Annotated in this window: 46 protein-coding genes and 2 pseudogenes (1 of these 48 running past the window's edge); 26 read left to right on the top strand and 22 right to left on the bottom strand. The window is 44.2% G+C overall.

Features of this window, described 5'->3' with window-relative positions:
• From AC5JM2_RS05515 to AC5JM2_RS05495, 5 genes are all read right to left on the bottom strand, one after another.
• Positions 1–178: the beginning of a DNA methyltransferase gene (locus AC5JM2_RS05515; protein ID WP_495833904.1), read on the bottom strand. Its footprint begins 596 nt before the window's first position; 178 of the gene's 774 nt are visible here — the first part of the coding sequence; its start codon is at positions 176–178; its stop codon lies beyond the left edge, outside the window.
• A 31-nt stretch (positions 179–209) separates the two neighbouring features.
• Entirely contained in the window at positions 210–710 is a 501-nt protein-coding gene (locus AC5JM2_RS05510) for a hypothetical protein (RefSeq protein WP_495833903.1), read from the bottom strand.
• A gap of 22 nt (positions 711–732) precedes the next feature.
• Entirely contained in the window at positions 733–1,053 is a 321-nt protein-coding gene (locus AC5JM2_RS05505; protein WP_495833902.1) for a hypothetical protein, read from the bottom strand.
• Between the two features lie 552 nt (positions 1,054–1,605).
• Positions 1,606–2,646, bottom strand: a complete 1,041-nt coding sequence (locus AC5JM2_RS05500) for a serine hydrolase domain-containing protein (RefSeq protein ID WP_495833901.1) — start codon at positions 2,644–2,646, stop codon at positions 1,606–1,608.
• 324 nt (positions 2,647–2,970) lie between these two features.
• Positions 2,971–3,285, bottom strand: a complete 315-nt coding sequence (locus tag AC5JM2_RS05495) for a hypothetical protein (RefSeq protein WP_495833900.1) — start codon at positions 3,283–3,285, stop codon at positions 2,971–2,973.
• Between the two features lie 60 nt (positions 3,286–3,345).
• Between AC5JM2_RS05495 and AC5JM2_RS05490 the strand changes: the two genes are divergently transcribed.
• Positions 3,346–3,879, top strand: a complete 534-nt coding sequence (locus tag AC5JM2_RS05490) for a hypothetical protein (RefSeq protein WP_495833899.1) — start codon at positions 3,346–3,348, stop codon at positions 3,877–3,879.
• A 76-nt stretch (positions 3,880–3,955) separates the two neighbouring features.
• Positions 3,956–5,071 carry a DNA sulfur modification protein DndB gene (locus tag AC5JM2_RS05485; RefSeq protein WP_495833898.1) on the top strand — a complete coding sequence of 372 codons (1,116 nt, stop codon included), beginning with the start codon at positions 3,956–3,958 and terminating at the stop codon, positions 5,069–5,071.
• A 502-nt stretch (positions 5,072–5,573) separates the two neighbouring features.
• Here the strand turns inward: AC5JM2_RS05485 and AC5JM2_RS05480 are convergent.
• Positions 5,574–6,086 (bottom strand): SLATT domain-containing protein, encoded by a 513-nt coding sequence (locus AC5JM2_RS05480; RefSeq protein ID WP_495833897.1) that lies wholly within the window; start codon positions 6,084–6,086, stop codon positions 5,574–5,576.
• A gap of 674 nt (positions 6,087–6,760) precedes the next feature.
• On the opposite strand from AC5JM2_RS05480, the gene AC5JM2_RS05475 reads away from it, so the two are divergent.
• Positions 6,761–12,640, top strand: coding sequence for a strawberry notch C-terminal domain-containing protein (locus AC5JM2_RS05475; protein ID WP_495833896.1), 5,880 nt, complete (start codon positions 6,761–6,763; stop codon positions 12,638–12,640).
• A gap of 6 nt (positions 12,641–12,646) precedes the next feature.
• Here the strand turns inward: AC5JM2_RS05475 and AC5JM2_RS05470 are convergent, their stop codons facing one another.
• Positions 12,647–13,609 carry an RpnC/YadD family protein gene (locus tag AC5JM2_RS05470; protein WP_495833895.1) on the bottom strand — a complete coding sequence of 321 codons (963 nt, stop codon included), beginning with the start codon at positions 13,607–13,609 and terminating at the stop codon, positions 12,647–12,649.
• Positions 13,610–13,813: 204 nt separating this feature from the next.
• Between AC5JM2_RS05470 and AC5JM2_RS05465 the strand changes: the two are divergent.
• The 7 genes and pseudogenes from AC5JM2_RS05465 to AC5JM2_RS05435 form a co-directional block, all read left to right on the top strand.
• Positions 13,814–14,110, top strand: a pseudogene (locus AC5JM2_RS05465) (hypothetical protein); the annotation flags it as partial.
• 221 nt (positions 14,111–14,331) lie between these two features.
• Positions 14,332–15,276 carry a trypsin-like peptidase domain-containing protein gene (locus tag AC5JM2_RS05460; protein ID WP_495833894.1) on the top strand — a complete coding sequence of 315 codons (945 nt, stop codon included), beginning with the start codon at positions 14,332–14,334 and terminating at the stop codon, positions 15,274–15,276.
• Entirely contained in the window at positions 15,273–16,364 is a 1,092-nt protein-coding gene (locus AC5JM2_RS05455; protein WP_495833893.1) for a hypothetical protein, read from the top strand. The genes AC5JM2_RS05460 and AC5JM2_RS05455 overlap by 4 nt, the downstream gene beginning before the upstream one ends.
• Positions 16,365–16,397: 33 nt before the next feature.
• On the top strand, positions 16,398–20,897 hold the full coding sequence (locus AC5JM2_RS05450; RefSeq protein WP_495833892.1) for a WD40 domain-containing protein: 4,500 nt from the start codon (positions 16,398–16,400) through the stop codon (positions 20,895–20,897).
• 1,104 nt (positions 20,898–22,001) lie between these two features.
• Positions 22,002–22,193 carry a CbtB domain-containing protein gene (locus AC5JM2_RS05445; protein ID WP_495833891.1) on the top strand — a complete coding sequence of 64 codons (192 nt, stop codon included), beginning with the start codon at positions 22,002–22,004 and terminating at the stop codon, positions 22,191–22,193.
• Between the two features lie 39 nt (positions 22,194–22,232).
• Positions 22,233–23,450 (top strand): hypothetical protein, encoded by a 1,218-nt coding sequence (locus tag AC5JM2_RS05440; protein WP_495833890.1) that lies wholly within the window; start codon positions 22,233–22,235, stop codon positions 23,448–23,450.
• A gap of 178 nt (positions 23,451–23,628) precedes the next feature.
• A complete protein-coding gene (locus AC5JM2_RS05435; protein ID WP_495833889.1) occupies positions 23,629–24,030 on the top strand; it encodes a DUF1636 family protein in 402 nt (133 codons plus the stop codon).
• A gap of 294 nt (positions 24,031–24,324) precedes the next feature.
• Here AC5JM2_RS05435 and AC5JM2_RS05430 read toward each other — a convergent pair whose 3' ends face one another.
• On the bottom strand, positions 24,325–25,698 hold the full coding sequence (locus AC5JM2_RS05430; protein ID WP_495833888.1) for an MFS transporter: 1,374 nt from the start codon (positions 25,696–25,698) through the stop codon (positions 24,325–24,327).
• A gap of 299 nt (positions 25,699–25,997) precedes the next feature.
• Between AC5JM2_RS05430 and AC5JM2_RS05425 the strand changes: the two genes are divergently transcribed.
• Complete coding sequence (locus AC5JM2_RS05425; RefSeq protein ID WP_495833887.1) at positions 25,998–26,660, top strand: tyrosine-type recombinase/integrase; 663 nt, start codon at positions 25,998–26,000, stop codon at positions 26,658–26,660.
• A 396-nt stretch (positions 26,661–27,056) separates the two neighbouring features.
• Here the strand turns inward: AC5JM2_RS05425 and AC5JM2_RS05420 are convergent, their stop codons facing one another.
• Positions 27,057–28,106: a hypothetical protein gene (locus tag AC5JM2_RS05420; RefSeq protein ID WP_495833886.1), complete on the bottom strand. Its 1,050-nt coding sequence runs from the start codon at positions 28,104–28,106 to the stop codon at positions 27,057–27,059.
• A 73-nt stretch (positions 28,107–28,179) separates the two neighbouring features.
• Positions 28,180–29,889: a DEAD/DEAH box helicase gene (locus AC5JM2_RS05415; protein WP_495833885.1), complete on the bottom strand. Its 1,710-nt coding sequence runs from the start codon at positions 29,887–29,889 to the stop codon at positions 28,180–28,182.
• 311 nt (positions 29,890–30,200) lie between these two features.
• On the opposite strand from AC5JM2_RS05415, the gene recD2 reads away from it, so the two are divergent.
• A complete protein-coding gene (gene recD2 / locus AC5JM2_RS05410; RefSeq protein ID WP_495833884.1) occupies positions 30,201–32,450 on the top strand; it encodes an SF1B family DNA helicase RecD2 in 2,250 nt (749 codons plus the stop codon).
• Positions 32,451–32,483: 33 nt separating this feature from the next.
• On the opposite strand, the gene AC5JM2_RS05405 is transcribed toward recD2, so the two are convergent.
• From AC5JM2_RS05405 to AC5JM2_RS05390, 4 genes are all read right to left on the bottom strand, one after another.
• Positions 32,484–32,693, bottom strand: coding sequence for a hypothetical protein (locus tag AC5JM2_RS05405; protein WP_495833883.1), 210 nt, complete (start codon positions 32,691–32,693; stop codon positions 32,484–32,486).
• 251 nt (positions 32,694–32,944) lie between these two features.
• Positions 32,945–33,223: a hypothetical protein gene (locus AC5JM2_RS05400; RefSeq protein WP_495833882.1), complete on the bottom strand. Its 279-nt coding sequence runs from the start codon at positions 33,221–33,223 to the stop codon at positions 32,945–32,947.
• Between the two features lie 59 nt (positions 33,224–33,282).
• Positions 33,283–33,960 (bottom strand): peptide-methionine (S)-S-oxide reductase MsrA, encoded by a 678-nt coding sequence (msrA, locus tag AC5JM2_RS05395; RefSeq protein ID WP_495833881.1) that lies wholly within the window; start codon positions 33,958–33,960, stop codon positions 33,283–33,285.
• A 420-nt stretch (positions 33,961–34,380) separates the two neighbouring features.
• Positions 34,381–35,697: a lactonase family protein gene (locus tag AC5JM2_RS05390; RefSeq protein WP_495833880.1), complete on the bottom strand. Its 1,317-nt coding sequence runs from the start codon at positions 35,695–35,697 to the stop codon at positions 34,381–34,383.
• 496 nt (positions 35,698–36,193) lie between these two features.
• Between AC5JM2_RS05390 and AC5JM2_RS05385 the strand changes: the two genes are divergently transcribed.
• From AC5JM2_RS05385 to AC5JM2_RS05375, 3 genes are all read left to right on the top strand, one after another.
• Positions 36,194–37,351 (top strand): 2-deoxy-scyllo-inosose synthase, encoded by a 1,158-nt coding sequence (locus AC5JM2_RS05385; RefSeq protein ID WP_495833879.1) that lies wholly within the window; start codon positions 36,194–36,196, stop codon positions 37,349–37,351.
• A gap of 148 nt (positions 37,352–37,499) precedes the next feature.
• Positions 37,500–38,456 (top strand): sugar phosphate isomerase/epimerase family protein, encoded by a 957-nt coding sequence (locus tag AC5JM2_RS05380; RefSeq protein WP_495833878.1) that lies wholly within the window; start codon positions 37,500–37,502, stop codon positions 38,454–38,456.
• 144 nt (positions 38,457–38,600) lie between these two features.
• Complete coding sequence (locus AC5JM2_RS05375; protein ID WP_495833877.1) at positions 38,601–39,809, top strand: MFS transporter; 1,209 nt, start codon at positions 38,601–38,603, stop codon at positions 39,807–39,809.
• Between the two features lie 218 nt (positions 39,810–40,027).
• On the opposite strand, the pseudogene AC5JM2_RS05370 reads toward AC5JM2_RS05375, so the two are convergent.
• Positions 40,028–40,216: pseudogene (locus AC5JM2_RS05370) on the bottom strand (ABC transporter ATP-binding protein); the annotation flags it as partial.
• Positions 40,176–40,376, bottom strand: coding sequence for a hypothetical protein (locus AC5JM2_RS05365; RefSeq protein WP_495833876.1), 201 nt, complete (start codon positions 40,374–40,376; stop codon positions 40,176–40,178). The pseudogene AC5JM2_RS05370 and the gene AC5JM2_RS05365, both read right to left, overlap by 41 nt.
• Before the next feature lie 644 nt (positions 40,377–41,020).
• On the opposite strand from AC5JM2_RS05365, the gene AC5JM2_RS05360 reads away from it, so the two are divergent.
• Positions 41,021–42,259 carry an ATP-binding protein gene (locus tag AC5JM2_RS05360; RefSeq protein WP_495833875.1) on the top strand — a complete coding sequence of 413 codons (1,239 nt, stop codon included), beginning with the start codon at positions 41,021–41,023 and terminating at the stop codon, positions 42,257–42,259.
• A 59-nt stretch (positions 42,260–42,318) separates the two neighbouring features.
• Here AC5JM2_RS05360 and AC5JM2_RS05355 read toward each other — a convergent pair whose 3' ends face one another.
• Together AC5JM2_RS05355 and AC5JM2_RS05350 are read right to left on the bottom strand one after the other, a co-directional pair.
• Positions 42,319–42,507, bottom strand: a complete 189-nt coding sequence (locus tag AC5JM2_RS05355; RefSeq protein ID WP_495833911.1) for a hypothetical protein — start codon at positions 42,505–42,507, stop codon at positions 42,319–42,321.
• Positions 42,508–42,584: 77 nt separating this feature from the next.
• Entirely contained in the window at positions 42,585–42,803 is a 219-nt protein-coding gene (locus AC5JM2_RS05350) for a hypothetical protein (protein ID WP_495833874.1), read from the bottom strand.
• 703 nt (positions 42,804–43,506) lie between these two features.
• Here AC5JM2_RS05350 and AC5JM2_RS05345 point away from each other — a divergent pair.
• The 3 genes from AC5JM2_RS05345 to AC5JM2_RS05335 all read left to right on the top strand — a co-directional run bounded on the left by AC5JM2_RS05345 (position 43,507) and on the right by AC5JM2_RS05335 (position 46,999).
• Positions 43,507–43,632, top strand: coding sequence for a hypothetical protein (locus AC5JM2_RS05345; RefSeq protein ID WP_495833873.1), 126 nt, complete (start codon positions 43,507–43,509; stop codon positions 43,630–43,632).
• A 172-nt stretch (positions 43,633–43,804) separates the two neighbouring features.
• Positions 43,805–45,049: a hypothetical protein gene (locus AC5JM2_RS05340; protein WP_495833872.1), complete on the top strand. Its 1,245-nt coding sequence runs from the start codon at positions 43,805–43,807 to the stop codon at positions 45,047–45,049.
• A gap of 6 nt (positions 45,050–45,055) precedes the next feature.
• Positions 45,056–46,999 carry a tetratricopeptide repeat protein gene (locus tag AC5JM2_RS05335; RefSeq protein ID WP_495833871.1) on the top strand — a complete coding sequence of 648 codons (1,944 nt, stop codon included), beginning with the start codon at positions 45,056–45,058 and terminating at the stop codon, positions 46,997–46,999.
• Positions 47,000–47,254: 255 nt separating this feature from the next.
• Here the strand turns inward: AC5JM2_RS05335 and AC5JM2_RS05330 are convergent, their stop codons facing one another.
• Positions 47,255–48,175 carry an AraC family transcriptional regulator gene (locus tag AC5JM2_RS05330; RefSeq protein WP_495833870.1) on the bottom strand — a complete coding sequence of 307 codons (921 nt, stop codon included), beginning with the start codon at positions 48,173–48,175 and terminating at the stop codon, positions 47,255–47,257.
• 413 nt (positions 48,176–48,588) lie between these two features.
• Here AC5JM2_RS05330 and AC5JM2_RS05325 point away from each other — a divergent pair, with 413 nt between their 5' ends.
• From AC5JM2_RS05325 to AC5JM2_RS05315, 3 genes are all read left to right on the top strand, one after another.
• Positions 48,589–49,554, top strand: coding sequence for a quinone oxidoreductase family protein (locus AC5JM2_RS05325; RefSeq protein WP_495833869.1), 966 nt, complete (start codon positions 48,589–48,591; stop codon positions 49,552–49,554).
• A gap of 90 nt (positions 49,555–49,644) precedes the next feature.
• Complete coding sequence (locus AC5JM2_RS05320; protein ID WP_495833868.1) at positions 49,645–50,400, top strand: SDR family oxidoreductase; 756 nt, start codon at positions 49,645–49,647, stop codon at positions 50,398–50,400.
• Between the two features lie 145 nt (positions 50,401–50,545).
• A complete protein-coding gene (locus AC5JM2_RS05315; RefSeq protein ID WP_495833867.1) occupies positions 50,546–51,445 on the top strand; it encodes an aldo/keto reductase family oxidoreductase in 900 nt (299 codons plus the stop codon).
• Between the two features lie 809 nt (positions 51,446–52,254).
• Here AC5JM2_RS05315 and AC5JM2_RS05310 read toward each other — a convergent pair.
• From AC5JM2_RS05310 to AC5JM2_RS05300, 3 genes are all read right to left on the bottom strand, one after another.
• Positions 52,255–52,494: a peptidoglycan-binding domain-containing protein gene (locus AC5JM2_RS05310; protein ID WP_495833866.1), complete on the bottom strand. Its 240-nt coding sequence runs from the start codon at positions 52,492–52,494 to the stop codon at positions 52,255–52,257.
• A gap of 219 nt (positions 52,495–52,713) precedes the next feature.
• The gene (locus AC5JM2_RS05305) at positions 52,714–53,199 is read right to left on the bottom strand and encodes a GNAT family N-acetyltransferase (RefSeq protein WP_495833865.1); all 486 of its coding nucleotides are present in this window, start codon (positions 53,197–53,199) and stop codon (positions 52,714–52,716) included.
• Complete coding sequence (locus AC5JM2_RS05300; protein ID WP_495833864.1) at positions 53,196–53,480, bottom strand: type II toxin-antitoxin system TacA family antitoxin; 285 nt, start codon at positions 53,478–53,480, stop codon at positions 53,196–53,198. Before AC5JM2_RS05300 ends, AC5JM2_RS05305 begins: the two co-directional genes overlap by 4 nt.
• 964 nt (positions 53,481–54,444) lie before the next feature.
• On the opposite strand from AC5JM2_RS05300, the gene AC5JM2_RS05295 reads away from it, so the two are divergent.
• The 4 genes from AC5JM2_RS05295 to AC5JM2_RS05280 all read left to right on the top strand — a co-directional run bounded on the left by AC5JM2_RS05295 (position 54,445) and on the right by AC5JM2_RS05280 (position 57,646).
• Positions 54,445–55,083 carry a nucleotide-binding protein gene (locus tag AC5JM2_RS05295; protein ID WP_495833863.1) on the top strand — a complete coding sequence of 213 codons (639 nt, stop codon included), beginning with the start codon at positions 54,445–54,447 and terminating at the stop codon, positions 55,081–55,083.
• Positions 55,080–55,358: a hypothetical protein gene (locus AC5JM2_RS05290; protein WP_495833862.1), complete on the top strand. Its 279-nt coding sequence runs from the start codon at positions 55,080–55,082 to the stop codon at positions 55,356–55,358. Before AC5JM2_RS05295 ends, AC5JM2_RS05290 begins: the two co-directional genes overlap by 4 nt.
• A 379-nt stretch (positions 55,359–55,737) precedes the next feature.
• On the top strand, positions 55,738–56,214 hold the full coding sequence (locus AC5JM2_RS05285) for a LexA family protein (RefSeq protein ID WP_495833861.1): 477 nt from the start codon (positions 55,738–55,740) through the stop codon (positions 56,212–56,214).
• A 193-nt stretch (positions 56,215–56,407) separates the two neighbouring features.
• Positions 56,408–57,646 carry a Y-family DNA polymerase gene (locus AC5JM2_RS05280; protein WP_495833860.1) on the top strand — a complete coding sequence of 413 codons (1,239 nt, stop codon included), beginning with the start codon at positions 56,408–56,410 and terminating at the stop codon, positions 57,644–57,646.
• Positions 57,647–57,671 lie beyond the last annotated feature (25 nt).

Below are 57,671 nucleotides of genomic sequence, written 5' to 3'. Positions count from 1 at the left end.
CTTCCACACAATCACCGTGGATAAGGTCGCTTTTTAGCGTGGGCTTTTTTACGGGAACAGGACTTTCGAGGCGTTCAGCAAGTCGGCGTTGATTGGCATCGAGTTGATCTATCCTGGCGATGAGGTTTTTTAGCAGTTCGCTAGGTACGGTAATTTCGGTTTCTGTAGGTGCAAGCATGGTTGTTATCCGATTCTGGGTAATTTTGGGGTTAAGATACTGTTGGCACTTGTTCTTTTTCTGCGGTCTGAAAGCCTCGGTAGCCATACTTCTGGGCTAATTCTCCCAACGTGCCTTTAGATTTTCTTGCTTTTTTCCAGCCAAGGGGTTTGTAGTACCAAAGTTTCCGCTCACTGTGCCAATGCAAGCCTGCTTCTTTGAGGGCTTCCCTATTCGGTTTCGTGTCACCGCCAACCCAAATCCAATAGCCAATCAAGGCAATATTGAGGGAGCGGAGTTTGAGAAGTTCCAAAAGTTTATCCATCAACTCGTTTTCTATATCGGCTCGGTAACGATAGGTTTTTTCTTCGCCTTCGCTGGTATGGCTGGTTTTTCCATCGCAGGCTTTTAAAGCCTCGTGATACTGACGATTAATTTCTTTCATTACATCTTCACTGCCGCCCCGGTCTGGATGGTGTTGCATCGCTAAAGAGCGGTATAAAGATTTGATGTCTTCAACAGTTTTTGACTGGCTAAAATAATTGATGCTCATGGGTAAAATCTTTCGCTGAAATTTACAGGAGGGTGATTTTTCTGGCGGCTGCCAGGACGAACAGCCAAAGCAAGCTGAACAAAATACCGATAAAGAAACTTTCCTTGTCCTTGGCGATTGCGCTGATGGTTAAATCTGCAATCAAGAGCATGGTTAAAATGAGTTTGTGCATGGGGTTTATTCCTTTCTGATTTTTCTCTGCTGGGCGCAGCCCATGCTTTTGTGCTTGCCGGAAGCGGGTAAGGGGGAATGCAAGGCTTTTGGGTGGGGGAGGCTCCGCCTGCACAAGCGCAGCGCGGAAGGTGGAGTACCCGCACAAAACCCGCAGGGCTTGGGCTTGCATTTCACCGCGCTTCTGGCAGCAAATAAATCTCTTGCGCGTCAGCGCTCCGTATTCTCTATCGTGGGGATGTCTGGTTTTGCGCTATATGCAGAGCATCAAGCGTATGCGCAAAGCGCACGCTGCGCGAACGACGCTCGCGCGAACGCCGAAGTCCAGAGGCTTATCGCTTGTCTTGCGATTATTAGGCATAAAAGTAGCGAAGCTGACACCAGCCGCCACGCGACGGCTGTAATGTTTACCCCAACTAGGTTTCAGTAAAATTTTTTCACTTTATGCAGCGTCTAGTTCCAACCGCTCGTCCATGTTCAAGTGAAAAGTTCCGTAGGAAAGTGGAGATTGGCGATCGCACAACCATTTGGTATTGAGCCGAGATATGACCAAAAAACTGCATTCCGGTTCTGAAAACTCTAATCCTGTAAGGGATTGAAAAATTGCTACATGAAAGTCAAAAAGTCGTTATTTACAACGCGCTCCTTTACGCCTTTCCAAGTCCAGAGTACAGTTTTTTGGTCATATTTCGGTACGATGCCAATAGGAGATAACACTTTTCTATCAACCCAGAAAACCCATAATGCAATCACGCATATCAGAAAATGGATTAACGATATTTCCCATAAGAGTTACTTGAATATTTCGATCTGCGTACATTCCTGAATAGAAAGAGACCCCAGGATCGCCACCAAACATATGATAAGACAACGCTTCTCCCTGCTGCGCCACCCATAAGCCATATCCATAGTAAATACTGGCTCCATTTCTACTTTGCTCACCCGTCGATATGTGCGGAGTTAGCATTTGCTTGAGTACCGTTTTAGATACAAGTTGATGGGTCATCAACGCCTGCCAAAATTTTTCCATATCTCCAACCGTTGTGAAAGCTCCACCATCTGAGCCACCAATAACAGGCAGAGCATAGAAATTAGTTCGCCATTCCCGATCGGATTTTGGGATGTAACCATAGGCGGTGCATGGCGGCAGACAATCCATTGCAAAAAAACCGCTATCTGTCATATTGCAGACTGCAAATATATTGGCTTCGACATATTCCTGGAAACTCAGTTTGCTAACCTGCTCAACAATTAACCCTAGTAGGATGTACCCCGCGTTGTTGTAAACGAATTTTTCCCCTGGAGCAAATTTCATCGCCTGATCTTGAAACATTGGCAAAAAGTCTTCCAACGTGCGAACGCCATACATCGGTCGCGTCTTCCATAAATCTTCATAATCATTCCTCACTGTTTCATCAAAGTAGTCTGGAATACCTGATCTGTGAGTAAGCAAATGATGAACTGAAATTGCTGGGTCGAAAGTAGGAAAGGGAATATTCAAACAATCTTTGAGGAGAGTATCAAACGTGAGTAAGTTTTTCTCAACCAGTTGACATATTGCTGCACTGGTGAATGTTTTGGTGCCAGAGGCTGTGGCAAACCGAGTATTAAGAGTATTGGGTATCGCTTCAGAGCGATTTGCGAGACCGTAACTTTTGGCAAAAATAATTTTGCCTTGCTCTTTGACCCAAATTACACCAGAGAACGGGGATCTTTCATTTTGTTTTGCAATTGTGCGCTCAAGTTCTGCGATGTGAACTGCCATAAAGACGAACCTACTCGCTGGATTTTTCTCTACTGATTAAAGTTAATACTACAAGATGGTGTAGATATAGCGAAGAACAGAAAACCTGGTTAAGCCGTTTTACATGAATATTACAGAAGCTTTCAGACGCTGAAACCTTTGATTTTTCGTTAAGAGATTACTTGGCAATTTGGCTCGTGAGCTACTACAACTCTCAAAAAAAATCTTATGTTGTCTACAATTGGTTAGGTGCTGCACCGATCCAATTGATTCTGACTCCTGAGTTCTGTCTTCTGACTCCTTCTTTAATTTAGATAAAGATTTTGCTTTTTGATTTTTCAGATTTCAGCTAGAAAGTCCATTTTTCATCTCTGTATATTTCTGGTGCCATGCCTCATCGGTTGGGGCTGGCAGAAAACCCATTCTGTAAAATATCTGTAGCTGAAAATCTCGCGCTCCCCGGCACAGGTGGTTTTCTGGTTTTCCTGACTGACGGGGATGATGGCATAATTGAGAGGCTTCAGTTAAAACGGTCTGCTGAATTCTGGTAACTACCTCTGGAGCAGGATGCCTGCCGCTTTCGTTTGTTCTAAATGGACAAGTCGCACATTTAGCTTTCATCACCGGATAGTCAGCCACATTTATAAGTTTTTTGGACAAGCGCTTTTTCTCTCCAGGCTCCCAGTACAATTAAACCTAAAATGAGAACTATCCTTCATTATGGCAAGCATTAATTATTCTGCCAAAGCGCTGACGGTTGATGATATTGAAAAAGCTATTAAGGAACTGCAAGACCTCAAGAAATCAAAGGAACGTGAAGCGAGGGAAGCGCAGGAAAAATTACCCTCAGATGCGCGGCGGAAGGTGTTAATTGGTGTTGCCGTGCTGGAAGCACAGAAACGAGGATTTATCACGGAGGATTTTCTTCAGGAGGTGCTGGATAAATTCCTCACTAAAAATAAGGATCGAGCGGTATTTGATTTGGCTTCCCGTGAGACGGAGGGGGATAAGCAGCAGCGGGGTAGACCCAAGAAAGAGAAAACGGCTGACACGCAAGCATCACAGTCGTCAGTTGTAGAACCTACTCCAGAACATTCTCCTGAACCTATTCCGGTTGTGACCGAAACAGAGGACAAGGAGGTTGCAACCGTGGCAGCAACTACAGACAATAAACCAGCAGCCAAACGTGTTGCGACTGCGCAGAGAAAAACAAGCAAGTCATCGAAAAAGCAGGATGAATGGGATTTAAAGTGACATAAAAATATGGAATTTCTTGACGCGCTTAAGCAAAAAACGTATTGATTTGACTCTTTTAATGCGAGAGTCAAATATGTCAGAAGAACCAGAACAGCAAGAGCAATCAGTTAAAAAAACAGCAAAAGCGACGAAACCAGTAAAAAAGAATTTCACCCAAATTTCTGCGATTCAGCGATATAGTAAGGGGCTGACCATTTACACGGCAAGTGTCCCCTTTCCCTTCGCGGCACAGGCATTTAACTTTGATGGCACAGACAAGTCACCGGAGGAACGAGCACAGCGCAGTCTTGACCCGCGCCATGCGAAAAAAATCCGCCAGTACCTGGAGAATAATGAAGAAAGTTATTACCTGCCGCCGCTGATTGTGTCGGTCAATGGTGATGCGGAATTTACCCCATCCCGCAAAGATGGCGATATGGGGACACTGACAATCGGGATGAATGCGCTTTATAGAATTCTCGACGGACAGCACCGTACCGCTGCTATTCGGGGATTATTGGACAAGAACGCGACCAAGGAGCGTTTTAAAGAGGAGCATATCTCGGTAGATTTTTTAATTGACATTGAGCTTGACCAGGCGAAAACCTATTTCAGGCTGTTGAACGCCACAGGAAAAACCGTATCGAAAAATCTGACAGCGCTTTATGCTGATGATGTAGAAAGCCGAGGGATTCATGATATTCTTGTGTATGTGCCGTTGTTCAGTGATTTGGTAGAGAAAGAAAAAACCAACCTGAACCCAAAAAATGAAAAGCTGTTCGTATATAAATGGCTGTTTGAAGCGACTAAACGGATGAAACCCCGTATCAATTCAGAATTCGATAAAATTTACTGCGAGTCATTCTGGAGGGGATTATCGGATATTATTCCGCAATGGAAAGCAGCTTTTGAAGGTACACTGACTGCGCAACAAATCCGAGAGGAGTATATTTCCACGGCAGGAATTTTTATTGAGGCGCTGGGGGAAGTGGGAGCCATTTTGGTTGCGTCTTGCCAGGATAATCCAGAGAAAGTGGTAAAGTATCTTTCTCATTTGAAAAATGTGGACTGGTCAAAGAACAATGCTGCTTGGCATAATCAGGTGGTTGATAGCAATGGAAAACTGCTGTCCCGTTCTGGAAGCCGGAAATTTTTGACAGAGTTTATGTTGGACAAAATGAACCTGGCGCACAAGCTTTTGGCGGCGTAAGGTTGAATGAAAGGGGTGTGGGGGGTAGGGATAACTTGAGAAAACTTATGGGAGACTCAAAAATTCAATCTTACCGATAGCTTTGATTCGTGCGCTTGAAAGTAAATAGAGATTGAGCCGAGATAGGTGTTGAAAAGTGCCACTTCACTGGAAACGCCTATTCTATATAGGTTTCTAGCATATTACATCTCGCAGTTCTAATGTCTGCTAATTACCATTAGCGGATATAAATTGACCGAAAACTGGGGTTTTATGTCTGCTAATACCGCTCAAAACCCCTAAAAATGATGTCTGCTAATGTAAGTGGTACTATTTTTCACACATCTCGGCACAATCCCACCTACATTCGGGTTTCCCCGCCAACCTAACTAATTGTTAAACTTTATCACAACAGTTTTGGCGGCTGTGTGTTGAAAATGGTAGATGCTCACTTCACGCTTGCCTCAAATTGTTCAACCTTATTATTTCTCTACAATTAACTTATGTAATAGGTGTGATAGCACTATTTCGAGGCACTGAAAGGGGAGAGAAATCGTTTCAATACTTTCGACATAGCCCAGGTGGGTATCCGAGGGCTTTGTCTAAGCAATTGAGAACGTTCATCCATAAGCTTTTCCCGGTGGCTAATAAAAGCTTCTGGCTTAATGAGGTTTGCTCTCCCCTGTTTGACAAGAAGGTAAGTTTTGGTCGCCCATGCGTCTAATACGTTTGCAGCCTCAAAGTGCAGTTTCTCCTTTTCAGCTGGATTCAAGAAAGACATGGCTCCGGTAATCGCGGAAACCACAAAGGCAGTAATTCCAGCAATAGTAGAATGTTTTGCAAAAGCTGACACACCAGCAATACTGGACAATACTGAGGCAGGCAACCCAAAAAGCATATGAACATTTCCGTACATATTAGCTGCGTTGCGGTGACAACTGGACATTTCCAAAGCTTGATCCGCGTACCACTCTGCATCTCGTACAACGTCCGATAAAAATTCAGCGTAATTAGGAGTGCTACTTCCATCTGACATAGCTATACCTCATCCCTGTGCTCTATATTAGATGTTGAGCCATAGAATCGGAAAATTTTCAACAAATCCGTGAATTGTATAGGAATTTTTCACTTAGGGACTTGGTTAGGTCGAGAAATAATACTTGCTAAAAGACCTGTAAAAATAGTTGAATTAGCAATACCTTTGCCAAAATAAGAGCATGAAGGGATTGTGCCGAGATGTGTGAAAAATAGTACCACTTACATTAGCAGACATCATTTTTAGGGGTTTTGAGCGGTATTAGCAGACATAAAACCCCAGTTTTCGGTCAATTTATATCCGCTAATGGTAATTAGCAGACATTAGAACTGCGAGATGTAATATGCTAGAAACCTATATAGAATAGGCGTTTCCAGCGAAGTGGCACTTTTCAACACCTATCTCGGCTCAATCCCAAATAAATCCCTACACCCCGCAACCCATACCCTGTTTCTGGTCAGTGTATCCATAAAAAATATTTAACTTGTAATTTTTTCTATTTTTAATAAAATTATCCAACAAGCAACTATTTTTATGTTGGGTAGGACTTTACGTCTGCTCTCGTCCAAGCTTTTGTCGAACACTTTCAGCAGGGTGGTCAATTTTCCACGATTACTGAGGCTCGGACGTTTGCGGTTCCCTATGTAGGGCAGTCAGTATCCCCTGGTTCTGCGTTGACAAAGCAGGTAGATGAAGCGGTAGAAGCGGCGCTGGTGCGGGTTGCCCAGAATGTGGTGACAGGAGCAGCGACACCCCAGGAGGCGTATCGCCAGCTTGTCGAACTGCACGATCGCCAACCAGCCCTCAACGTTCGTTCTAGCACCAGTGTAGCTCAGCAAGCCTACAGTACCCCGTTGCCGATTGCTTACCTGGCTTCAGTTCTCGCTGGAGTAAACTCGGATACTACGGTATATGAACCTAGTGCGGGGCATGGCGCGTTATTACTGGGAAGCAGCCCGGACAAGGTGACGGTCAACGAGTTAAATCCGACACGGGCAGCAGACTTACGGTCACAGGGGTATACGGTAACAGAAACGGATGCTAGCCGTCTTACCCTGGAGAAGCTGCACGATGTTGTGATCATGAATCCCCCGTTTGGCACGGTGGAAGAAGAAGCATCAAAAAGACCAAAGCAGTTTCGGTTTGGCAAGTTCCAAACCACTCAGATTGACCATGCCATTGCCCTGCAAGGGTTAGAGGCGATGAAACCAGACGGACAAGCAGTGCTGATTCTGGGCGGCAAGCTGGGGATTGATGAGGATATTCGCAGCAATCGCTATAACAGTCGGGAAAGCCGAGGATTTTACTACACACTATATCAACAATTTAATGTCACTGACCATTTTTCGATTCTGGGAAACCTCTATCGCAAGCAGGGGGCAGGCTTTCCCATTGATGTGATTGTCATCAATGGCAGAGGAAAATCTGAGCGTTCTTTGCCTGCGGCAGATGTCCCGCGCTTGTACAAAACTTTTGATGAACTGGGAGAACTTCTCGATGACGTACTTTCCCAATCCGAACGTCTGGGCACCGCCGGAGAACGAACGGATTTTCACGGTACTCGTGCCAGCGAACGAAACCCAGTTGAGCCAGAACCGCTATCTGCAACTGCTGTGCCGTCGTCTGGAGTGGCTGATGGCGATGTGGCAGGAGGAAGCGGAAGCGTCGTCGGTGGCGGAGACACACCAGATGCTGCTAATCATGACTCGTCCCTTCTCAATCTACCAAAGCAGACCGATGTTGCCGAAAATACCCCACACGCCCAAGGGGATAGAGGAATGGCAGACGGCGTGGGCGCAGTTTCTGGTGTTCGAGAGCGACATTATCGCCATGCGGCTGCAATTTCTGCCGATCTCGTTTCCGGTGCAAGTGGAGATGGACAGCGAACGGATAGAACGGCTGCTGTGGAAGTTCAACACCCCGGACGTACAGCCGAATCTGGAAGAATGGCTGGCGGAGACAATCAATCCCCTGCTGCGCTAGAACAGCCGAAACAACTTCCGTATCACCCTAAAAGCGAGGCACAAGCAATCGGCACACTGGTTCCTGCAAACATGCAGACGGGTGTATCGCAAGCCCTGCTGAAGCTTGAGCGTCGGGTTGGAGAGTTGGATACCTATGTCGCAGATAAGCTTGCCTATGGGACAACTGAGGAATTGCACCAACATTTTAGCGCGGAACAGGTGGATGCGATTGCCTTGGCGGTATCAAATTTAGAAAAGGGTAGTGGTTTTATCCTTGGGGATCAGACAGGAATCGGGAAAGGGCGGGTGGTAACGGCAATGATTCGCTATGCTACAGTTACGGGACGGACACCGATTTTCGTTACCAAAGACACACCCTTGTATGCTGACATGATTCGTGATTTGCAAGATATTGGGATGCCAAGGTTCAACCCACTCGTCACGAATCCCGATTTGACACTGCCGTTGCCAGACGGACGAACATTGACAACCAGTCCGAAGCAGCATCCCCAGGTACTCAAAAATATACAGTCGGAAGGACACTTGGGCAGGTACAATGCTATTTTTACGACTTATTCGCAATTGCAAACGGTCAGAGGACAGGAACCCTATCGTCGGGAGTTCCTCCGCCAGTTTGCGCCTAACAGCCTGGTGATTCTGGACGAAAGTCATGAGGCGGGGGGTTCCAGCAGCCAGAACGGGAAACAGGCTGGTGCTTCCAATCGGGCAGATTTTGTCCGGGAACTGGTGTGGCAATCGCAAGGGGTGGTGTATTCGAGTGCCACCTATGCCAAGAACCCGCAGGTGATGGATTTGTATGCCCTTACTGATATGCGGCTTGCCCTCAGTAACATGGCGAACCTGACGGAACTGGTAGCGTCGGGCGGTGTGCCGTTGCAGCAGACTTTGGCTTCGATGCTAACCGAATCAGGGCAATACATTCGTCGGGAACGCTCGTTTCAAGGGGTACGGTTTGACCCAGTTGTTGCCCCTGTCAACCGTGATATTGCGGAAAATATCTCACTGATTATGGCAGAGATTATGGAGTTTGACCGCCTCAAACAGGAGGTTGTCACGGGGATGGATAAACAATTGAAATCCGAGGCAAAACGGGCTTTTGGGGATAATTCTACGGGTGGAGCCGGGGCAACCAGTACCAATTTTACCAGTCTAATGCACAACATTGTTGACCAAATGTTGTTTGCTCTCAAAGCTGAAGAAACAGTGCAGCAATCCTTAACTCTGCTGCGCCAGCCGGAACCGGAGAAGCCCGTGTTGGCACTGTCGAGCACAATGGGCAGCATGATTGCCCGACAAGCCGAGATGCAGGGGTTACGCCCAGGCGATGCTCTGGATGCTAATTTTGGTACGATATTGCATCGGTATCTGGAGCGCAGCCGGGATGTTATGCTAGGGAATCCGTATGGCGAGAAGTCCCGCCATCGGCTGACTGATGAGGAATTGGGCGTGGCAGCCACAGTTAAGTATCATGCGATTCAGGATTTGATTAACGAGACGGATTTCAACCAAATTCCCGTTAGTCCGATTGACTACATCACGTTTCGTCTGAATCAGGAAGGATATCGGGTGGGGGAAGTCACGGGGAGGGAGCATATTGCGGTTTATCAGACGGATGGCACAACGGTTTATCAGCGGCGTGGCAACGCAGAACGCAGCAAGTCAGCGGCAGTGCAGACAGTCAAAGCTTTTAATGACGGGCAAACTGATATTATTATTCTAAATAAGAGCGGATCTACGGGAATTTCCCTTCATGCCTCAGAGCGGTTTGCTGATCAGCGGCGGCGGCATATGATTATCGCCCAACCCGAAGCGGATATTAATTCGTTCATGCAGATGCTGGGGCGTGTTCACCGCACAGGGCAGGTGGTGCCACCTAATTTTACGCTGCTGATGGCAGACATCCCGGCGGAAAAGCGTCCGGGGGCGGTGCTTGCTAAAAAGATGGCTTCGTTAAACGCCAATACTACCGCTGCCCGTTCTGGGGCGTTCTCGTTGGAGAATGTGCCGGATTTTCTGAATGAGTACGGGGATGAGGTGATTAATGAATTGATGAAAACCTATCCTGATATTCATGAAAGACTCGATAACCCGTTGGAGAGTGCGAGTAACACTTTATATAGCGGTACTTCTTCTACGGGTGATGCCATTCGCAAGGTGACAGGTAGAATTCCCTTGCTGCCGATTGCTGAACAGGAAGCTTTTTATGATTTGATTGAGCAGAAATACAAGGAGTTCGTGGCGACTAAGGAGGCAATGGGTGAGTCGATTTTGGAAGCCAGTACCTTGAACCTCGATGCCAAAACCTTGGCGCGGATGGAAGTTTTACCAGCAGATGCCAACAGCACTTCGCCATTTACAGGGGCGGTGTATGCGGAAATCGTTGATGTGAAAACGCCGCGCAAGCCTTATACCAGCCAGCAAGTGATAGAAAAGCTTCATGCATCGTTGGGTTTGCTAGTGCCAGAGGGGGTGACGGTGACGGAGACTACCCAGGAGGGGATTCTGCAAGTCGCTGGTGAGAAAGCCAAGGCGGACGAAGAAATCTTCCAAGTCGCTGGTGAGAAAGCCAAGGCGGACAGTGAGGAACTTGAGGAGCAGGCAATCCGGTATAAATATCAAGTTTCGGCGGACAGAGCTTCCACGGTTGACAGCCAGCTTTATCAAGTCACGTCCATGATACAGGCGTTTCCTGTAGGACAGCCAGTGTGTTTAACGACTCAGAAAAATGATGTGTTCTACGGGGTAGTGGCGGGGGTCAACCATACAGGCATCGCTGCCAATCCTGCCGCACCGTCTTCCTGGGAGATGCAGTTGTTGGTGGCAGACTCCATGCAGGAACTATCTCTGCCGCTGTCTCAAGTTAACACAGGGAAAGAGAATGCCGTTAGCGTAGAGGTGACGGATAAAACCCCAGAAGGTACAGCAGTTTACGATTTATTCGATTATTACCAAACCCGAACACGGGAAAAACGCCAGATTTTTACTGGGAACCTGCTGCGAGCGTGGGAGAAGTTTCCGGGGAAGATTGTCAATTTCACGGATGCACATGGTAACATTCGCCAGGGCTTACTGACTTCACGGGGGTTTGATGCGGAAGCTGCCTTGGAGCAAATGGGGGTGACGATGCCCACTATTGAGGATGCCAAACGCTTTTTGACTGACTACAATGGGCAACTCAAAACCGTAGACAAGCAACTGACTATCAAGCCAGGGCGGGATGGAACGTTTCTGCTGCAAACGCCAAGAGCAAAAGATGCTGGTGGAAAGTATTATCTGGATGAGGAATTGCTGGAAACTGCGGGGGCGGAGTTCTTCTCGGTAGGCGAGCGCATGGAGTGCCTGGTGGATGAGGAGGCGCTGGAAGCGGTGCTGGCGCTCTTGATGCGGGAACGGGATTATGCGCTGGCTGCCTATGAGCAGCGGGATGCAGCACGGGCGATGCTGGGGATAGAATTGGGGGCGTTTACTGAAGTGGTAGAAACACCTGTAACTGTCGAGGAAACTGCCTCACCAGTCCTTGAACTCAATATTGAGGAAGTTGTCAACACTGATTCGGTGAATATGCCGTCAGGAATCGCCTCTCCTGTGGCACAACGGGGTGCGCCAGAAAAGAATATCGCCAAACTGTTGGAACGCGGGGGCTTATCTTCTGTGGTAATGGAGGGAGAGGATTATCATCGCCGCATCGAGAATGAGCCGTATATCCCTCTGGTGATTGAGCGGCATGACAATCGGCTATACTTGACGCATTATCTGACCGAGAACGGTGATACCTTTATTGATAGCGAGATGGTTTTCACCATCGATAGGGACGGGGGCTTAACCCTGGCAGAGACAGCCGTTACCTCGTTGGGACGAGAATGGCGAGGATGCGATCGCTCTTATGCCACCATGTTTTCAAGAAACCTCCTACATCAAGGGTTTGAATCAGCGATGCGGGAGCAGTTATCGGTACAAACCAAGGAAGAAGAGGAGTTTGCGTCAATAGATGATGGGGAACAATCCCCCGCAAATCCTACGCCTGCCGAAACATTCAGCCCAGCGTCGCCACCAGAAGCGATTCCTGAAAAACACCTGTCAGAAGCTACAGAGGCGAATGCTGAAGTGTCTGACGCAATCAGTATAAAAACGTGGTTTCAAGCAGTCCGTGACCTGGGGTTGGAAGTAGACCGCAGACTTCACATTCAAATTTTGCAAAAAACCCAAGAGCAGAACATATCATCTTCTCTCCAAAAGATAATAGAAGGCGATTTGAAGAAATATCGCCCGTACCAGGAAAGAGGACAGGTATTATTGGAGACGGTACAGTTATTACTGGCAACAGAAGGGCAATTGGACATTTGGGGCGGGGTCAATCTGAAGCATGGGCGCTATGAATGCACTCAGCAAGGGGACAAGCTGACGGTGCAAGTGAAGACAGGTAATAAAGCAGAGACGATATTACAAGCCAATGGCGATATCCTTGAACAGACAACAGTGCGGGAGAAAGATGTAGAGCATTTTCTCAAGTTGGCTGAGAATTCTGGCTTGAGATTTATGCAAGATATTTCGACTTTTAACCAGCGATAAAGGGTTTTAATGCAGCGTGTTCTGCCCAAAGCGTGTTACCAATTCCTCACGTGAAGAGGTGAGCAGAAGGCTAGCAACTTCATCATCCGGCATTTGTGTTAGTGGCTCAATAATCGATGAAAGCTCTTTGTCAAGAACACCAAATCGACTCTTGAGCAGGCTTTGAATTAAATTTTTTGCTTTTTCGTGTTGTCCTTCTCTTAGTCCTTCTTCTCTTCCAATGCGCTCGATGCTGCTAATGTATGGCATTTGGTTTTCCTCCTCGAATTGTCTGATTGTGTCCCGAAAAATAATCTCCAGCGGTTCTGGCAACCGCATCATTATGTCTAGTACCAGAAATATCTCTACGATATCTTGTCTGGTGTAACCGCGCTTGTAAAGTCCTTTAATCAGACGCAGTTTCCATTGGAATCGTTCTCTTGCTGCTTGGGTTGTTTCCTGGGTTTTTCGATGCGCCATCACCACCACGGCGAACGGGTTATCGCTTGACTCCAGCATTTCCCAAGAATAGTCTAACAGCTTTATAATAGGAAACCGCAGCCGCATCTCGCAGCCCCAACGCCCGTAGCCGTATTCCTGTGGTCGCCAGTTCGGTTGCTCGTCCCCTAAAATTGCCAAACTCACCACTTCTCGGTCATAGCGATCATAAATTCGATAGTTGTAAATGAACATGCGCTTGGCAAACCCGCTGTCCATCTGGCTTTGTAATTCTATATGCAAGAGGAGCCATGCCTCTTCTCCTCCGTTAAGCCACACTTTGAGCAGCTTATCGACAAAGCGCGTTCCGACTTCAGCATCCCGAACAATCTGCTGAAACTCTTTGTCAAGAAAGGCATATCCCCGATCCCAGGCAATGCAGGAGTGGGCTTCGGGGAAGAAAAAGGCGACGAATGCCTCAAAATACTGCTCAATAGCGGCTTTCCACGATTCGTCGTAGTTTGCAGGAACATTGGTTTCTGGTTCCGTCATGCCGTTACTATCAATACGCTCCTAAATGTTATTAGTAGACCATCACCACTAAAAACCGGATACAGCGTTATCCCGAAAGCCCTTTTTAGCAAAGGTTATACCAAAAAGAATCTTCAGGTTTTTAAAATTTATGGTTTACTAGGACGTTTTACCACAAGACTTCGCCATGCTCAACAAATCCACGCAATCTTTGCGTAAAGAAAACTTGGTTTCTTGAGTGTGATTGCTGTTGAACTTTTACAGTTGACTTATCTACACCGCACCCAGCCCACAGCCTCTGCTATTGAAATTCTTAATCCCCTTTAGATGAAGGTTTTAAAAGCGAAATCTCCCAAACTACCTCTAGTGTTAACAGTTAATTGGGCTGTGTAAGCGATCGCTCGTTTAAGTGGTTACTTGGAGCATCGACGTCATAGTGCCATTGGTATCCAGGTACTGTGGCGTGGTTGGTCAAAATTGTATGACCTTTGTGAGGGTTGGCAGCTTGCTAAACAGACTTAACCGGAAAAGTCAGCTGTACGACAGGACAAAAACCGGAAAGCTTTGTAAAATGAATCACAGTACGTCCAAAATCAGGCTGATACGCCGTAATGCTACCTATCTGATTTAGAGTGATCAACTGAGTAGTGCATCGCCAGACACAGCTCCAAGTCCTGGAACAAAATGCTACACATTCGGCTCCTACCACTTAAATCAAAACCAAGCTGCCGCAGGAGAATGAAATGGAACCAGAAGTGTTTTTGGAGCAGAGCGACGTTGTACCGTTAACCAAGGCACTCAAGCAAGTGCTGATGCAAATCGATACTGCCAGCGCTCGCCGAACTCTTCTAGAGATTGCTGGGATTGACTCGGCTTTCATGGGTACTTTGAGACCAGAATCAGAACCTAACCTTTTTGCTCCTAAATTAGTTGTAGAGTTTAGAAAATACCGTATTTCCACTAGGCGGCTAAACTATCACCCAATGGTCAGCCTCCTAGGCTACCTTTGCGATTTTGCTGAAGATTATAGCCTGCCTGACCAAGATGTTGCACTGTTTAGCCGCTTCCTTGAGCAGGGTCAGGAGAACTTTAAAGCTTTAAAGGTTCGCAATGCTGTTGGTAGAATCGAGTCACCCAAAGGCACTGGAATAGGCACAGCAGTGCTAGTAGGGAAAAATTTGTTGCTGACTTGCAACCACGTCTTCAGTAAAACTCAAGTTCAGCAAGCTTGGGTGCGCTTTGGGTACAAAACTGGGAGCTATGGTCTAGAGGATGTATTTGAACTCGATCTGGAATTCGTCAGTCATCACAACCGCCCCGACTACGCCTTAGTTCGGATTCAAGGGGAACCCCAACAACCAATTATCCCTCTAAGCAACGATTTATTAGATGCAGGTCAAGAGATTCGCCTTATTCATCACCCATTGGGAAAACCAGTGGTCATTTCAGGTATAGGACAGATGGTGCAGGTGGGAGAGGATTACATTGACCACAATATCAGTGCAGATGAAGGTTCTTCTGGAGCGCCTATTTTTAACCGCCACTGGCAATTAGTTGCAATTCACCAAGGTCATCCAGGTATTGGTCGTTCTGTTATAACAGGAACATTAGGAGGCGTTCCTATTCGTATTATTTGGAATCAAATAATACCCCACTTGCCTGGAACTGAACAAGGAGCAAACAAGTGAAACTTTGGCAGACCATAGCAGACAACTTTAGCAGTGAGGCAAAGAAATACAAAACCCCCTTCCTGCCAGAGTATCGAGTGGATGTATCATATGATGCTAACCCCATTAAAGCAGGGGAGGCTTACTGTCGCATCTGGCTTGTGGAAATGCGTTTGGCTCAGGGTGTGGAGTGGTTTAAGCAACGATATCCAGTGGTTCACGCATCTGCCCGGTTCAATCATGGCAGCCAGGTCGTGACTATTCCTTATCTTGCTGCACCTGGTAACCTGAAGGACTTGGGAACTGACAACTTAGATAAAGTTATCCAATACAACTATCCGTTAACACCACTGTTCCCGTTTAACCAGGGATTGGTGGAGTTGCAGGCTGGCTTGTTCAGCATGGCAGCTAGTGACTCCATCGATAAATTTACTAAAACAATGGGACGCTTTTCGCAGTTATTGCCAGTCCCAGAACTCTCCTCTGTCATCAAATTAGCAGAACCAGTATATCGAGGCATTGAGGATTTACTGGATATTGGAGAGCGTCGGTTAGACTTGGGCTACCAGCAGACCTTTTCTGATGCTAGTGGCGGGGGGAGTAATATCCTGCAAGCGGGCTACTTTGCAGTCATTTTGGCAGAAGAACACCAGTTCAATGACGATACTCTGTGTATTGTAAATGACAGCCTGCAAGTTAGCTCCCCTGGAACCACGAAAATGTTTGTGCGCGATCGCAAACCTTTAGAAGGCTACAGCTATATGTTATTCCGGCTGGAAAAGCGTACCGCTCAAGATTGGGAGTCATTGACCAGTCTTAAAGAACTGGTTGACCAAGCTCAAAACGCTATCTATGCAAATAAATATGAGGCGGTCAAAACATTCCTATTGCCTGCAATTAAAATGGCGATTTACCGCAGCCCAGATGTGGTAAAATCTGACCGCAAGTCAATGGTGCTGAAAATTGAAGATTTCTTTCAGGAGTTGGGATTACAAGCAACAAGCGTGCAGAAGCGCTCCCTCTACTCGATTATGCAAAGACCTTTGCCCCTAGTAGATGCCCAAAAAGAGGCAGAGTTGGCGGCATTAGAAAAGCTACTTGAACAGTAGGGCATACCAATTGAGGAATCCTAAGGACTATAAATGGAGTTTCTTAACCCCCAAGAAAAAACTCAGCTGCAGCGAATTTTAGCCAGAAATTCACAATTCCAAACAGCTAATGATCGCAATAGTTTTCTTGCCTTTTGTGGTCTAGAAGAATATTGCAGTTCAATTCAAATAGACCAACCTTTGAGTAAATTCCTTATTAGTCTTTTCGCTACGCTTTCCAAAGTTTACATTACAGTTGACAATTCCCAAAGGCTAGGATTAGTCGTTCTTTTAGAATATATTACGCTGATAGATTCCTGTTTATCTACAGAAGAACAGGACTTTATTCATCACATTATTAGTAAGTGGGAGCAATGGCAAGCAAATCGAACTGGTAGGCACAAAGGCAGTGAGAGTTCAAGTTTAACCCAAACTCTCAAGCAAAATCAAACACCACTGCATGAACCACCGATGTTGGAGGATATGGTAGGGGTGCATAGAAAGATGAATCGAGAGGCTTTAGTAATAGGAATTAACCAGTATTCGTGCTTAGATCATCTCAACACTCCGGCAAGGGATGCAGAAGCGATCGCTCAAATTCTAGAAACTTACGGTGGCTTCCGAGTGCGGCGTTTGCCCGCTAGTTATCAAGACGGCGCGTTACGAGTCGATTCCAATAAACCGTTGAAGATGTCAGAAATCAAAGCTGCTGTCGCCCAGTTATTCAACCCAGAAGGCAGTAAGATTCCTGACACAGGTCTACTATTTTTCTCAGGACATGGACTTCGAGACAGTTTTGGTGGAGTGACAGAAGGATATTTAGCTACCAGTGATGCTGAACCTAAAGAAGAACAGTGGGGTTTTTCACTGCAACTGTTACGCCGCTTATTGACGAGAAGCCCGGTGCAGCAGCAGATTATTTGGCTTGATTGTTGCTATAGTGGCGAATTGCTTAATTTTGCTGAATTAGAAACTTTAGAACAGGCTCAATCCCGATTTTTCTTAATGGCATCACGGGAATTCGAGACAGCTCATGAGAATATTACAGGTCAGCACGGAATTTTAACCGAGGGACTGTTGAAGGGACTCGACCCCCAACAATTTCCATATGGAAAGGTAACGAATCGAACGTTAATCGATTTCCTTGAAAATGAGTTAACGCACATACCTCAGCGTCCTGTTTGGAGCAATCCTGATAATGAGATTGTGCTTACTAGCATGAGCTTAGTAGCAAACCGAGAGCAGTTGACTGACCAAGCCTCAGCAGAACCAACTCGTAAAATGTACCGAGATTGGGACGGAGCAGTAGATGTATCTGTTTTTTATGGACGCACAGATGAACTAGCTGAACTGAAGCGATTGATTATTAATGAACGATGCCGAGTTGTTTTGCTATTGGGGATGGGAGGAACTGGTAAAACAGCTTTGGCGACTAAGTTAGCTGAAGAAATTGAGGATGAGTTTGACTATCTCATATGGCGATCGCTGCGCGATTCTCCCCCTGCTTATGAAACGTTGACAGATATACTTAAGTTTCTGTCTAATCAACAGCTAACAGATTTACCCTCAACAGTGGAGGGCAAAATCGCATTGGTTATCGACTATCTACAAAAGTACCGATGTTTATTGGTATTGGATAATGTAGAGTCGATTATGCAAGGTGGAACTCATGCAGGGGAATATCGAGTAGGATATGAGGATTATGGTAAAGCCTTAAGGAGAATTGCAGAAACACGCCATCAGAGTTGTGTGGTGCTAACGAGTCGGGAAAAATCTCAAGTTTTTGCTTCCCTTGAAGGGAAACAAAAACCTGTCAGGTGTTTGCAGGTGATTGGCTTAGAAGAAGCAGCAGCAGCAGAACTTCTCAAGGGCAAGGGATTTTCAGGAACTGAAAACAGGTGGGAGGAATTGGTTGGACGCTATGGTGGTAATCCCTTGGCATTAAACATAGTATCTACGATTATTATTGAATTATTTGACGGAAATGTTTCTAACTTTTTGGAAGAAGGAACAGCAGTGTTTGGTGATATTCGCGAACTCATTAATCAACAATTTAACCGTCTGTCAGCTATAGAAAAGGAGATTATGTACTGGCTAGCAATAAATCGCGAGCCAGTTTCCTTTCCAGTACTGCGCTCAGACTTGATATCGACAGCATCAAAGTCGGAATTCATTGATGCACTCTATTCATTAGTCGGGCGCTCCCTTGTGGAGAAGAGCGCGGGATTATTCACGCTTCAGCCAGTAGTCATGGAATATGTCACTGACCGACTCATTGAGCAGATTGTTGCTGAAATTAGCAATAGAGAAATTGCACTTTTTAATAGTCATGCCTTACTCAAAGCACAGGCAAAATATTATATCAGGGAAAGTCAGATTCGTCTTATTCTCGAACCAGTAACAAACAGACTGGTAAATATTTTAGGAAATCAAAGCAGTTTGGAATATCAGCTGACTCAAATTCTCTCAAGACAGAGACAACAGTCTCCGCCTCAAAGAGGATATGCTGAAGGGAATATTTTAAATATGCTTTGCCAACTTGAAACAGATTTGAGGGGTTATGACTTTTCTGGTTTGACTATTAGGCAAGCGTACTTACAGGGCATGACTTTGCGTCATGTCAATTTGAGTCATGCGAATTTTGCTGATTCTGTTTTTACTAAAATCTTGGGTAATGTTTTTTCAGTAGCGTTTTGTCCGGAAAGCAAACTTTTAGCTACAGGCGATAGTGATGGTGTAGTTCGCTTATGGGAAGCTGCAAGTGGCAGAGAGCTTTTAACTTGTAAAGGACACACAGGTCGGGTATATTCAGTTGCCTTCAGTCCTTCAGGTGAAATACTTGCCACTGGTAGTGATGACCAAACCATTAAGTTATGGAATATCAACAGCGGTGCCTGTCTGAATACTTTGCTGGGACATAGCAGTTCCGTAGGGTCAGTTACCTTTAGTCCTTCAGGCAAGATGCTTGCCAGTAGCAGTGAGGATCTAACGGTAAGGCTATGGGATATTAACAGTGGTGCCTGCTTACAAATCTTGCAGGGGCATACCAACCACGTCTGGTCAGTCGCCTTCAGTCCGAATGGTGAGATGCTAGCCAGTGGGAGTTTTGACCAAACAATAAAGCTATGGGATGTTAACAACGGTACCTGCCTAAATACTTTGCTGGGACACGACAATGCTGTAGCTTCAGTCACCTTCAGCCCTTCCGGTGAGATACTTGCTAGTGGTAGTCATGACAAAACCGTGAGGATATGGAGTATCAACGGTGGTTGCTTGAAAATCTTACAAGGACATACTGAGCGGGTCTGGTCAGTTGCCTTCAGTTCTTCGGGCGATATACTTGCTAGTGGTAGTTATGACAAAACGGTAAGGCTGTGGAATATCCACAGTGCTGCCTGCCTCAACACTTTACAGGGACATACCAATTGGGTTCGTTCAGTCGCCTTCAATCCGGATGGTGAGATGCTTGCTAGTGGGAGTTATGATACAACAATCAGGCTATGGGATATCAACAGCGGTGCCTGCCTGAATACTTTGCAGGGGTACCACGTTTCGATATGTTCAATTGCCTTGAGTCCTTCTGGTTTGAAGCTTGCCAGTGGTAATGACGACTACATGGTGCGGCTATGGGACATCAACAGCGGTGCCTGCCTTAACACTTTGCAGGGGCATAACGGTTGGGTATACTCAGTCGCCTTCAGTCCGAATGGTGAAAAACTTGCCAGTGGTAGTTCTGACAAAACGGTGAGGCTGTGGGATATTAACAGCGGTAGTTTCCTCAACACTTTGCAGGGGCATGACAGTTGGGTATACTCAGTCGCCTTCAGTCCGAATGGTGAGATACTTGCCAGTGGTAGTTCTGACAAAACGGTGAGGCTGTGGGATATCAACAGCGGTGCCTGCTTCAAAATCTTGTTGGGACACAACGGTACACCAGGGTCAGTCGCCTTCAGCCCTTGTGGTAAGCTGCTTGCCACTGGCAGTCAGGATCAAACGGTAAGGTTATGGGATATCGAGAGCGGTAATTGCTTGACAATTATGCAAGGACATACCAATCAGATTTGGTCAATCGCCTTTAGTCCGGATGGTCAAATGCTGGCTAGTAGTAGTTTTGACCAAACACTCAGATTATGGGATATTAAGAGTGGCGAATGCCTAAAAATCTTGCAAGGGCATACTAATTTCCTTTTGTCAGTTGCCTTCAGTCCCGATGCTAAGATGCTTGGCAGTGGAGGTTATGACAAAACAGTGAGGCTGTGGGATGTCAGCAGCGGTGAATGCCTAAAAATCTTGCAAGGGCATACCAATTGGGTACGGTCAGTCCTCTTCAGTCCTGTTCCCGCAGCGTCCCCGCAGCGGTTTGGTCAAACTGTAGTCAGTGGAAGCCAAGATGAAACAATTAAGCTCTGGGATATCGAGACGGGTGAGTGTCTCAAAACCTTGAAAGCACCTCGACCCTATGAGGGCATGAATATCACCGGCGTCACAGGTTTAACCCCAGCGACTATTGCAACGCTGAAAGCTTTGGGAGCAGTGCAAGATGGAGACCTTTGATATTTCTCCCAACTTTAGTTAGGGATGATCCTCGTTCCTAGTAGTCTACCAAGGAAACTTTGCCGGGTCAGATAGTCGGGTATAATCGCTCGATCTTCTTACGTGCATCCGTGGTTTTAAAGCACTAATGTATACTTGCTTGCGCATGATTGCGTTGTTGCTCCCAGACGGCAATTTCTGACTTTAATAATTGGCGACCGCCAATCCGTCTCTGTTATACCAATTCAAAAAATGTTTGCGACAGATACCCCACCGGTCTTTGTGGAGAGTTGGGGAGGGGTCTTTTCTATGTGTTGCATTCTTTTTTCAAATTGGTATTATTTGATACGGCATTTGGTAACGTAGCCACAAGGGTTTCAGGCTGCAAAATTCAGTGGGGTTTAAATGGTACACCTTTAAGTGTGTATCCAGTTGAGCAAAATCTTATTTTTAGAGTAAAAGTTGAAAATTTTTGATGAAACTATTTCTGGGTAGCGTTTTCAGCCCTTGCATGGCGGCTCATAGCAGCTTCGCTACTTTCTCCCCAACTTCAAAGTATCGTCTCACTAGGATGTTAGTACATAATTACTAATTAGCTGGTTTGAAATAATTACCAACTTATGACCCAAACTTGGCAAAATACCCAAGGTTGGTGGTAACGCCGCTCACAAACACGGGTAGTTAATACTTTTCGTTACCCATTCTACGTAATCGCTCTAACGTACCGTGCTGCACCACTAACTAGTTGCGGTTAACGCTCGTAGGAAAAAAATAGCATACTACAACCTGACAAACTTTTCTCTACTTGTATTTCATGCTCGATTCGCAGGCGGTCTACTGAGCGTAGGTTTGAGGTCAAATACTGTAGGAAGCAACACGACTAGTCGCACTTTTGACATAAGATTGCAATGCCTCTGTCATATAAATAGGTTTTAATAAACCTTACGTCAATGTTAATATAAGTAAAATTCATGAATGAAACCGAAATAGCTGGCTCAGTATGAAGGTATGGCTCATACAGAGTCTTAGGAATCTGTTTTCAGTGATTTACTATCGACTACTGACTATAGAAGTCAGAATGCCTGCCTTTCAAGCATTAATATCGTCTGTTCTGTGAGGTACAAAATGACGGTTCAATCTTCTAGTTCGATCCAGCAACAAGTCACCCGTCAGGTGCTATCAGTGCCTGTACAATCAGCGCTGTATGTTGGACTGTGTTCTTTGATTTTGTGGACAATTTATTTCACTACATACCCGGCTATCCATGACACGACTCATACTCTGCGTCACCACACACTGATGGTGAGTTGCCATTAGTTGATTGAGTCAACGAGCGTGCAGGAGTTCAGAAATCAAATGACTTTACTTAAGTGGCCTAAGCTGATCGGTGCAATTTGCATGATCGGAATTATCCTATATGGTTGGGTCGGACTTTCACAATCCCCTCAAGCATCGGTGCGGCTAACAACTAATCCACCGATTAATCAGGTTCGACCCCTTGAAGCTGAAGCCACCACAGTGTTGGGATCAGGGCACTACAATCCGCCAGTGCAGATGATGCTGCAAGCCGTAGATGCTCAAGGGCAATCTTTAAAAGATGCCAAAATCCACTTGCAATTATTCACCCGTCCTAAAAACCCCTGGTTCACAACAGATTTTCCGATTGTCGAGGGGACAAAGTTGCTGGACATAGAGGGCAATGCACCAACAGGTCAATTGCAGGTTCAACAAACCCTGCCGATCCGAGGAACGTATCAACTCCTGGTAGCAGTTACTCCGCTCGTTGCCAATGCGTTTGAGCCGATTCAGCAAAAGCTAACGCTGACGCTGCCTGAAAATCCCTTAAAGTTTCGCTACTTTGGCATCCTAGTTGTGATTTTGCTGGCAGTTGGACTACTAGGAGGTTGGGTGATTGGGGGTAGACAAGCGATTCAACCCGGAGAAATTGCCCCGCAACGGGTACGATTGTTGTTGAGTGGATTGATTGTGGTAGCGATCGCTGCACTGCTGTTCGTCAATATTAGCGCTGAACTTGCCGAATCGCATATGTCAATGTCGATGCCAGGGATAGGAGAAGAAGTTCCCCCCTCTGGTAAACCCGCCAAATTAGAGTCTCAAGGACTTTATATGCAACTATCGGGTGACCAGAGTGCAACGGTGGGTCAACCTGCCAAATTGCAGGTCAGCGTCAGTGATCCTAAAACCAACCAACCCGTGACAGATGTTGTGTTCAAGGTAACAACCACCCAACTCGAAAATAATTGGGTGGCGTTTGCTTATCAGGGTACTCCAGACAGCAACGGAAAATTGTCGTGGGAGCAGGAGTTCTTTGACGGTGCCCCGCATAGCATTGTTGTTGAGGTTGCGCCGCAAGCAAACGCCACCCGGCAATTTCAACCATTCCAAGTGGCAGAGAATATTCCAGTCGAAGGTGTTGCTCCGCCGATGCAAGTCCGGTTGATTTCGCTGGCTTACTTCACCGCAATTGTAGTAATTGGTTTGCTGCTGGGATTGTGGCTGCGACAGCGGCAGACTCAGCGTACCGGGTTGACTTGGAAGCGTAGCGTTTCGTAAGTCAGTGTCAAAAGAGCGTTATTGCTGTGTCATTTGGTTAATAAATACATTTGCTCTTGGTTTTTTCGCCCAATCATTGAACAGGCTGATTGCCTAAAATTCCATGTCGGATACCATTGAGTGTTCGACATGAATTTTTATAGACACAGCATGAGAAATTGAAGCCTACAATTTATCTATGAATCATCAACACATCATATTCGTCTGCACAATCTGTGGAAGTAGTCATCAGACAAAACAGTATGTTGCTAAAAGCGCCGGTGAACGGCTGCTAGATAAATTACAAACCCTATATCATGACTGGGTATTGCAAGACGAGTTCTCAATTCAACTGGTTAAATGCATGGGTGTTTGTGATCGCTCTTGTGCAATTGCTTTCGTCTGTTCTAACAAACACACCTACTTATTCGGCGATCTGCCTGCTGATGCTGAACGTGTAGACAAGACCGCAACTGCCGTACTTGAGTGTGCTAGTCAGTATCACGCCAAGCCGGATGGTTTGCTCCCCTATGCCGAGCGCCCGGAACCGCTCAGAGCTGGAGCGATCGCACGGATTCCACCTCTGCCGCCGTGTCAATAGACATTTTATTAAGCTCCTTAAATACTTGTATAAGTAAGTCACAAGACATCTCCGAAAAAGAATCTGAAACCCTTATCCTAATCTTGGTGAAAATCTAATTTATGGAGATGGCTACAGAATTGTTAAAAAGCTTTTTAGCTAGTGATAGTTTCGTCGTAGGAACTGCTTTAGTTTGCAAGACATCTGATTTGAATGATGAGGATAAGATTCAGTAAATATTTAAAAACACATACCAACAATTAACCCGAATTTGAGAAAACGAAGTTATAAATTTTTGATGTTGATATGCTGTGCCTATCTTACCGGATGGTGAAGATCCACTGTGTAGGGATGCGCGTGACGGATACGGGTATGGTGATGAAGATGGGCATGAGGTTCTTCCATTGATGTTCTTACGCGATGATCATGTTGATGGTGTAAATCATGAACGTGTTCATGAATATGCCAGAAACTTTCATGGATATGCTCATTTTCATCCGCTTTCGGTGAAAGGGTAAATTGCACCACAAGAAGCATACAGAAGCCAATTAAGCTACCGTAAAAAAATTCGTTTTCAGTAAAGTGACTTCCCAAACAACCTGCTAGAGGATAAGATATGGCCCACCACAGATGACTCCAAGCGAAATGTGCACCATAAACCCGCCCTTGTACTGTTTTTGGAACACGTTCAGCAATTAAAGTTTGGGTGGGTAACTCCACCATATTCTGTCCTATCCCTGCGATCGCCCAAAGGAGCATCAGCAGTGGTAAACCTGCTTTGGACGCAGGTAGTAGGGCAACGGTAATTAGTGTAGCTCCTATCAAGATAAAGGTTGTACGTTTGATGCGTCTATCCAAAGCACCAACCACTACAGCAGAAAGGGTCGCCCCAATCCCAAAAGCCGCCATAACCCAGCCATACTCAATTTTTCCCAGTTTAAGCGTTCCCTGAACGTAACCGACAGTATTCACCAGAATTTGTGCGCCAAGAATGGATGCGACTAAATCCATTGCCAGAGCATAACGAATCGGTGAATCGGCAAACAGACGTGTCGTCCCTTCTTTAATTTCCTGCCATGTCCTGCCCGGAGTCCTTATCGGCTGACTATCTGAATTGACCCTTAACTGACCCGGTAAGGTAAAGATTAAAACTGCAGCCACAATAAAACTGAAAGCATCCAGGAAAAAAATCTGTCTTGCCCCAATAAAAGCGGCTACTGCCCCTGCCAAACCGGGACCAAGTACCGCTAGCAATTGGTAGGTGGCACTTGAAAGGGCGATTGCGTGGCTGTAATCATTCTCCCCGGTTACTTGGGGAATTGTCGCCTTATACGTTGGGGTAAAAAAAGCATTGAAGACATTGAGCGCAAAAATAAGGATGTAAACTTGCCAAACTGCTGTCACAAACGGAAGCAGTCCAACAATCACCATGCGTGCCAAATGAGTTGTGACCATAATTTTCTTACGGTCAAAGCGGTCTGCTAAGGCTCCCGCCAGTGGTGAGAGCAAGACGAATGCTGTCACACGCAGTGTGAAAGCAACAGAAAGCATAACGGCAGATTTGTCACCAGCTAATTCAAAAGCAAGCAGGGCTATTCCAACCCAGGTCAGGGCATCCCCTAACAAACTTGTGGTTTGAGCCGTGTACAGTCTGGCAAATACAGGGTTTCTTAAACTGTTAAAGAGCATAAAAAGGCAATTGATTATAAGGGGATAGTTTTAAAGTATTTATATGATACACTTTTCAAAGATAAGGGGGGTAGGGGGATACCTTTTAATGGGGTAATGTGCTGAGTATCTGCTACCCGGCCACGCGGTGACGCCTATCAGTTACATCAAGTTCGCACCTTACGCTCTTAAGCAAAAACTAATCAAAGATATCTGGTTGCAAGCGGTTAATTGCCAACAAATAACCGAATGTAGGTATTTCAATCAAAATATGCGTTAAACTCCTTTTTAGGATGCTATACATTTAGGGAGCTTTGCGTATGTCTACTATCAACGTAAAGGAAGACCCACAACTATCCAAAGTTGGTAAAATTGAAAAAGCTGACTCTTCCTCTCAAAAACGGAAGTCTCCTAATCAACATAAATATAGTGAAGTGCGCTCCCGCGAGTATCTTTTACCAGAAGAAGTGGACGCTATGATGAAAGCTATCAGAAAGCACAGTGGTAGGCACGCCCACCGTGATAGCACCTTGATCTTGTTGCTCTATCGTCATGGGTTGCGGGTGAGTGAGGTGGCGGCGCTTCGTTGGGAACAGGTAGACTTTGCAGGGGGAACGCTCCATGTCAACCGCCTCAAAAATGGTTCCCCAGCAACACATCCTCTCTATGGCGATGAACTACGGGCGCTCCGTCAGCTGCGGCGAGACTATCCCAATAGCCCGTTCCTCTTTATGTCTTCACGTGGCTCCCCGCTTGCCCCTGACTCCATCCGGGGCATTGTGGAGCAGGCTGGCAAGCTAGCAGAACTCCCCTTTCCTGTCCACGCCCATATGCTTCGCCACGCCTGTGGATATTATCTTGCTAGAGAGAAGACGGATACCCGCACTATTCAGGGTTACTTAGGACATAAAAATATTCAGCATACCGTTCGATATACACAGCTATCCCCTGAACCGTACAAAGGACTTTGGAAGAAAGCTTGAGTTACCTGTAAGATGCTGGTTACACGTACCAGGCTGAGTATATCTACTTAAAGCTGAAGGATACCACGGATTGGTGTTGTTGTTGGGTGTGGGCTTGCTGATTGGGTATGGAATAAGGGAAAACACCACACAACAAGTACAGTAAAGGATTGAGAAAGTGAAATATAGACCTAGCGATACGCGTCCCTTGCGCGTGTCCGTTCGGCGCTCGCGCTTTGCGCACGCGCCTTGGGCGAACGCCGTGCCGCACCGCGAGGGACGAGCGCGTCAAGCAAGCGGACTTATCGCAGCTTAAATTCCTACCCTTTTTTGCGGTGCTCTGTACTTAGATGTATGGCTACACTAATTCTTTTCGGTATTATTCATCTTTACACTCACTTCTTTTATCGTAAGCGATTAGCCGGACATGATATGACTTCTTGCACTTCCAATAATTTTCGCATCTGTATCATCTAAATAAAACTCATAAACTGGCTCTCCCGATACTTCACAGCGCAACGGTTCAATGATTTTAGTAAAAGGATTCCATACCAGCGTTACTTCTCTTTTCGCTTTCTTCCTTTGTAATGTACAATTAATATGTACTGTGGGTAAATGTAGAATCATTGCACTGTAAAGATTAGCTTCAACTTTTAGAGCATAACGTTCCCTGATATCTGCAAGTTTCCTCTCCAACTCGCGATTGGTTGCTTCTATCCGTGCTAACTCTTTTTCTTTCTCATCACCACTCAAACCTTTGTATTCAATCTTGGCAGTAATCTCTGCGCTAATAGTACCATAATAATTCTTCAGTCTTTCTTCATCCCTGGCTAAGGCTCGATATAACTTTGCCTGCCAATTTTCTAATTCTGCTTGTATTAACGACGCAGATGTTTTCTCAATAATCGCAGATAATTCTGACTCTGACATTTTCTGAGGTAGGGAATTATCATCCACAGGAATTTTATCTGATTCCCAAAATAAAGCATCACCAATGTCTACAGGCGTTACTCCTGTTAATTCATTAATAATAAACGACACCATCCCAATTCTTTTCTCGTCTGCTTCTGCGGTATAAGCAACATTACACAAGATATAACGAGTCATCTCTGGTTTGGCATCAACAAAGCGAATCAAACCATTGTGAGGTACAACTTTTTGTGATATTAATTTGTCAAAACCACTAGTTTTGAGATAACCATCATATTTCACTCCCAAAGCAGTCACACTTCCTAAATCAGCCAGAATTTCGGAAAATTTATTGAGGAGTTCGGAATTATAGCTGACGAATTGACTGTTGGGAGTATCGATTGCCGTGCTCAAAGTTGTTTCTGATTCTATTTTTAAAGCTGTTGCTATTTCTTCTGGTAACAGCACATTCAGCGTTTTCTCATCTACTAATTCTGCGACTCCATCGTAAGTTGAAATAACTGTTTCTAGAGTTCTGATAATTGGATCTGTTAGCATACTGGAGATTGCGGACTGGGGTAATGGTTTAGTGGAAGACAGAGGTTTTGAATTTTTAGAATTCTATAATCCCTCAAGCTTCAAAATCTTCACCAAATATCTGCTCATCCAATTCTTGAGTTGATCGATATTTATCTTTAGCTTTGAGCAAATCATCCGCCAGTTTATCAAAAGCCGTATTTATCTCATCATTAGATTGATGCTTCAGCCAAATATCCATCACAACCTCGCTGAAATCAAATTCATCATCCACGTTACCCAATATTGTTTCTATTTCCCCCACCACCAGTTCAAACATATTGATTTTATCGTGTAATATCCGTAAGATATATTCTTCAATACTGTCTTTGAGACAAAAGTTGAAAATAAAGACATCCTGCGTTTGTCCGATGCGGTGAATTCTCCCAATCCGTTGTTCAATCTTCATCGGGTTCCAAGGTAAGTCATAGTTGACTATAGCGTTCGCAAATTGAATATTACGTCCTTCTCCCCCCGTCTCGGATGCTAGTAAAACTGGAACGTTTTCCCGAAAAGCTTCAATTGATGCATCTTTCTGCTTTAATGACATATCCCCTAAAAATTCAGCAAACTCAATACCAGCTTCGCTAAACGTTTTCGCTAAATATGCTGAGGTGGCTTTGTGGGTGGTAAATACTATAGTTTTTTGAGATGATTTTTTGAGTAACTCTACTAAGGAACTTGCTTTTTCGACTTGTTTAATTTGCGCCGCACGTCGCGTCAAACTTTTCAGTTCGTCACTAGGTAATCTTTTGGAGAGATTTTTCAGAGATTCAACCAAAGCATTAACGCTGGAACCTGCACGCATTAACAAACTAGTACGCGAAAATTTGTCGAGGTGTTCTGAATTATCCCGTAAAAAGTCGCTTAAATCTCGATAGAGTTTTCGTTCGCTTTCAGTTGGAGTCACAGTGATGGTAGTGGCGAAGCGTTTGGGTAATTGCACATCAACTAAAGAACGGGTGTTGCGGATCATCACTTCCCGCATCAGACTTCGCAGCTTTTCTGGGTTTTTGGGAATTCGTCCGTTTTTACTGGAAACATACTCTCGCTTGAAGTCTGCTTCGGTTTTGAGTAAACCTGGTTTTAACAAAGTCAGAATATTAAATAGTTCCACCAAAGAGTTTTGCACTGGTGTGGCGGTGAGCATTAATAGAAATCTTTTGCTCAAAGCATTGACAAGTTTCCAATTAAGTGTGTTACGGTTTTTCAGGTGATGCGCTTCGTCAACAACAACCAAATCCCAGTTGCGTGAAGTGACTAGGGGATAGTGTTTAGCTGATTTAGCTGTGTTGAGAGATGCTACGATTCTCTGATTAGCTGTCCAAAATTCTTCGGGGTTTTGTTGTCTGCTGTCATCATCAGTGGTGATGGAGGAAATGTTAAATTTTGAAGCTAATTCTCCTTGCCATTGGGAGACGAGGGAAGCTGGAGTCAGTACTAGTATCGATTGAACCATTCCTCTTGCTAAGTATTCACTGAGAATGAGTCCGGCTTCGATGGTTTTACCCAATCCAACTTCATCAGCAAGTAAGGCGCGTCCTCCAAATTGTCGCAAGACTTTTCTGGCAGTTTCGATTTGATACCAATGTTTGTCGATGGTGGTGAGGGAAGGAAGGCAAACTAATTGGTCATAGTCTGCCATTAATGATAATTTGAAGAGTGAGTTGCGAGCATTGTAGTATTTGATATCATCATGTTGCCGCCCGAGTATGGCTGTCAGTGCATGGGTTGGGTTGAATGTGAAACTGTAGAAGTTATCCATTCTTTGTAGTTGGGGTAACGCTTGTACGGATATTTTGACTACTTGTTGCAATTTCTTCTGGGCTATCCCCAATACAGGTGGGTTTGCAGCAAAATTTTAGATGATTTGTTATAGAATAACGCAGCTTGTGACATTTTGAGTAAATTATACCAGGGCTGTAGCCATGAAATTCTCAACCAATCAAGGGCACGCATTTGCGATCACAAGCTGTGAATTTATAATACTAAAGTACTATAAAAGTAAACCTCTATGACTTTAGAGCCAATGGTTATTCAGTACAATTAGCGGGTGCCGTGCCCTGTTACAAAGTAATGACCACTCCATTAAACCAAACGCATCAACAAGTCAACATTACTCACTCGCACGAATCAATAACAGGAGTCGTGGAACGCCTGACTTATTACAGTGAAGAATCAGGTTATACAGTGGCACGCCTGCAACGTTCTAGTGCATCGGAACTAACTACGATTACTGGTAATTTTGCTGATATTCAACCTGGACAAACATTGCAATTAACAGGTTTTTGGCGCGAACATCCGCAATATGGACTGCAATTTCAAGTAGTCAATTATAAAGAAACCAAACCTGCCACTCTTACTGGAATTGAGAAGTATTTAGGTAGCGGTTTGATTAAAGGAGTAGGTCCAGTCACAGCGAAACGGATTGTTACCCATTTTGGGATGGAAACCCTCGATATTATTGAAAACCAAATTAACCGCTTGGCTGAAGTCAACGGCATCGCCAAAAAGCGGATTGCCATGATACAAAAAGCTTGGAATGAGCAAAAAGCCATCAAAGAAGTGATGGTGTTTCTGCAAAGTCATGGTGTTTCCACTACTTATGCCGTCAAAATCTACAAACAATACGGGGATTTAGCGATCAACACAGTAAACTCTAATCCCTACCAGTTAGCAACTGATATCTACGGTATTGGCTTTATCACTGCAGATAAAATTGCGCGTAATTTGGGCGTTCCACCAGATTCTGAGTTTCGCTACCGTGCGGGAATGACTCATGTGTTAAGTGAAGCCGCCGAGGATGGACATTGCTATTTGCCCCAACCAGAGTTAATCGAATGTGTTGCAAGTCTCCTCAAAACTGAATCGCACCAGCCACAACCGAATTTCATTGCCCAAATCATCCAAAAAATGACACTAGCCGATGAGCTTGTGCGCGAATCTGGTGCAGATAAAATTTTATACTGCTACAAACCCACCTTCTTCCATACTGAACAAAACTTAGCTCAATTGGTATGCGATCGCCTGACTGACCCGATTAATCCTGATATCCCTCGTGTCCGTACTTGGTTAGAACGCTTTAGCATCAGCCGCAAAGTTTCACTCTCATCCGAACAACAACAAGCGGTTGAAACAGCAGCTTACTCGAAAGTCATGGTGATTACAGGTGGTCCGGGTGTTGGAAAAACCTTTTGCACCCGTACTATTGTTGAATTGTGGAAGGCAATGGGTAAATCTATTGCCCTAGCTGCACCAACTGGGCGTGCTGCTCAAAGGTTAGGCGAAATGACCGGCTTGGAAGCTAAAACTATCCACCGACTTTTGGAATTTGACCCGAAGACAAGGAGTTTCAAACGCGACAAAAACAACCCCCTGCCGCAAAAAGCAGTCATTGTTGACGAAGCCAGTATGCTCGATTTATTTCTAGCGTACTCGTTAGTTCAAGCTGTGGGAGAAAATGCACAACTATTGTTAGTTGGCGATATTGACCAGTTACCATCGGTGGGTGCGGGTAACGTGCTTGCTGATTTGATTAATTCGGGTAAAGTGCCTGTGGTGCGACTCACCCAAGTATTTCGTCAAGCTGCGACAAGCAAGATTATCACTGCTGCTCACCAAATTAATCACGGACAATATCCCAATATCGAATCAATTTCAGATACTCCTCAATCTGATTGCCTCTGGCATGGTGGAGGATTTCAACCCGAACATGGAGTACAGGCAATTAGCGAATTAATTACTGATTTGATTCCCAAACTTGGTTTTTATCCAGCTATTGATATACAAGTGCTTTGCCCAATGACGAGGGGATTGGTTGGTACGCGCAATCTCAATAATGTACTGCAACAACTGATTAATCCCCCCAGTCCCCAAAAAATTGAAATTACTAGAGGTGGAACAATTTTTAGAGTGGGTGACAGGGTGATTCAACTAACCAACGATTATCAACGCGAAGTTTTCAATGGTGATGTAGGTTTTATAACCACAATAGATACTGAAGAACAGGAAGTCGTTGTCCAGTACCAAGAGCGCGATGTGATTTACGATTATGCAGACCTCAATGAAATCGCTTTAGCTTGGAGCGTAAGTATACACAAATCACAGGGGTCGGAATACCCGGTGGTGATTTTGCCTTTGTATACTCAGCACTATATGATGCTGACTCGAAATTTACTTTATACTGGGTTGACTCGTGCGAAGAAGTTGGCGGTTATCATTGGTTCCAAAAAAGCAATACAGATGTGTGTGCGTTCCACTAAGTCGCTGGAACGCTACACGCAATTGCAGCAAAGGTTAGTTAGACTTTGCACAACCAGAAACTGAGCTTTAGTTTATACACTGGTTGTGCCACAAACTTCAACTGTCTAACAAACTCATCAACGCTTCAAATTCAGGGTCTTGCAACTCTGACAATTGATGCTGTAACTTTGACAATTGACTCTGTAATACTTCAACCACGTAGACCATATTAAATTGTTGTGCAATTTTTAACTGATTTTCTTTGATTTTTATTTGTTGAAACAAATCGTTGTCAACATCTGTTGAATCATGGTAATGAGTAATCATAGTTGCATCTGTGTTGATAAATTGATCCACAAAAGTCAGTATTTTTCAAAATTGATAGCATAATTTTCTGTCAAAACGTGTAAAGAATTGATGCGCTGCTGATTGATCCGCCGATGGACAAAATTATGAACTGTTGCATCAAGCCTCCGGCTTATTGCCCCAAGCTGCATCTGATTACAGTTAGTTCCGCCGTCATACCTACGAAATCCCCAAACGAACAACCCAACGAGCACAAAATTCCATCATGCTTTTTAATGGCTTTCATCCAAAGCGTCTACCTCGTCTGGCAACAGGTACTCTCGCTCTGGCACATCCTCATATTTACGTTGGTTCGGAGACTTGCGTCTCTTGACAACAGACTCACTTGTTTCCGTTTTGCCAACTTTTGATGATTGGGCATCGGGTGAGGTATAAGCGTGCAGACATACGGTGAAACTTGATGGAACAAGGGGTAGCGTTACCACCAGTATGCCAGTTTTATGCAGTTTTGCCAGCTTAGGGTTATTAGTTGGTATGTGTCTTTCAAACATTTGATAGCAACCGAGAACTATTGAAGAACCGTTCAAGTATCTGTGCTAGAAAGCCACGCTTATTTCTTATATATATTTGGGTACTGGGATTGCAGTTGAGCCAACTTCGGCAAGTCATTTACCACCACGTAAGGATAATTCGGATTGTGGTCAATAAAGTTTTGATGATAATCCTCAGCCTGATAAAACCCTTTTAAGGGAAGTAGTTGAGTCACTATCTGCTTATGAAAAATATCTGTTTTGTTGAGTTGATTGATTATATCAAGCGCGACCCGCTTCTGCTTGTCGTTAGCAAAAAATATGACTGAACGATATTGCTTTCCTGAGTCGGGGCCCTGTCGATTCAACTGTGTTGGATCGTGCGCCACTAGAAAGTAAATTTTCAAAAGCTGCTGATATGAGATTTGTGATGGATCATAGGTGATTTTTACTGACTCAGCATGACCTGTCAAACCGGAACTGACAAATTCGTAGTTTGCGGTCGCTGCACTGCCACCAGAATAGCCAGAGATAACATCAGAAACACCCTTGAGATGCTCAAAAACCGCTTCCATTCCCCAGAAGCATCCTCCTGCAAGAACTGCCGTCTGTTTTCCCTTAGCTGTAGAAGTTGAGATATCGGTAGCAGGATTAACAAATATTGCCTGGGACGCACTACGTGTAAATACAACAGATGCCAGCGAAATAATCGACAAGCAGATGAAATATCGTAAGAGGGGAAAGCTGCGAGTTGACATTCGACTTTAAAGCCCTTCACTTGTTGAATTTTTTAACTTTCATGAAAGCAGAAGTACAAAGGCAGAAGGGAACCCACGCGCTGCCGGGTGGGATAAAAGCAAGAATGCTTTACACCTCGCGCTGCACGTCTCGGTATAATTTTTTTTCGAGCCTTGGGCTTTATACTCACGACTGAAGTTTTTATTCATACTTCCAACCTTCTGCCCTCTGCCTTACCAAATAGCCTAGAGGTCAATTGGTACTGCAAAAACAAGGTTTTTTGGCGATTTTCGGGTCATAGAGCTATTTTATTTTTGTAACCGTTTCGTAGCAAGGCTTTCAGACATTACGTGGCGGCTCATGTCACGCTCGCTACTTTTACCCCTTATACCAAATGCGCCCTTCTTGATAATTTAGCGCATCTTCATACAGAAATGGTATTAGTATTTCACGTTGTAGGCAAATCTCTCTGGACTCAGGCTAACAATCCCTTGAGGGAAGCTACCATCAACTGACGGGATTGGGAGTGGCGAGCTATCCACCTCGCTTAAAGTACCATCTTCTGGGTTCACCTTGAGAACATTCACCCCATCGCCTTCAGATGTATCAGGCGAATTGCGGCGAGTCACCACTTGTAGAAACGATTCATTTGAGTTCAGAGTTAGCTCAGTTGCAGAACCATTTCCTTTGAGTACCACCTTTTGAATCTCTTTTGGTGTCGTTGCGTCTGTAATATCGTAGACACTAACACTATTGTTACCTGTGTTCGCTGTGTACAGACGAGTTCCTTGGCGGTTGGTAATCAGCCAGCAAGGTGCTTGTCCCGAATTCGGTACAGCCTTGACAAAGGTCAGTTCCCCTGTAACCGGGTTGTAGGTGTAGACTCCTACTTTATTAATTGTCACAAAGCCAACGTACAAGATTGGCTGTCTGGGATGGACTTGGAGTCCCAGTGGAAGAGCCGGTGGGCTACCTGTAGGGAATTCTGATGCTGGGAGTGGTTGTGGTGAATTCGGATTTTCCTCTAGGCGACCCCCTGGGAGAATTCTAAAAGACCGAAGTAAGCCACCTGTGAATTCCGCACCAAATAGCATTCGTTTGTCTTGAGAGATGAGTGCTTGGGTTGGACCAGAGCCGTTTGGAACCGACACAGTAGATCCTGGAATTGGAATGAGTTGGCCTCTACGAGTGACGCGAAAACCAGTATAGTTTGGCTGAGAACCGTTTGCATCTTGGGTTGGGTTATTTCGGTCTAAGTTCCTATTGACAACATAGAGTACATTATTCGCCAGACCCAAGCTTTCCGGGTTTACCCCACCACTCGGAAATGGAGAACCCGCCACAGGAAAAAGAGTACCATCTTTTTTGATGTCAAAGACAGCGATCGTGTTCGAGCCAGAGTTGACAGCAAAAAGCTGGGTATGCTCAGGGTTAACGATCACATTTTGATCGTTGTCAGCGATTAGGAAAGGACCACCAGCTACCGTTGTAAACGTAGGATCAGCAATACCTGCACCCCCTGTAGGAAAAGGTGAATTGGATAGTGGTGTTAGCTTCCCATTTGCATCCTGCTCAAAGGCAAGAATAGTATTAGCATTTTCTGTCGGAATATTACTTTCTGTGTAGACAATATTTCTGAAGGGCTCCTGTGCGTCAGCAGATTTAAATAGAAATCCGCCCATTAATAAAGTGGTCGTGAATCCAGCGAGAAGAAAGCAAACGATGCTAAAGTACCGATTCCTTTGAACGAGAGTCATGAGTTTTTCCTGAATAGATGATTCGCAAGGTGCTAAATGTTACTTTCAGGTGTTATTGACTCATGCCAATCTGAGTTTTCGCTGAGAAAGTGATAAGAAAAAGCTGTGAATATTAATATTGACAAAAATGCAGTGAATCCCAAAGCAAGTGATGAATTCAATGCAGCCCAAGTTCTGTCTAAAAACTCTAAAGTTCGACATAATAAGTTTATTAATTCCAGCAGACATTTTATCCTTAGGGAGTTTTTGCATAAAGAGTTTTTACAACACATGCTCAAGGTATGAATTCAATGCTGTATCAACATCTATACAACACTTTTTGCGAATTTTAAGCCGTCTCTCAGCTAAATTTCATTTAGTACAACTATAACCTTAGTATTGTTGATTAGTGAGCAAGGCAAGAAACCTTGAGACAACTAATCAAGTATAGCGATCGCCCCAGCCTGGTAAGCAAAGCGATCGCCATTAGTACACCAAGTTAAGAGGTAAAACTATCATGAATCAAAATCCAACCTTAGAATGCATACCTGGGAAAGTCATCACACTCAGTACCCAACTGGAAAAACCCAGTCCATTTTATTTTGGATATGACATTGAGGAAAGTTTTATTTCGGAACTGGAGAAATATACTTTCGACAAAATATTTTTCTTTACAGAACCACATCTATTTGCGTTATACGGCAAGGATTTGTACCTCAAAATCTGCGAAAAATTTCCTTGTGCACTTGAATTTGTACCCACAGGTGAGTCTTGTAAATATTTTCCTGTTCTCGAAGAAGTCTGCGAAAAGCTAATTACAAAAGGTGCCTCCAAAAAATCTATCTTGTTGTCGTTTGGTGGCGGAACAGTTGGAAATATTGTTGGTCTAGTAGCTGGGTTAATTTACCGTGGTATTCGTTTTCTCGAAATCCCCACAAGCATGACAGGTCAAACCGACAGTACGCTCAGTAATAAGCAGGCTGTTAATGGTAAAACCGGAAAAAATCATTTTGGTGTCTATCATGCGCCAATTTTTATTTGGGTAGATACCAAGTATCTCAAAACAGACCCCCCTTCTTCTCGGCGAAGTGGAATAATTGAAGGAATTAAAAATGGCTTCATTTCCGATGCAGCATTTTTGGATTACTTGGAAGAAACCCTCAATCCTGATGTCAAATTTTCGGATGAGCAGTTATATCACTTAGCCTACAAAATCATTTTGTCCAAGTTAGAAATTCTCAAGAAAGATCCCAGCGAAAAAGGCTATGGAATTATTCTAGAATACGGTCATACTTTCGGTCATGGTATTGAATGGCTAGAAAAAGGGAAACTCTCTCACGGAGAATCGGTTTCATTTGGAATGAAAATTGCTGCGGAACTCTGCAAACAACTCGGATTCATCTCACAAAAAGATGTGGAACGGCATTACTATCTGATTGAAGATAAACTTGGTTTCAATAATCCGTTACCTCGCTCAATCACTGCTGAGACTCTCCTTGATGCGATGATTGCAGACAACAAAAAAACAGGGCGAGAACTGCGCTATGTCTTATTAGAAAAAATCGGTCAATGCTATAACCCCGAAGGAGATTACCTTGTTACAGTTGAGCCGAAGTTAGTCAAAAAAGTGCTTGAGAATTTTATCCAACATCAGACTCAGTTGTTGACTGCCTAGAATCAACAATGTGTTGATTAAGCTCCTGCTCTCAGCTTGAGTTCAAGCTGAGAGCAGCTCGAATACCTTAATCTATTCTAACAAAGTCTGCACTGGCAGGCTTTGTAAAAAATTGCCATAGGCAAACTTAGTTTGGTTGGTTTGCACTATGTTACGTACTGGTTTTGACTTTCAACCAAGCAGTATTGAATTGATAAGTGGAGTTGTGATGTATCCTATATTGAATTTAACCGATCCGTGGGGTCACTGTGGCAATATTGGTCACATTGTGAAGGATTTTCAAAAAATTTGTCATTTGGCTCACAAGTATCAGTTCGAGGGGATTAATCTTGACTTGAGTATCCCTAATCAGTTAAGCACTTCTGAATGTAAAAATTTACTGAGTCAGCTTAATTTAAAACCTGTATCCTTTAGCTTTCTTGTTAAGTTGTTTGACAGCCAAAAAGAGTTTGAAGAAAGCTTATCTGAATTTGAATTACAAGCTAAACAAGCCAACGAACTCGGCTGTCACTTAACCCTATGTTATCTCCTGCCATTTTCCAACGATCTTAATTTTAATGACCGATTTATTCAAACCAGCAATCGCTTACGTGAAATCAAACCTATCTTAGAAAAATATGACATTAAAATTGGCTTTGAATTTATCGGTCCTACTGAAACTAGACGCAGCACAAAATACGACTTTATTCATACCATAGATGGTACCCGTGCCTTGATTGCTAGTGCAGGATTATATGGATATGGTGGTTTGAAATTTGATGTTCACCATTGGCAAAATAGCGGAGCGGATGTACTAGATATTCAACATATGGATTCAGAATATATATTGTATGTTGAATTAAATGACGGATTACCAGGTTATGACATATTTACAATTCCAGAATTTGAAAGGGAACTACCATTTACAACGGGGGTGACAAAAATTGAAGCTTTCCTCAAAGCACTCTATAAAAAAAATTACCGAGGACCAATTGCTATAGAACCCTGGAATAAGAAAATCAAAAATATGCCCTTAGAAACAGCTATCCAACTGGTTAGAGATTCTTTGGAGAAAAGTCTCTCTTTTATTAGCGAATTAGCTAGAGAGTCAGAAATTAAAATCTAATCTCTCTTGTGAGAAGGCTTATTTGCTAAGGATTGGGGATTTTTTTAGTTTAGCTTCCTCAGTTTTTTTTTGGGTAGATAATCAAGAGAAGCTGTTCTGGTAGTTGACAACACCGAGTAAACGACTCGTCAGGAAAGCTAACTCATGAATCGAAGAAAAGCTCGCACTCAGAGTCAAAATTCCATCAATGTTTACCAGGATAAGAATCTTCAGATCATTATTGGTGTAACGTTGATGGCGGTTTTAGGATCAAGCAGTATTGGACCAGTATTGCCTGCGTTGGCTCAAGATTTCAATATTCCCCCTCAACAGATTGGACTAGTGATCACAGTTTTTGTTCTACCCATTGCACTTGGGACTCCAGTCTGTGGAGTGCTGGCTGATAGGTTTGGTAGGAAACAAATCTTAGTGCCTTCTCTGCTGTTATTTGCGATCGCCGGATCTGCCTGCTCGCTTGCCCCAAATTTTCGCACGCTGCTGGAGTGGCGTTTTCTGCAAGGGATAGGTGCAGCACCTTGTGAGTCTCTGGCGCTGACGTTAATCAGCGATCTGTATACCGGAAAGATGCTAACAGCCGCAATGGCGTTCAATGCCACCATGATTGGCATCAGTTTAGCAGTCTATCCCCTGATCAGTGGAGGATTGGCAGCAACCTTAGGATGGCGGTATCCTTTTCTCCTGCCGTTGAGTGCTATCCCAGTCGGAGTGTTGGTGTTATTCTCCCTGAAAACACCCAAGTTGCAAAAGCCCCAGGAGTTCAATTTCAAAGCTTACTTGCACAATATTTGGCGCAGTATCAACAATTCTCAAGTGGTTGGACTGCTGTTTGCGGTAGTTGCCTTGTTCATTCTCTTATTTGGTGCTTACTTTACCTACATTCCTATCCTGGCAGCCAATGCTTTTGGTGCTTCTGATGTGGTGATTGGTATTATTTTGGCAAGTATGGCGCTTTCGCTCGCCTTTGTCTCTACGCAACTGGGACTATTTGCACAATTTTTCTGTGAGCTAACACTGATCAAAGTCTCGTTTATTATCTATGCGCTGGCACTAGTCATTACTCCTGCTCTGCACAATGTCTGGCTGCTGTTCGTTCCCAGTTTTCTTTTCGGAGCCGCTCATGGCATAGTGTTTCCTTCAACTCAGGCTTTGTTAGGTGGACTAGCCCCCGTGGAGTATCGAGCTGGATTTATGGCAGTTAATGCCACCGTGTTGTCACTGGGGCAGGCGTTGGGTCCACTCTTCGCTGGTGTCGCGTTTGGACTTTGGGGAATGCAGGGAGTTTTTTACGCTAGTGCTGTTTTTGCTATTGCGACACTCGGATTGCTCAGTAAACTTTTTGCAAAACGTCTATAAATCCTTGTATGCCTTTAACGTTTTGCTCTTGACGAGGGAAGCAAAATCAACAGTTTTAGAACACTTACTTTCAATCAATCAGAAGGGCGATCGCCCCAGCCTGGCAAGCAAAGCGATCGCCCTTAGTCCACCAAGTCAGATGGAGTAATAAATATAATATCAACAAAATTGTTACCTGAAGTGTCATAAACTTTGCTTATTGAGATTGGCAACAAAATTTAAGACACCGCCAAATGACCCACATCAGATGGACTGAGGTGAGAGTGTACAACATCACCGTCACGAAACCAAACAACACGCTGTGTTTGACGAGCAACTTCTGGCTCATGGGTTACCATCACAACAGTGATGCCACTGGCATTGAGCTCACCAAAGATATCCAATACTTCTTGGGTTGTGCGCGTGTCCGGAGTTATCCTCCAATGCTATGCCGTCCGTTCCATCCCCATGACCAGAAAAATGTACAACTTGTGGAGAGTGATCTAACAGTGCGCGGCGTAAATCGTCAATCCTCACAGCCAATCGGGGAATGAGTTCAAATTCTTCCCTGTGTCTGGAACGCTCCAAGGCAGATTGGATTTCCCGTACTTCCTCGTCTAGTGGGACTTAAACATTTTTTCGGCAGAAATAAGCCCTAAACCCATGCAGGACAAGGGAAATACACCAAAGGCTCAAAAATGCCTGAAACCCAGATATATCAAGAAACTAGGCTTAACGATGTCTAAGTCCCACTAGACGAAGCTTACTTGTATTGACAGGATTGGCGGATAAAATCAGAATTTTCTTCATACTTCTAACCGTAGAAGAGCAAGCGTTTGTAGTGTCACAGAGAATGGCGATTGTATAGAAATAGTAGTTATACAAATCTACAAATGCAAAAAATTAAATTTCAGATAAATAAATATTATCAATATCAGGCTAATACCAAAGTCGAAGAGGACTACAAGGAAGTAAGCGGGATTACAACAAATCTAACAACCTACCTAAAAAAAAGCTAGCTGTCATTTAGCCTCATAAATCATACACCGCTATACTTTTGAGCCAAAACGTTGACCATTAGCCTCAAAGTATTAATTTCTCGTGGTTGTGAGCGGCGTCATCATAAACTTTGGGTATTTTCCCAATTTTGGGTCAAATGTTGGTAAAATTTCCTAAAAAGTGTCTGCTTTTTGATAAGTTAGTTTGAGGTTATTGGTATATCGTTTAGCAGCATGTCTAAAATCAACCTCGAAACCTTTGACTTAACGCAACTTCCAACCATAGAAGATGGTGATTTTGAATTCAAGTCAAGCGGTACTTCACACAAGGAACTCAAAAAGAAACTAAGCTGCGCAGTATCAGGCTTTGCGAATTCTGGAGGTGGGTGCTTTGTTGCTGGTGTTGACGGTAATGGCAATGCGGATAACGGGTTGTCTTTGAAAATTGGGAGGCAGGATTTACGTGATTGGGTTGATCAAATAATCAGTCAAGTGGAGCCAGTTCCCAGGTATGACCTCAAGCTAATACAAGATCCATCTGGTAGGGGAACAATCCAAACTGATTCAGCAGTTCTGCTAGTTGTGATTCATGAGAGTTATTCTGGACCACACATGGCTCCAGATAACCACTACTACATCCGAGCAGGTGCCCATACAGTTCCAGCTAAACATTTTATTGTTGATGCTATTTGGGCTAAGCGGCACTTTTCAAAACCGCGACTGACTCATCTATTTCGACTTAAACCAGAAAAAGAACAAGCTATTCAACTTGGTATTCTTGCTCTTACCGAAGCTCCAGCAGTCGATATCAAGATTACAATTTCACCTGTACCTCAGATGATGAAGAATTATGAAAAGCTTTTTCCGTTAAAACTACCCCTCATTGATCGACACAACCCTTTCTTCTTTGATGTAACAACTTTTTTTCAAGCAGAAGAGCGATTTGGAAAAGGTATTCATCTTGAAGTAGAATACTACGATCTTTTTGCAAATCGTTACATCTATCAAACACCAATTGAAGTTGTTGGCTCGCTTCCACCAATTACTATTGGAAACGATAATCCTGAGAAAATGGTACGGATACTCGAAAAAATCGAGAAGACGCTTTCAGAGTTAAGAGTTTCACGCGAGAGTGTCGTTAAACCCAGCCTTCTATTACCTAAACAATCAGACAGCGTGCTCTCATCTGTTGAAAAGTTAATTCCAGAGCTTCTAGCAGATATGAAAAATGATCTGCATGAGTATCCGTTTATCCGTGAATTTGTCATTCTAAGTGATAAATGGGTTTACAATTCAGATCCTAATAACATAGTTCTCACGTACTATTTTGAAAATCACTCTCATTTGAGAAACAAATTACGAATTTTAGAGAATTACGGACTGGTTTACGAAATTACTTATAATGATGTTGCTCGCTTTGTTATTTCAGAAGAGCTTGCTACATATTTGACAAGCGACAGCCAACTAGAGTAAGTGAACATTTCTCGGTTTGCGGTTGCAGCATAATAAGTCGCTGCACCTGATTTTTCCCATTAAGTCTTTTTTGCAAGCTGCCAACCCTCACTCTTGTCGTGCAATTTTAACCAGCCCCGCCACAGCACTTGAATGCCAATTGGAGTATTACGTCGATGTTGCAAGTAACCGCCTAAACGAACGGTAGTTTCCATAGCCCAACCAGGCGTAATGCAAGAGTTGCTGCCATAGCGTGTCAACTTGGTCAAAAGTATTGATAGAATTAGCTTTCAGCCATTAATCGTTCTCTTCTAAATTACAGATGCGATCACCTGTCGGATCGCATTCACCAATCTTGGCGTAGACCCACAGTGCCAAATAACACTTTGTGTCGTCTATGATGACGATTGAGCCTGTGTATTGTCACCATCAGCTTTTCCCTCTTCGGGTTAGGTGCAGGGGCGAAAAGGTCGAATGCCGTTCCGAGGCTTGTACCAAATCTATAAGAATTACTCCCGCCTTCTAGTACTGATATCCCTGTCAGAATCCCCGTCCACTGCTTCATTAGTGAACTCAATTCTTCCGCCGATGCACTTCTTCATACCTACATTACCAACCTTGTTAGCGATATCTGCGTTATGGGAACTATCTAACAAACATTCGTTTTTTTTTACTTATTTTTTTACTTAAGAGATTGCAAATAATCTTGGCTCAAACCGATGATTGCAGGTTGGTTGCAAATAATCCTGGCTCAGTTGCATTTAATCCTGGCTGAAACACAATTATAGTTGCAAATAATCCTGGCTGGAAACAACGATGATTGCAGGTTTAAGCGATTAGTATTGCAGATCGCTACACCTACCTACTTAAGAAGTAGAAAAATGTGACGGTAAATGAAACAGAAACCTTAAGTACATTTTAATAATAAATAACCACTAATATCCAGTAATATTACATAGAAAATAGTAAAAAGCCGCAAGATGCAGATGTCAAGCATCATCCCGTATGCGATAAGCCGGAAACTTGACGCTTCACGTATCGCCAACTTCAATTTCAAAGTTTGAATTTGCTTTGATAGCAAGAGATATGAGAAAAAGGGCGTGAAATATCGAATCAAAATGAAGCAAGAACAATGCTTGCCCACGCCCAAGAGTTAGTCTACACCCTCAAACAATTTCTTTCCGGAATCATTATATTCGGGGCTGTAGTCATTAAGATGAAGATTAATTCAAGTCTTCTATCAAGTTAAATTTCAGGAGAGTTAACTTATGATGACTATGGATAAACCAGAAGTCAAGCAGATGAAAAAGTTTGTTATTCGTGAGGCCGAAACTCTAAAAACAACAAGAGCATCATATTACGGTGCTTGTAGTTGTAAGCCTGTTAGTATTTAATTGGAATAACGAATGACTTAAAATTGAAAATATAATCTGCAAAGCTATATATTTCTATGGCTTAACAGTTATTTTCAATTCGGATTTTGAATTGATGGTTCTTGCCATTTGATATATAAAATCGCTACTTAAACAGTAGCGGTTTTCATCAATTTTTTAAGGATAATACATAATGGGATGCACAAGCGATTCTCTTGTTGCGGTTTACCCCTTTACCAGACAGATAGACGGTGAAGAAGTCGTCATCGGACATATAGAAACAGATACTTTTTTAGTATTACCATTTGATGCTGTAGAAATACTAGATTATTTGGCATTGGGAAAGACGGTTGGCGAGACTCAATTAATCTATCAAGAAAAGTACGGTGAGCTTCCCGATATTGAAGATTTACTACATGTTCTTGAAAACAAAGGATTTGTAAAAATTTTGCTTCAATCTGAGGCAAATTATAATGTTTTAACGTCTACATTAAAAACCTCAGCACAACATACTGCAAAAGTACGTTACAACTTTACGAATTTCCCACAATCGTTTGCTCAAAGATTATTCAGTCGTCCTGTTTTAATCGGTTGCTATATTCTACTTGCTTTAACCTTTATTGCTGTCTTTACAGATCTTACACTTATTCCTAGTTGGGAAGCTTATTATTTTCCTGACAATACGACATTGATGATAGTAACATTAGTTGTTCTGGACTGCGTAACACTATTTTTACATGAAATGGCTCACTTAGTTGCAGCCCGCGCCCTTGGTGTTTCTTGTCGTATGGGTATTAGCAACCGCATGTGGATGTTAGTTGCAGAAACAGACATGACTGGTATTTGGAGTGTAAACAGAGAGCAGCGCTATCTTCCATTTTTAGCCGGACCACTTCTAGATTTAGTATCTGCTGCCATTCTCATACTTGTATTTTTTGCTCATAAACACGGGTGGATCACTATGTCTCCAGTGATTTATCAACTAAGTCGTGCGCTGTTATTAAACTACTTATTGGGTTTGTTATGGCAGTGTTATTTCTTTATGCGTACAGATTTTTATTACGTGATTGCTAATTTCTTACACTGTAAAAACTTGATGAAAGATACGGAGGTGTTTGTCCGTAATCAAATTAGCCGAGTGATTCGTAGAGTACGTCGAATAGACCAATCCCATATTCCTGCAAAAGAAAGGTTGGTAATTCGTTTATATGCAGTTTTATGGTTATTAGGACGAACTATTGCGCTTGCCTCCTTAATTTTCATTACACTGCCTTTAATGTGGCACTATTACAGAAAACTTATTACCGTTCTGAGCACTGGTTTTTTCGCTAATCCTTATGCATTTGTTGACGCACTCTTACTAATATCACTTGCCTGCGTACCTCAGTTAATTGGTTTTGCACTTTGGATTAGTAGTTTTCATAAAAAAAATAGCTGAAATTATATGGTTTCAAGTATTGATTCAACTAGTATATCCCAATATTTGCTTTCAAAAGTTAGTCATGTAATAGTATTGGAAGCAGCAAAAGGTCAACGCCGTTATAATTACTTACAAAAACTTCTTGGAGAAGTTCATAATATTGGAACTAAGGCTTGGTTGTTGAATTGCGATAAGACTATGGAAGGTCCTTGGGCTGGCTTAAAGGATTTATTGACCGATATACTTCCTCAAGTTAAAGTACAAGCACCGGATTTAATTGTTCAGTATGATTATGAACTAACTAGAGTTTTACCAGCATTACGACGCCTTATATCTGTGCGCTATCCCAGCTTAACAGATATCGCCATCGAAAAAGAGCAAATTCGTAATTATCCCGCAGACCGAGCATTTCGGATTATTCATGGCATTATCGATTTTCTTACTGCTTGGTTTGAGCGTTGTCAAATTCCAAACTTGACTATTATTTGTGATAACTATGATTTTTCTGGTGGTTTAATAAGAATATTTTTTGCTGAATTAATGCGACGTCGCTCGCAAAAGTTGAATTTGAATTTGATAATTGCAGTTTCGGAAGAACTTAGCAATACAGTAACTATAAAAGATGTTATTGGTAAGTTTAATCAAGATTATTTGCAGTATGTAAGTCTCAATTTATCCAAGAAAAATACTTTAGAGACTTCTGTGCAATCTCTACAGAAAATAGCAGATCTTGCTGTTGAACTCGAAGAACATTTAAAGGATGACTTGATTGAACAGGAAATTCATTTGCCGCGATTAATTCAGTATTTACTCAATAGTGACCAACCTTTTAAAGCATTAAAGTATCAAATTAAAGCTGCTGCAATTTATAATAGGAAAGGTTTTTATGAAGATGGGCTAGCTTCTGCTTTAGATGCATTAGAACAGTTAAAACGCTATTGTCCTCAAGACATTGATAAACGCTGGTTAATTGATTCAATGTTATACACTAGCTACGTTGCTTTAGATAAACCTCTAGAAGCTTTTGAGGTGATGGAACAAGCCATGCACCGAATAAATAATCCCGAAGACTTATTTAGCGGCTGTTTTATGATGGCAATGTTGTATATTCGTGAGTTAGAAGAAAAGGATATCACCAAAGCCGAATCATATTTAGAGCGAGGTTTACAAGAATTGTCTCGTTGCGATCTATCGCCAGAATTAAAACTTTTTCAGACAACTTTCAACCGCAATGGTTTGGCACTTATTCGCTACCGTCAAGGCAGGCATCAAGAAGCTATCGAACTTTGCCAGTGGTGCTACGAGCAAGTTAATACTTTTATCAAACCAGAGCAACATCTCCTTTATCGCTCGGTTTTACTTTTTAACATTGCTCAAGTTTATGATTTTACTGGCAATTATACAGAAGCGATTAATTACTTTAGTGCTACAATAGCAATTGACCCAAATTACTCGGAATACTACAATTTACGCGGAAACTTATATTTCAAGATGGGTCAAAAAGAAAATGCCCTATCTGACTACTTAAAAGCCATTGAATTAAGCGCACCTTATCCAGAAGTTTGGGCAAACGTTGGACAATGCTATCGACATTTAGGTGAACCTCAAAAAGCAGTTGATGCTTATTCTAATAGTCTAGATTTACAGCCTCATCAATTCTCAGTATTAGTAGCACGTGCCCAAGTATTAGAAATCCTAGGTGAAGTGAAGAAATCGCTAGCAGATTATAGTGCTGCACTAAAAATTGATAGCAATCAGCCATTTGTTTTTGCAAATCGTGCGGTTCTCCATTACGAGGCTGGACGTTATCAAGATGCTCTGAATGATTTAAATCAAGCGATTGCACTATCACCAGAAACTGCCGACTTATATCAAAATCGAGCAATTGCTTTTACTGCTTTAGCAAGAGACTCGGAAGCAAAACAAGACTTGGAGACTTATTTGCAAAAGAGTATATCTACTCAGTAGCAGTACGATAAAATTATGGGAGTAATACATAGTAATGATAAAAATGCCGTTTACGTTGTGCCAGTTGCGTAAGTCCTGTTACCAACTTGGCGTCATAAGTTGGTATTACAGGTTCATTTTTTTACCCTTACAGCTACTGACTTACACTTAATCGAGCGTGCCATTCGTCTTTGGGATGATTAATGTTTAGAACCTCTGCTGAATTGTTGCTTATCTCCCCTGAAATTTTTCGCTCTCCTTTTTAGGGCAAGGTCATCAAGCCGATCGTAATCGTTCGATGTCTCGCATCGGTGGCGCACCGAATAGGCGGGAATATTCCCGGCTGAATTGTGAGGGACTTTCGTACCCAACCTGGTAGGCAGCAGAGGTTGCATCACAATCTTCCGTCAGCATCAGGCGACGGGCTTCTAACAGTCTTAACTGCTTTTGATATTGAAGTGGACTCATCGAGGTCACTTGCTTGAAGTGCTGATGAAACGACGAAGTAGACATCCTTACCTGCTTTGCTAAGTCCTCAACTCGCATCGGCTGAGTAAACTTAGACTTGAGCCGTTTGATAGCTGAAGCAATCCGCTGCATACTGCTGCCAGATGTAGCAATTTGACGCACGGCTTCACTTTGTTCCCCGATCAGCAGACGGTAGTAGAGTTCCCGAATCATCATCGGTGCTAGCATGGAAATATCCTGTGGCGTATCTAAAAGCTTTGTGAGGCGAAGGGCACACTCAAGCAACGTCGCATCAGCGTTGCTCACAAATAAGCCTCGGACAGAGTTCTCTTTCTTCGCTGAACTAAAATTCATTTGACCAGCCATTTCACAAAGTTGCATTGGGTCTAGAGTCAGCTTTAATCCTAAATACGGCTGATCGGTTGTCGCCTCAACAATACACCCACCGATGGGGAGATCAACTGAGACAACAAGACATTGCCCGATCTCATAGGGATACGTTTCCTCTCCCAGTATTATATTTTTCTTGCCTTGAACGAGAATGGCCAGACGCGGTTCATAATCCTGGTAAATGACGGCAGATGACGCATTTGATCGCGAAAGGCTCAATGGTGCGATCGCAGTTGGATAGACAAGGTTGCCATTGGGTTCGGTGTGCCGCGCCACTAATGCCGCCAGCGCTTGGCACTGATCTGCAACTACCTCAGAATTGGGGATAACGAAAGTCATGGTAAAGCCTCGACTCATTCAATGCCCTACACGATTATAGAATGTCTTCAAGCGATTTCTGCTGGAGAATTAGGCAAGGATCAAAGAGTTTTAGGCATTGGAAACGCTGGATCGAATGAATAGGATGAAAGCATGGAGAGCGAGACCTTAAAGAGTCCGAAGAACGATGCCGCATTGCTTTCCTAAAACGATTAAAAACTTCTTGGAGGAAATGGCAATTCGTCCAAACAAACTTTGTCACGAGGTCTTACACGGAAAAAAATGGGGAGGGTTTATACGATACGCGTGTTGTCCCCTCGATTAATCAAGGGGCTTGGAACCCTCCCCATTTTTTAGGGGACAAATGCGTCAGCAGTTTTACGCCTGCGAACCTCTCAATAACAACTCAAGCAATGAACAGGAGAACCTAATTTATGCAAAATACTCCCCAACAAATGAAAGCTATGGCTGTGGACGAGTTCGGCCATGCTGACAAGCTAACCTTGCACACCTTACCCGTGCCTACGGTAGACGCGGGCGAAGTTTTGATTCGCATCGAGATTGCCGGAGTTGGTATCTGGGACGCAATGGAGCGTGAAGGTAAGCTGGTGTATAACTCAGTCCACTTTCCGCGTGTGTTGGGCGGCGAATGTGCAGGCACGATTGTTGCCATCGGCGATGGCGTTGAGCGGTTTGCGGTTGGCGACCGCGTTTACGCCCAGAGCTTCATGAACGACAAGGGCGGTAGCTATGCAGAATATGTCGTCGTCTCTGAAGAAACGGTCGCGCCGATGCCCAAAGGTCTCGATATTGTGATGGCGGGCGGGCTACCCATTGCGGGTATAACGGCGCTCAGTAATTTGAATGCGCTGGAGACAGGCAGCCAAACCAAATTAATGCTGTGGGGCGCGAGCGGTGGTGTCGGTCACGTCGCGCTTCAACTGGCTAAGCGCATGGGTGCGAGCGTTTTCGCGATCGCATCGGGCGCAGACGGCGTAGCGTTGGCTAAGCAATTGGGTGCCGATGAAGCAGTGGACGGACACAGCGACGACATTGTGCAACGTGCCCGCGCTTTTGCACCCGACGGCTTCGATGCGGCGCTGGTGCTGGTGAGCGGCGACGAGGTTCAATCCACGCTCTCGTTGGTGCGTCAGGGCGGAATTATCGCCTTTCCTAATGGCGTGATGCCCGAACCCAAAGCGCCCGATGGTGTGGAACTCAAGAAGGCAAATGGCTTCGCCGACCCGATATTGTTAGACAAACTTAACCGATTGATCGGTATCGGTGAGTTGAAAGTTCACATCGCGCAGACGTTTGCGCTCGAAGAGGCGGCACAAGCGCAGGATGCCATGAAACAGCACTATCTGGGCAAAATCGTGTTGCGCGTGAGCGGTGAATAAGCGCTGATTGAATTTCCAACTTTTACAACAACTTTACTCTCAACAAATTCTGACATTCTTTATTTTGACATCTTTGCAGGAAAAATACCTATGAATCTCACGGACAACACCATCTTGATCACTGGCGGCACAAGCGGCATCGGTCGTGCGCTTGCCGAGGCGTTCTATCAACGTGGTAATCAAGTCATCATCGCAGGTCGCCGTCAACATCTCCTCGAAGAAATCACCGCCGCTCACTCCGGTATGCACGGGATTCAACTTGACGTTCAAGACCCGGCGGACATCGAAGCCTTTGCGTCCCGCATTCGAGAGCAGTTCCCTAAACTCAATGTTGTGATCAACAATGCCGGAATCTCTAAAACCGAAGACCTCACCTCAGACTCGATCAATTTCTCCGTGATGCAGTCTATGATTCAGACTAACATTGTCGGTGTGCTTCACCTCACTGCGGCACTCCTCCCGACTCTCAAACAGCAGCCGCATTCAACGATTATCACCACCACCTCTGGCTTGGCTTTCGTTCCCATCAGTCCATATCCGACTTATTGCGCGAGCAAGGCTTTTCTACACTCTTGGTTGCAGTCACTGCGCGTTCAGCTTCAGAAAACCTCCGTGGAGGTTCTTGAACTTGCCCCACCCTATGTACAGACTGAGCTTGGCGGGGCTAGTCAGGCGACTGATCCTGCCGCAATGCCACTGACTGACTATATTGCTGAAGTGATGCAGATTCTCAGCACTCCCAACCCACCCCACGGCGAAATCCTTGTTAATCGTGTCAAAGCACATCGATTTGCTGAAAGGAACGGTGACTATGAGCAAATATTCGCTAGCCGCAACGAACAATGACAAGCGATAGGAATCTATCGATCAGCAGGAGAGGGCTTCTTAAGCCGAAGGCTTAAGCTTCGCTTATCGCACGCAGCACATTGAGAAATGGACTCTCGAAAAAGATTCGTTAAATCACTAAAAAATTCTTGGAGAAAGTAGCAATATGTCTCTTGCAACGAACCTTGGCGGCAGTTTTACGCTGCCGAACACCTCACTCCCCTTGAAGCGCATCGGCTATGGTGCCATGCAACTCGCAGGTCCGAATGTAATGGGTGCGCCGCGAGATGTAGATGCAGCCGTTGCTGTTTTGCGCGAAGCGATCGCACTTGGCATTAATCACATCGATACGAGCGACTTCTACGGACCTCACATCACGAATCAGATTATTCGACAAGCACTGCATCCCTACCCCGAAGATTTGGTGATTGTCACCAAGGTGGGAGCGCGTCGTCCTGAAGATGGATCATGGGTGCCCGCCATGTCGCGGCAGGAGCTGACCGATGCCGTTCACGATAACCTGCGTAACCTCGGACTCGATGCGATTGATGTCGTCAATCTCCGCTTGATGGGTGATGGTCACGGAACATCGGAAGGTTCTCTCGCCGAGCCGCTGACGATCTTAGCCGACCTGAAACAGCAGGGATTAATTCGTCACCTCGGTTTGAGCAATGTTACGCCGACACAGTTAGCCGAGGCGCAAACGATCGCGGAGATTGTCTGTGTGCAGAACCAGTACAACGTAGCACACCGGGAAGATGACGCTTTCATTGACGACCTCACCCAACAGGGAATCGCTTACGTGCCGTTCTTTCCCCTCGGCGGGTTCACACCGCTACAATCCTCGGTACTTGAAAGCACCGCCAAGTCTTTAAACGCAACACCGATGCAAGTAGCGCTGGCATGGTTGCTTCAGCGCTCCCCCAATATCTTGCTGATTCCCGGCACGTCATCAATTGAGCATTTACGTCAGAATGTCAAAGCTGCGGCGCTGCAACTTCCGCAGCAAACAGTGGCTGACCTGAACGCGCTCGCGGCAAAACCGCTGGCAAATCGCTTGAGTTAGTATTTTGAGCTTTGACACAAACTGCTTGAGTGGGACACGTTCCCTCGAAACTTCTCGTCCTCTGAGTCCGCATCTGTAAACTTCAGGATTATTTGGCACTAATTCTTAACGCGATAAATGGCATCTTTAACAATGAAAAAGCATTCATATCTTTCAAGAAAAGTGCCAAATAATTCTAAAAGAATAGTGCCATTTAATTTTGAAATTTACAGAATAAGGGATTTCAGGCGTGGTCTTTGGTCAGCGCTAGATACCCCATTTTTGATAGGGGGTTATTGCAAAAGTTGTTAAATGTAATTTCTTAACTTTGTAATTAATTACATTACAATCAACTTACAAAAGTATGCACAGAAAATGACCAAAGACACATGAAAGCCCAAAGACTTTATGCATAAAAAATGACATTCCTTATCAGTAAAAAACCTCAGATAAGCGTGACAACACCAAATTGAAGTAATACCAATTCAAAAAATGTTTGCGACAGATGCCCCACCCGCCCTTGTGAAAGGGTTGGGGAGGGATCTTTTCTATGTGTTGCATTCTTTTTTCAAATTGGTATAAACTTCAGGATTATTTGATACTAATTTTAGCGCGATAAATGGCATCTTTAACAATGAAAAAGCATTCATACCTTTCAATAAAAGTGCCAAATAATTCTAAAAGAACAGCACCATTTAATTTTGAAATTTACAGGACGCAGCGAACCAGACCGCAAAGGCGTACCTCAAAGTAATTGCGGCCAATCAGTGAGCTATCTATCAGGCATTGCAGTTTACCCCGCATTGAGAGCCTTTATTTTACGGTCTTCCTTACTCAACAAAAGCTTGCCAAGTTTTATCCCCAACAACCCCATCTACATTTAAATGTGAGTTCTTTTGGAACTGGCGAACAACAGAATCTGTGGTATCACCAAAAATCCCATCAACATGAAGTTGGAGAGTTGGGTTTGTGCTTGTTCCATAGCCTTTAATCCGCAGAAAGGTCTGTAAAAGAGCTACCGTAGAACCAGTGGCTCCTTTTTGCAGAACTGGTAAGCTAGCATCCGCCATAATAAATACTCCTTAATAACGTTGATTAGAAGTCAAGACAAATGGTATTGAAGTAAAGTTCAGCGGGTCAAGTTTCTCCCAGCGCACTTTACAGAAATTTGATTCCTAGGAATTATACATTTACTGCTAACACTATTCCGGTAATCGTTTAATTTTATTTGATAGCTCAAATCGGGGTGCGTAGCTCCTTAAACATTCTCACAAACGCTAGTTTTGAGATTATACTGTGACCTTCTTGATAGACAGAATAAGCGTCATAGGTTGCGTAGGCGAAGGAGAAAACCCGTAATGCTCATAGAATTGCTTGGCTTCTTCTGATATGGCATGTACTACTATTCCACGGATGCCTACTATCTCTGCCGCTTGCACGGTACGAAGCACCGCATCCTGCAATAATGCCGCACCCAACCCAAGTCCTTTCCATGAGATATCTACTCCAAGCCTTCCAAGAATAGCTACGGGTATGGGGTCGGGCATATTTCGTCTTACAGGCGATGGCGCGTGTTCGAGCGCCAATGCGCCGGAGGAAAGGCAATAATAAGCAATCACTTTCTGCCCATCGGTGACAACATAGGTACGTGACGCATTGTTTTTTTGATTGGCAACGGCGCGACGTTTTAACCAATCATTCAGACTGGCAACTCCGCAATCAAAGTCATCCAGCAGATGAGTATCCGTAAGAGGTACAGGGGCTTGAGGGGTCATTCAGTCCACGGCTTTTTAACATTCATCAAGCGCTCAAACCCTTCATTGTGGGGCGGGTTATCCAGAACATTCAGAAAATACTGATAGGTTTCTTCATCCACCCGCAGGAAGGTCTGGTCAAGCAGCGTATCCTCTGCAGCTCGTCGCGCAGCATCAATCATGAAATCTGAACGTGATTTGCTTTGCGCTTTCGCTGCCCGGTCAATAAGTGTCCGTACATCCTCACGGATGCGTAAATTGACGGCGCGAGTGGGAATATCAGGGCTGCTATAGGGTTCCATAATCTTCTCCTTGAGTCTGTACTCTAGCATCAAACTGCCAGATACACAATGTGTATCTTGATTATAGTATTACCAATATTACCCATTCTCACAAATGGTCGTTTGTGAGAATGTCTGTGTCGCCCTCTTGCCTTAACGCTTTCTTGCGGGTTCCATATTCTTGTAAACTTCAGGATTATTTGGCACTAATTCTTAGCGTGATAAATAGCATCTTTAACAATAAAAAACATTCACATCTTTCAATAAAAGTGCCAAATAATTCTAAAAATAGTGCTATTTCATTTTGAAATTTACACTCACGTCATTGAGGAATATGAACGTAAATGATGAACGGGGTGTGGGGTGCTCTTTGTGGGGTGTAGGGGAAGAACAATTAGACCGAGAACAGGGTGTAGGGGATAGGGTGTGGGGTGTAGGGGAAGAAAGATAAATCGTGTTTTTGTTGCACTCTATCCCCGGAGCACCTTGGTGTCAGAGCCACCAATTATCCCTACACCCCACACCCCACACCCCACACCCAGCGCGAAGCGCCGTGACTCGGTTTCAGACCCCGCCCAATTAAGAACGCCTCACTAAAGGGCGAGGCTTTAAACCCTAATGCTCTTAGGGCAAGGGGGTAGGGATATAAAAAACTTGTCTCTCCCTACACCCTACACCCTCTGAGCTTTGCTCGGTAACAATAAAGGTTCTCATCCAATAATAAATGCTTGGCACAGCCCTGAAACCAAGCCAGAAAGCCAATCTCATTCGTACTTTTCCTCCTGTGACAGCTATGTGCCTGTCAGCCCTTTTATGAAGGCTCAGTTTTTTCAGATAAAATACAGTTTACTGTATTAACAGTATACTAGTTAAACTGTTATACAGTTTGCTAGTAAGAAAGTAAACTGTATTGAAAGTTTACTACATTGCTGGTATACCTTAATGCTAGCAATCCAGTTTACTTCTAATAAAGGTTACTAGTTATATGACTATCGTTTCGTTTATCAACCAAAAAGGGGGGTGCGGGAAGTCCACAACCACCTGTCATTTTGCGTTCTGGCTTCATCAGAAGGGGAAAGAAGTCGCCGTCATTGATTCGGATGCTCAACAGTCCGTATCTCGTTGGCTTTCAGGAATGGACAGTGCGATTCAGTGTCTGGTCATGCAAGATCCTGATCAGTTGATGGAGGATATTCCCAAAGTAGCGGCTAACTTCGAGTATGTGTTGATTGATGGGTCAGCAGGTATCACGGAAGCGACTCGCTGTATTCTGCTTCGCTCAGATGTGGTTGTTATCCCTATACAACCAACTGGCTTAGATTTAAGCAGTGCTGGTGATGCCATTCGCCTGGTCAAGCAAGCGCAATCAGTTAGGAATGGTTCACCCAGGTTTCATATTCTCCTCAATCGAGTTGTCCGAGGAACACGACTGTACAGTGAAGCACTACAGTTCTTACAGGACAAGCGGATGCTAAAAACAGTTATTCCACAACGGCAAGCGATCGCAGACTGCTTTGGTCAAAAAGCCGTTGTCTGGACACTTCCCCCAAATGAGGCGGTCAAAGAAGCTGGTAAAGAATTTGATGCCCTTTGTCAAGAGATGCTGGAGACAATTACGCCATGACAGCAAGAAAACAAAGAAAGCCTTTATCTGAGACGCTTGGCAACGAAAATGACATATCACCGGAAATGGAGGCTTTTAGGAAAGGAGTTTCCCCCGCCCCTCCCGTTCATGAGGAAGTTGTAGAGGAGAATAAGTCACCCAAACAGAAAACCCGCAAGCTGGTTATTGAACTAGAGCCAGAACTGTATGATGCTTTTGCAGCAGCGTGTTTCCACAAGAAATTAAAGATGGCGAAGGTGGTTCGTGCCTGGATTAGTGAGTTCACGAATGAATAACTAGTTTACCGTTTTACTAGTCTACTGTTTTACAAGTTTACTAGTAAACTTGCTCACTGTATTGATTCAGCTTCATTTGTGATACTTTTGCGGCAGCATGTTTCTACAAGATTAAAGATGGTGAAGGTGATTCGTGCCTAAATTATAGAGTTTACTAATGAATCTCTAGTTGACAGGTTTACTTGTTTACTGTTTTGCCAGTTTACTAGTAAACTGTATTGCTGTATTAATTGAAGTATCCTTTGAATTCGATGAAAAAAGAGTTTTAACAACAAGAGTGAAAGTGAACACTTCCTGATCTCCAAAGAAATCCAATTGCTTTTTAACACCATTCGCGTATGCTAAAGAATATTTTTAAAGGCATTTACGTGGGGATTTGATGTTTGGTGTTGATAGTTTTCGCGTTTGTCTCAAAACTCCTCAAGTTACAAAGCCATTTTTTAGCATAAAGTTCACGCCTGATGACCAGGGAGTTAGACTGCCTTTGTTTGGTGAAAGCGTACAAGCAGGTTTTCCCAGTCCGGCGGACGATTGGCTTGAGGATTCAATAGACCTCAACCAACATTTAGTGAAAAATCCAGCCGCAACGTTTCTCATGCGGATTGCAGGGGATTCGATGAAAGATGCCGGCATCTTACACGGCGATGTAGTCGCAGTTGACCGCAGTTTGGAAGCGAAACCTGGGCGGATTGTGGTTGCATCTGTTGGGGGCGAATTCACCATCAAGCGGCTGTCTCGGTTACGGGGAAAACTGTGGTTAATGCCGGAAAACCCCGATTATCAGCCGATTGAAATTACTGATGACCTGGAAGTGGTCACGGTGGGTGTGGTGGTAAGCGTCCTCCGCCAACTATAACAAACAGGGTGTAGGGGGTAGGGTGTAGGGTGTAGGAACCAATTGGATCGGTGCAGCACCCAACCCTCTTGTTGACACCCCCATTGACAGTGGGGTTTTAAACCTCCATAGCTGGGTGGGTTGTACAAAGCATGAATCTTTCACCACACCCCACACCCCACACCCCACACCCAGGAGCGAAGCGAGATAACTTATGTTCGCCCTAGTTGATTGCAACAGCTTCTACGCAAGCTGTGAGCAGGCGTTTAACCCGGCTTTGCAGGGTAAGCCGGTTGTTGTCCTATCTAATAATGATGGCTGTGTGATTGCCAGATCACCTGAAGCAAAAGCCCTTGGCATTGGGATGGCTGAACCATATTATAAGATGATACCGTTCTGCCAGAAGCACAAGGTCGCGGTGTTTTCCTCAAATTACGAACTTTACGGCGATATGTCCGGGCGGGTGATGAATGTTCTCGCAAACCTGACAACGGCGCTTGAGGTTTATTCTATTGATGAAGCGTTTCTTGATTTGTCGGGATTTGACTTATTGGGCTTCGACCGTCACGCGCTCGAAATTGCACAAACTGTTAAAAAACATACAGGTATCCCGGTATCGGTTGGGGTGGCACCAACGAAAACTCTTGCTAAAGTTGCCAACGAATACGCCAAGAAGCATATGAAGCACGGGGTCTTCGTCCTACGTGGTGCATGTACCATTGATGAACATCTGAAAATAACGCCTGTGGGTGATGTTTGGGGGATTGGTCATCGAACTGAACACAAGCTGAAACTGTTGGGTATTAATACTGCCTGGGACTTCGCCCAGATGGATGTTCGCCTTGTCCGCCAGCAATTCGGGATAGTTTATGAGCGTACCTTGCGCGAGTTGCAGGGAAATCCCTGCTTGTCTCTTGAAGATATGCAGCCAAAGAAGAATATTTGCTCATCGCGGTCGTTTAGTCGTCCTGTAACTGCCCTTAGTGAACTCGAAGAAGCGGTGGCACTGTATATGAGTCGCGCCGCTGAGAAACTTCGCGCCCAAGGCAGTTATGCACTCGGTATAATGGTGTTCATTCATACCAATAGATTTCGCGTTAAAGAACCGCAATATAGCGCGGTGAAGGTGGTTGAGTTGTCAAACCCCAGCAACGATACGTCAGCACTGATTGCCGCCGCTAAAACCGCGCTACAGCGGGGATTTCGGCAAGGTTTCCAGTATCAGAAAGCAGGGGTAGTTCTGCTCGACTTGGTGCAGGCTGATGAACGTCAATTTGACCTGTTCGCCCCTTCGCCTGATAATCGGCGAGAAAAGCTGATGGCAGTAATGGACAAGCTCAATCGCAATTACGGACGACATCAAGTGTTTTTCGGCACGGTCGGACTGAAGCAGGATTGGCAAATGCGGTGTGATAGGCGATCGTGTGATTTGAAACAAAAAATGAGATTTTAACTCATGATATGCTTTAAAAATGAGT

The sequence above is a fragment of the Brasilonema angustatum genome (assembly GCF_059505445.1).
Note: the sequence above shows the minus strand (reverse complement) of the source record. Positions and strands in the feature narration are given on the sequence as shown.

Excerpts from the sequence above, each read along its gene's own strand:
- AC5JM2_RS05510 (WP_495833903.1), bottom strand. The coding sequence starts at position 710 with ATGAGCATCAATTATTTTAGCCAGTCAAAAACTGTTGAAGACATCAAA.
- AC5JM2_RS05505 (WP_495833902.1), bottom strand. The coding sequence starts at position 1,053 with ATGCAAGCCCAAGCCCTGCGGGTTTTGTGCGGGTACTCCACCTTCCGC.
- AC5JM2_RS05500 (WP_495833901.1), bottom strand. The coding sequence starts at position 2,646 with ATGGCAGTTCACATCGCAGAACTTGAGCGCACAATTGCAAAACAAAAT.
- AC5JM2_RS05490 (WP_495833899.1), top strand. The coding sequence starts at position 3,346 with ATGGCAAGCATTAATTATTCTGCCAAAGCGCTGACGGTTGATGATATT.
- AC5JM2_RS05485 (WP_495833898.1), top strand. The coding sequence starts at position 3,956 with ATGTCAGAAGAACCAGAACAGCAAGAGCAATCAGTTAAAAAAACAGCA.
- AC5JM2_RS05480 (WP_495833897.1), bottom strand. The coding sequence starts at position 6,086 with ATGTCAGATGGAAGTAGCACTCCTAATTACGCTGAATTTTTATCGGAC.
- AC5JM2_RS05470 (WP_495833895.1), bottom strand. The coding sequence starts at position 13,609 with ATGACGGAACCAGAAACCAATGTTCCTGCAAACTACGACGAATCGTGG.
- AC5JM2_RS05460 (WP_495833894.1), top strand. The coding sequence starts at position 14,332 with ATGGAACCAGAAGTGTTTTTGGAGCAGAGCGACGTTGTACCGTTAACC.
- AC5JM2_RS05450 (WP_495833892.1), top strand. The coding sequence starts at position 16,398 with ATGGAGTTTCTTAACCCCCAAGAAAAAACTCAGCTGCAGCGAATTTTA.
- AC5JM2_RS05445 (WP_495833891.1), top strand. The coding sequence starts at position 22,002 with ATGACGGTTCAATCTTCTAGTTCGATCCAGCAACAAGTCACCCGTCAG.
- AC5JM2_RS05440 (WP_495833890.1), top strand. The coding sequence starts at position 22,233 with ATGACTTTACTTAAGTGGCCTAAGCTGATCGGTGCAATTTGCATGATC.
- AC5JM2_RS05435 (WP_495833889.1), top strand. The coding sequence starts at position 23,629 with ATGAATCATCAACACATCATATTCGTCTGCACAATCTGTGGAAGTAGT.
- AC5JM2_RS05430 (WP_495833888.1), bottom strand. The coding sequence starts at position 25,698 with ATGCTCTTTAACAGTTTAAGAAACCCTGTATTTGCCAGACTGTACACG.
- AC5JM2_RS05425 (WP_495833887.1), top strand. The coding sequence starts at position 25,998 with ATGTCTACTATCAACGTAAAGGAAGACCCACAACTATCCAAAGTTGGT.
- AC5JM2_RS05420 (WP_495833886.1), bottom strand. The coding sequence starts at position 28,106 with ATGCTAACAGATCCAATTATCAGAACTCTAGAAACAGTTATTTCAACT.
- AC5JM2_RS05415 (WP_495833885.1), bottom strand. The coding sequence starts at position 29,889 with ATGGATAACTTCTACAGTTTCACATTCAACCCAACCCATGCACTGACA.
- recD2 (WP_495833884.1), top strand. The coding sequence starts at position 30,201 with ATGACCACTCCATTAAACCAAACGCATCAACAAGTCAACATTACTCAC.
- AC5JM2_RS05405 (WP_495833883.1), bottom strand. The coding sequence starts at position 32,693 with ATGATTACTCATTACCATGATTCAACAGATGTTGACAACGATTTGTTT.
- AC5JM2_RS05400 (WP_495833882.1), bottom strand. The coding sequence starts at position 33,223 with ATGTTTGAAAGACACATACCAACTAATAACCCTAAGCTGGCAAAACTG.
- msrA (WP_495833881.1), bottom strand. The coding sequence starts at position 33,960 with ATGTCAACTCGCAGCTTTCCCCTCTTACGATATTTCATCTGCTTGTCG.
- AC5JM2_RS05390 (WP_495833880.1), bottom strand. The coding sequence starts at position 35,697 with ATGACTCTCGTTCAAAGGAATCGGTACTTTAGCATCGTTTGCTTTCTT.
- AC5JM2_RS05385 (WP_495833879.1), top strand. The coding sequence starts at position 36,194 with ATGAATCAAAATCCAACCTTAGAATGCATACCTGGGAAAGTCATCACA.
- AC5JM2_RS05380 (WP_495833878.1), top strand. The coding sequence starts at position 37,500 with ATGTTACGTACTGGTTTTGACTTTCAACCAAGCAGTATTGAATTGATA.
- AC5JM2_RS05375 (WP_495833877.1), top strand. The coding sequence starts at position 38,601 with ATGAATCGAAGAAAAGCTCGCACTCAGAGTCAAAATTCCATCAATGTT.
- AC5JM2_RS05360 (WP_495833875.1), top strand. The coding sequence starts at position 41,021 with ATGTCTAAAATCAACCTCGAAACCTTTGACTTAACGCAACTTCCAACC.
- AC5JM2_RS05350 (WP_495833874.1), bottom strand. The coding sequence starts at position 42,803 with ATGAAGCAGTGGACGGGGATTCTGACAGGGATATCAGTACTAGAAGGC.
- AC5JM2_RS05345 (WP_495833873.1), top strand. The coding sequence starts at position 43,507 with ATGATGACTATGGATAAACCAGAAGTCAAGCAGATGAAAAAGTTTGTT.
- AC5JM2_RS05340 (WP_495833872.1), top strand. The coding sequence starts at position 43,805 with ATGGGATGCACAAGCGATTCTCTTGTTGCGGTTTACCCCTTTACCAGA.
- AC5JM2_RS05335 (WP_495833871.1), top strand. The coding sequence starts at position 45,056 with ATGGTTTCAAGTATTGATTCAACTAGTATATCCCAATATTTGCTTTCA.
- AC5JM2_RS05330 (WP_495833870.1), bottom strand. The coding sequence starts at position 48,175 with ATGACTTTCGTTATCCCCAATTCTGAGGTAGTTGCAGATCAGTGCCAA.
- AC5JM2_RS05325 (WP_495833869.1), top strand. The coding sequence starts at position 48,589 with ATGCAAAATACTCCCCAACAAATGAAAGCTATGGCTGTGGACGAGTTC.
- AC5JM2_RS05320 (WP_495833868.1), top strand. The coding sequence starts at position 49,645 with ATGAATCTCACGGACAACACCATCTTGATCACTGGCGGCACAAGCGGC.
- AC5JM2_RS05315 (WP_495833867.1), top strand. The coding sequence starts at position 50,546 with ATGTCTCTTGCAACGAACCTTGGCGGCAGTTTTACGCTGCCGAACACC.
- AC5JM2_RS05310 (WP_495833866.1), bottom strand. The coding sequence starts at position 52,494 with ATGGCGGATGCTAGCTTACCAGTTCTGCAAAAAGGAGCCACTGGTTCT.
- AC5JM2_RS05305 (WP_495833865.1), bottom strand. The coding sequence starts at position 53,199 with ATGACCCCTCAAGCCCCTGTACCTCTTACGGATACTCATCTGCTGGAT.
- AC5JM2_RS05300 (WP_495833864.1), bottom strand. The coding sequence starts at position 53,480 with ATGGAACCCTATAGCAGCCCTGATATTCCCACTCGCGCCGTCAATTTA.
- AC5JM2_RS05295 (WP_495833863.1), top strand. The coding sequence starts at position 54,445 with ATGACTATCGTTTCGTTTATCAACCAAAAAGGGGGGTGCGGGAAGTCC.
- AC5JM2_RS05290 (WP_495833862.1), top strand. The coding sequence starts at position 55,080 with ATGACAGCAAGAAAACAAAGAAAGCCTTTATCTGAGACGCTTGGCAAC.
- AC5JM2_RS05285 (WP_495833861.1), top strand. The coding sequence starts at position 55,738 with ATGTTTGGTGTTGATAGTTTTCGCGTTTGTCTCAAAACTCCTCAAGTT.
- AC5JM2_RS05280 (WP_495833860.1), top strand. The coding sequence starts at position 56,408 with ATGTTCGCCCTAGTTGATTGCAACAGCTTCTACGCAAGCTGTGAGCAG.